This is a genomic window from Streptomyces sp. NPDC043685, from assembly GCF_056436585.1.
Genome location: NZ_JBWKCH010000016.1, coordinates 1 through 55,245, shown reverse-complemented (window position 1 = coordinate 55,245; position 55,245 = coordinate 1). Strand labels below are relative to the sequence as shown.

Genomic DNA, 55,245 nt, shown 5'->3' with positions numbered 1-55,245 from the left:
TCCGGCCTGTCCGGTGCGAACCGGTGCGACTCGACGACGATCTTCTTCAGCCACTCGGCGGGGGTGGACCCGACGGTTGCCGGATGGGCGCCCGCAAGCCCGGATTCCAGGCTGGAGGCATGACAGACCGTGCGCGACACCAAGGAGCCCGACGCCCTTGTCGCGTCATGAGCCGATGTGCCGGGCCGTGACGCCGTCCACACGGGCGGGTTTGCGGAGTTCCTCGGCCTGATGCCGGCGGCGGGCGAACCTCGTCCTGCCCGTCGTGCGACCTGACGTCCCCGAAGTGCTGCTGAGCGCCTTCGCCGCGAGCGCAGCCGGACTCGTCCGCTGAGCCGGCACACGATCACGCCCGGTCCGCCCGGCGCCGCCGACGCGGTGCCGGGCGGACCGCAGAAGAAAGGAATTTCGTGAACACCGCATCCGCCCCGACGACGGATGAGCCCCATGAGACCTCCCTGTCCGCCCGGGAGACGGCCAGGGCGCTGTACGCGTATGTGCGGCCGCACCGGTGGGCCGTCGTCCTCGGTCTGCTGTGTGCCCTGGTCGGTGCCGCCGGGGGGCTGCTGCAGCCGCTGGCCACGAAGGTGCTGGTCGACCGGCTCGCCTCCGGTGAGACCATCGCCGGGATCCTGATCGCGCTCACCGTGCTGGTGGTGGCGGGCACGGCGGTCGAGGCGCTCGGCGCGTATGTGCTGGAGCGGACGGCGGAGTCGGTGGTCCTGGCCGCGCGGCGCACCCTGGTGGGGCGGTTGCTGCGGCTGCGGATCGCGGAGTTCGAGCGGATCCCGCCGGGCGATCTGATGTCCCGGGTCACTTCCGACACCACGCTGCTGCGGGCGGTCAGTACCCAGGCGGTCGTCTCCGCGGCCTCTGGCGCGGTGGCCTTCGTGGCGGCGATCGTGATGATGGCGGTCCTGGACGTCGTGCTGCTGGGTGTGACGCTCGGGGTCATCGTGCTGGTCGGCGGGGGCGTCACGCTGGTGATGCCGAAGATCGCGCGGGCGACGGAGCGGGCGCAGAAGGCGGTCGGGGAGGTCTCCGTCGCACTGGAGCGGGCTCTGGGGGCGTTTCGCACCGTGAAGGCGTCCGGCGCCGAGGCGCGGGAGAGCGCCCGGGTGGAGGCGGCGGCGCGGCGGGCGTGGCGGCACGGCGTGAAGAGCGCGAAGTGGGAGGCCGTGGCGGGCTCGGCCGACGAACTCGCCGTCCAGCTGGCCTTCCTCGCGGTGCTCGCGGTCGGCGGGGCGCGGGTGGCGTCCGGGGAGATCCCCGTGTCCACCCTCATCGCCTTCCTGCTGTACCTCTTCTACCTGATCGAGCCGGTGTCCACGCTGATCGAAGCCGGGTCCTCCTATCAGGAGGGGGCGGCCGCGCTGTCGAGGATCGCTCAGGTGGAACGCCTGGCGACGGAGTCGGCAGACCGGCCGGCGGGCGCCCTGCCCAGGCAGGGGGCAGCGGTTCCGGGTCCGGCGTCGGTCGGGCAGGGGGCAGCGGTCCCGGCTCCGGCGTCGGTCCGCTTCGAGGACGTGTCCTTCCGCTACCGCCCGGGCCAACCGTACGTCCATCAGCGAGTGAGCTTCGAGGTACCGGGCACCGGGATGACGGCCTTCGTGGGCCCCTCCGGTGCGGGCAAGTCGACCGTGTTCACACTCATCGAGCGGTTCCACGAGACCACCGGCGGCCGGGTCCTGGTCGACGGCAAGGACGTACGGGACTGGTCCCTGTCCGAACTGCGGTCCACCATCGGGTACGTGGAGCAGGACGCCCCGGTGCTGGCCGGCACGTTGCGGGAGAACCTCGTCTTCGCCGCGCCCGGCGCCACGGACGACGACATCCGCGACGTCCTGGCCCGCACGAGGCTCGACACCCTCGTCGAGCGCCTGCCTCACGGCCTGGACACCCCGGTCGGACACCGCGGCTCGAAGCTGTCGGGCGGTGAGCGGCAGCGCGTCGCCATCGCCCGCGCCCTGTTGCGCAGGCCACGCCTGCTGTTGCTGGACGAGGCGACCTCGCAGCTCGACGCCGTCAACGAGCTGGCGCTGCGGGACGTCGTCGCGCAGGTGGCCCGCGAGACCACCGTGCTGGTGGTGGCCCACCGTCTGTCGACGGTGACCGGTGCCGACCGGATCGTCGTCATGGACGGCGGACAGGTCCGGGCCGTGGGCACCCACGAGGAACTGGTGGCCCAGGACCGGCTGTACGCGCAACTGGCGGCCACCCAGTTCCTGGCCCCCGCGCGATGACGCACCACACGCAGGGTTGTCCGGTCGTCCACTGCATTGGTCCCGGCCGGACAACCCCAAGCACCGGCGCCCACGCACACCAAGACCGTGAAAGGCCCCGTATGCGCACCGAGTCCGCCATCCGTCGCAGAGGTGCGGTGTGGGACTGGCCGGCCCAGCCGGCCACGCTGTTCGGCGGCGTGTACGGGCTCCTGGTGTCGAGTTCGGTCGTCGCCGCGCTCACGCAGTTCGGCGAGACGACTCGAGCGGCACGCATGGACGACGCCCTATGGGTCCTGTTCACCGCCCTCGCCTCGTCCCGGGCCCATGGCTACGCCCATCAGCACCCTGCTGAAATGACGCGGCGATGTCGCGGATGCCGCTGAGGGGGGCGGGGCCGATATCGTCGGCCGCGTATCGGTCCCTGCCCCCTGCCCGGCCTCCGTCAGGCGCTGATGCCGGCCGGAGCGTCGGCCCGGGCGTCGGCGAGCGTACGAGATCCACGCGGATCAGCCGACGGACCGAGGACTCGACACCGGTCTGAAGGGTCCCGCGACAGGGAGACATCCCGCCGCTGGCGGCGAACGAGCGGAACCGCGATTCGCGGCATGCGGTCTGGACGTGACCGATGGGCTCATCCAGTCACCACCACGGCACAGCATGAGTCGGCGTGCCGTGGCAGGCGGCCGGGCGGCGGCTGTGCCCCCCCTCCCCGGGCCGCCTGGTCGGTCAGTCCGCGCTGAGGGGAATGCGCAGCCGCACCCGGTAGCCGCCCTCTGCGGTCGGGCCCGCCTCCAGGGTGCCGTGCAGAATGTCGGCCCGTTCCCGCAGACCGACCAAGCCCTGCTGCGAACCGGGCAGGGACAGCGAAGGCCGGGTGGGCGGGGTGTTGGTGACGGTCACTCCGATGCCGTCGCCGGCCTGCCACAGCTCGACACGCGCTCTGGCGCCGGGGGCGTGCTTGCGGACGTTGGTCAGCGCTTCCTGGACCGTGCGGTAGAGGGCCCGTTGGGCGGGTGTGCTCACGGTGGGCGGCAGTTCGCCCGTCAGCTGTGCGTGCGTTCCGCTTGATTCCACGAGTTTGCGCAGGTCGGCCAGGGTCGGCTGCGGGGTGAGCTCGGTGGCGTCGCCGCCGGAGGCGCGCAGCAGCGTGACCATGGTGCGCAGTTCGTCGAGCGTGGTGACGCTCAGCGAACGGATCGTGCGGGCGGCCTCCTTGGCGTCCGCGTCCTTGGCGGCGACCTGAAGCGCCCCGGCCCGTACGGCGATCAGGCTGACCTGGTGGGAGACGACGTCGTGCATCTCGCGGGCCAGCTGGGCGCGTTCGCGGGCGAGCACTGCCTGGGCATGCAGGGCCCGCTCGTGCTCCCTGGCCTCCTCGATCTCGGCCAGCCGCCGCGCCAGGTCCCGTTGCGCCTGGAGAAGCTGGCCGAAGAGGACCGGGGCCGCGGCGGTCGCCAGGCCGTACACGAAGAAGACCAGTGTCATGGTCCGGTCGACCTCGGCCATGGGCCACGGAGTACTGCTCGCGACGGCGGCCAAGGCGACGCACACGCCGAGGAGACGGCGGTTGCGGGAGCGTTCGGCCAGGGTGAACAGCGCCGCGAGCACAGCGACGGCGACATCCTGCATCAGCGCGACGGGCAGGGTCAGCAGGAACACGCCGAGCGGGAAGCGGCGCCTGAAGGCCAGCGCGGTGCAGCCGACAGCGGCCAGCGCGAGCTCGAGGGGCGTGGGCTCCTCCATGTTGAGCCATACATCCACGGCCGCCACCGCCACCAGGACGAGGTCGGTGACCGGCGTGGGAATCCGCTGCCACATGGCGCGTGCGCGGCTCATCGGCCTACCTCCCGCGCATGCTCCTCGAGCAGTCCGGCCCGCTGTGCCAGCAGCGCGGCCTGCACCCGGCTCGACACCCGCAGCTTGGAGAGGATGGCGCTGACATGGTCCTTGACCGTGCCGGCACCCAGGTGGATGCGCGCGCCGATGTCGGCGTTCGACAGGCCCTCCGCCACCAGGACGAGGACGTCGCGTTCCCGTGGGGTGAGCAGCCGGACCCGTGCCGCGTCCTCGTCGACGGCCGCCTCGGCGCGGGGGTGGCTGTGCAGCAGTGTCCGCGACGCCTTGGGAGAGAGCACCACACCGCCCGCGGCCAGGGTGCGCACCAGATGGGCGAGCTGCTCCGGCTCGGTGTCCTTGAGCAGGAAACCGGCCGCGCCGCAGTGCAGCGCGGTCAGGATGTACTCGTCGGCGTCGAAGGTGGTCAGCATCGCCACGACCGGGGCGTCCGGCGCCTTCCGCAGTTCACGCAGCACGGTGAGCCCGTCGACGTCCGGCATCCGGATGTCCAGCAGCACCACGTCGGGCCGCTCCCGGCGGACCGTCTCGACGGCTTCGCCGCCGCTCGCGGTCGCGACGACCTCGATGTCCTCGGACGCGTTCAGAATGAGTTCGAAGCCCGAGCGGACCAGTGCCTCGTCGTCGACCACCACTACCCGGATCACGTGCTCCGCCTCACCTTCATTCATGCCGTCCGGCCGATGCCGACTCGACCCTAAAGCCCCGATCGGTCCCGGTGGCCCGTCGAGCGGCAGCTCCAGCCACACGGCGGGGTAGCACTCACCAGTCGGCAGGGGCACGGCAGCCTTCTGCCGGATACTCCATGATCGGCCCGGTCTCCAGCCTGAGGGTCATGACCCATCACCCAGACTCCACACTGCTCACGGCCGACGCCGCATCCCCTGACCATGGGCGTGGTGAGACCTCGACCAGTGCGCGCGGGATGGGCCGGCTGATCGGTCTGGACCTGGCCCGCGGCCTGGCCGTCTTCGGCATGTACGCGGTCCACGTAGGTCCCGCCCCGGATCAGGGCGGTGTCATCGGCTTCCTGATGGAGTTGGCGCAAGGCCGCTCCTCCGCCCTGTTCGCCGTCCTGGCCGGCTTCGCGGTCGCCCTCATCACCGGGCGCCGCACGCCGGAGACCGGTACGGCCGGCCGCCAGGCCGGCGCCAAGGTCGTCATCCGAGCCGTGATCCTGCTGGTCCTGGGCACCGCCCTGACCATGACCGGCACCCCGGTCGTGCCGATCCTCGCCTTCTACGGACTGTTCTTCCTGCTCGTGCTGCCGCTGCACCGGCTGGGCGCCAAGCCGCTGGCGTTGATCGCCGCGGCATGGGCTCTGGTGGGCCCGCAGTTGCTGTACCTGCTGAAGCCGGTGGTCGGAGGCCGCGTATTTCCCACCGCCGGCCAGGCCGACGGCGTCGTCTCGCTGCTCTTCACCGGCGGCTATCCGGCCCTGACCTGGGTCCCGTTCGTCATCGCCGGTATGGCTGTCGCCCGCCTCGACCTGGCCGCCACGGCTGTCCGTGTACGTCTCGCCCTCGCCGGCGTCGCCCTCGCCGTCGCCGGCTATGGCGGCTCCTGGCTGGCGCTGCGTCTCGTGCCCGGTGCGGCCGCAGCCGTCCGGGAAACCGCAGGGGGACCTGGCATGTCGTCCATGTCGTCGGCGCCGCCCGGCAGCGAGGGCATCTTCGGCGACACCCCCGCCGGGATGCTGGTCGCCTCCCCGCACAGCGAGGCGACCCTGTCCATCGTCGGCAACACCGGCGTGGCGATCCTGGTCATCATCGCGTGCCTGGCCGCCACGGACGCTCTCCCCCGGCTGCGGCGCCTGGCCACGCCCGTCATCGCGGTCGGCTCGATGTCACTGACCGCGTACGTCTACCACATCGTCGCCATCTGGCTCCTGGACACCGAAGCACTGCCCGTCGCGCCGCTGTACATCCTGCTCGGCTTCATCGCGTCCATCACCCTCCTTGCCACCCTCTGGTCCCGCTTCTTCCAACGCGGGCCGCTGGAATGGCTGATGGGCAGGGCGACCGGACTGGCCCGACACATCCCGTAAATCATGTTCTTCTGGTCGTGGTTGGTCATGGTGAGCCTGCTGACCCGCGGCATCCGGCGACCACAGTCGTCCGGGTAGGGCAGGATCGACCCCCGCCAACCGGAGAAGGTCGGCCGACGACCCGGCAGGAATCCCCTGACATAGGCGGATGGTCAAGCCGTTGGTGCCGGACGAGTGCGGAATCGAGTCCAGCGAATGCCTTGGCCGCCGCAGGTGGGTGATCGAGCGGACGATGCCGTGGCTGTCCGGCTACCTCAGAATCACCCACCACTACCAGCGTGATTCCCGCAACTACCTCGCCTTTCTCGGGCTGACCGCCGCGCTCTGTTACTACAAGCGCCTCGTCCGCCTCACCGGTTAGGACACGGTTTCAGGCGTCAGGGACGCTGGAGGCCGAAGAGGACCGGGAGGTCGGCAATGTCGGTGATCCGCTCGTAGCCCAGCCAGTGCTCGTCGTGCTCCCAGCCGCGGTCGACGTACACCTTGTTCTTGATGCCCATGATCGCCGCGGAGCGATGGTCGTACATCGGGCTCGCGGAGACGTGCACGAGCTCGTCGGGTGTGACGCCGAGCTTGTCGAACATGTACTCGAAGGCGCGGAGGCGGGGCTTGTAGACGCCCATCTCCTCGGCGCTGATGACGACCTCGAACGGAGCCTTGAGGTTCTCCGCGAGGCGCACGGCGTGTGGGGTGTCGCTGTTGGTGATGATGACCAGCGGGACCGCCTCGGCCAGGCGGTTCAGCGCCTCGGTGACACCGGGGTACGGGCCCCAGGTGGGGATGCGCTCGTACACCGCGCGCGCCTCGTCCTCGCGGAACTCGAGACCGACCTTGCGCAGGGCCCGCTCCATGGAGCGGGCGAAGACCTGGTGGAACGGCTGGTACGCGCCCGTGCACTCGTCGATCCGGTACGCCTTGCAGATCCGCAGGAACTCATCGGCGCTCTCGGCCGGCAGCCGGTCGCCCAGGACCTCCCGCATCGCGTCGTTGATGCTGAACTTGATCAGCGTTCCGTTCATGTCGAACGTCACGAACTTGGGCTTGACATCGAATCCCACTGGTCCTCCTAGTGCCTCAACCGAGCAGCTCCGGCGGCTTGGTCGATTGTCGACCATGTGTGGCGAGTCTCGATCAGATGGAATCGATTGTCAATATCCTCAGCTCGGCGCTCCCTCGTACCCAGCGCGTCGGCGGCCGCGGATCCCTCCGCATCCGGGAAGGACCGCAGCCCCACGCTGGGGCTCGGTCAGCGGTGGCAGAGTTCCTCGGCCCAGGTCCACAGCTGGTCTTCGAGGACCAGGTTGTCGCCGCCGGCGGCCGTCTGGAGCAGCTGGGCGCACACGGTCGCTTCGGCGGCGAGGCCGGCCGCGCTGCCCAGGACGGGGGCGGCGTCGCGGCCGCGGGCGGCGGTGTCCGGCTGGAACAGCGAGTAGGCATAGAGCGTGACGGCGTCGAACCCCGCCGGGGCCTGCCCCCAGCCTTCCCGGCCCAAAAGTCTCAGGGGCTCGGTGAGGTTCGTGCCTATCAAGGTCGCCGAAGGCGTGCTGGGCATCGAGGGCGCCGTCCCACAGCTTTCCCGACGCCTTCCAGCCGCTCACACCCGAGCTGCTCGCGGTTGCGGCCAATCTGCCAGCGCACGTAGACCGGAGCGAGGCTGTCTTCGTCTGTGCCATCGGCCCTCCCATTCGGTCTGCGTTCCGGCACCTCACACCCGGAACACTGTGACGACGCAGCGCAGTTGGCAAATCATCACGTTTGTCGGCAACCGCCGCTGATGTTCCTCCGCGGTTACTCTGCGGAGCGATCAGTGACGGCTGCGGGCCGTCGTCCGGATCGGCGGCGTACGGCGCCGGTCGCCGTCCACGGTGCGGTGAGCGCGGCGCCTAGGGAGACGGCGGCCAGGAGGAAGAAGAGGGGCCGGTAGCCGCCGAGGGGCACGGCCAGGGCGGCGCCGGCGAACGGCGCGAGTGCTGCCGCTGTGTGGGCGGGTGCGGCGAGGAGTCCGGAGAGGTGCCCGTAGTGGGTGGTGCCCCAGCGGTCGGTGATGGCGGTGGCCTGGAGGAGGGTGAGGTTGCCACGGACCATGCCGGCTACGACCGACACGGCGATGATCAGGGCGTACGGGCCGGGGGCGGCTGCGAAGGCGGCGGTGGTCAGGGCGCCGAGTGCGATCAGGATCGTTGTGCGGGCGGTGGCGGTGGTGCGGCGGGCGAGTGTGGCGTACAGGGTGCGGCCGAGGGTCTGTCCGGCGCCGCCGATGCCGAGGGCCCAGGCGGCCTGGCTGGTGGTGTACCCGCGTTCCAGGAGGAGGGGAACGAGGGCGACGACGACGGCGTACATCGCGAAGCCGGACAGGGTGAAGGCAGTGGCGAGCAGGAGGAACGGTCGGCTGCGTCGGACGCCGGCAGCGTCTGTGGCCGGGTGGGCGGGGCTGGCTGGGGCGTCGGGCCAGGGTGCGCGCAGAGCCAGGCAGTGGGTGGGGATGGTGACGGCGGCGAGGATGCCGGCGAGCACGAGGTAGGTGTGGCGCCAGGACAGGTGGTCGGCGAGGGTCGCGGTCAGGGGTGCGAAGACGGTGGAGGCGAGGCCGCCGGCAAGGGTGACGATCGTCAGGGCGCGCACGTGGTCGGGGGCCCACCAGCGGGTGAGCGCGGCGAACGCGGGCTGGTAGAAGGTGGCCGCCATCGCGAGCCCGGCCAGCGCCCAACCGGCGATGAAGACCGGCAGATCAGGGGCCGCGGCCACGATCAGCAGGCTGAGCACGCCGAGCACGGAGCCGACGGTCATGACGGCGCGCGGGCCGCGCCGGTCGAGGATGCGGCCGACGCGGATCCCGGCGAGGGCGGAGACGACGAGGCCGAGGGAGAACGCCGCGGTGGTGGCCCCGGCCGGCCAGCCGGTCGCGGCGGTGATCTGCGGATTGAGGACGGGGAAGGCGTAGTAGACGATGCCCCAGCTCACGATCTGCGTGGCGCAGAGGGCGGGCAGTGCGGCGCGGGGCCGCGACCGGTCCCCTGTTCCGGTCGCGGCTCCGCGGGTGGGGGTGTTCAGGTCGGTCACGAGCCGCAGCAGCCGCCCGCCGGGGCCTGCTCGTCGGCCGCCCCGACCGGGGCGGGGGCGCCGATCTGGACGAGCTGCGGTGCGGGGGCGCAGCAGCCGCCGGCGGCGCCCTGGGCGTCGGGGGTGTCGAAGAGGCCGGCTCCGCCGCAGACTCCGGTCTCGGGGAGGGTGAGTTCGACGCGGTCGGCGGCCTCGATGTCGCCGGCGATCGCGGCGGCGACGGAGCGGACCTGCTCGTAGCCGGTCATCGCCAGGAACGTGGGGGCGCGGCCGTAGGACTTCATGCCGACCAGGTACACGCCCTGCTCCGGGTGGGAGAGCTCGCGGTGGCCGTGCGGGTAGACGGTGCCGCAGGAGTGCTGGTTGGGGTCGATCAGCGGAGCCAGCTCGACGGGTGCCTGGAGGCGCTCGTCGAGGCCCAGGCGCAGCTCGTTGAGGAAGGACAGGTCGGGGCGGAAGCCGGTCAGGACGATCACCTCGTCGACCGCGTCGAGGCGGCGGCCGTCCTCGGCGACCAGGACCAGGCGTCCGTCGGTGTCGCGCTCGATCGCCTCGGTGCGGAAGCCGGTGACCGCGTCCACGTGGCCCTCGTCGACGGCGGCCTTCGCCGCCAGGCCCAGCGCGCCGCGCGCCGGGAGCTGGTCGGCTTCACCGCCGCCGAAGGTGGAGCCGGAGATGCCCCGGCGCAGGATCCACACCCCCTTCGTTCCCGCGCCGTCGTCGGACTTGGCGAGGTCGGCGAGGCAGGCGAGGGCGGTGAAGGCGGAGGCGCCGGAACCGATGACGGCGGTGCGCTTGCCGGCGTAGCGGGCGCGGACGGCGGGGTCCTTCGAGTCCGGGACGCGGTAGGTGATCCGGTCCGCGGCGGCGCGCTCGCCAAGAGCCGGGAGTCCGCTGCCGCCGGCCGGGCTGGGCGTGGCCCAGGTGCCGGAGGCGTCGATGACGGCGCGGGCGAAGACACGCTCCTCGCGGCCGTCGGCGTGGGCGACGTGCACGACGAAGGGCTGCTGCTCGCGGTCGGCGTCCACAATGCGGTCCCGGCCCGCCCGAGACACGCCGGTGACGGTGGCGCCGAGGCGGACGCGGTCGCCGAGGATGTCGGCGAGCGGCTGCAGGTAGAGGTCGGCCCAGTCGCCGCCGGAGGGGTAGGTGACCGGGTCGGGGCGTGTCCAGCCGGTGGGAGCCAGGAGCTTCTCGGCGGCCGGGTCGACGACCTCCCCCCAGGTGGAGAACAGGCGCACGTGCGCCCACTCGCGCACCGCCGCGCCGGCAGCAGGCCCGGCCTCCAGGAGCAGGGGCTCAAGGCCCTGGTCGATCAGGTGGGCGGCGGCGGCCAGACCCGCGGGTCCGGCCCCGATGACGACGACGGGCAGCTCGGTGGTGGCGGGCGCGTTCACGGCGACTCCTTGCGTGTTTCGACGTCTGTCGATGGCTTGCGCTGCCCAGCATGGCACCTGTATTGATGGGCGTCAACATAGACATTCATCGAATCCAGGAGGGATTGTTCGTGGAGCACATCGACGTGGTTGTCATCGGCGGCGGTCAGTCCGGGCTCGCCACCGCGCATGCGCTGCTGCGACGCGGGCTGCGGCCGGTGGTGCTGGAGGCGTCCGGTCAGACGGCCGGGTCGTGGCCGCGCTACTACGACAGCCTCAGGCTGTTCTCGCCCGCCCGGCACAGCTCACTGCCCGGCATGCCGTTCCCCGGCGCCGACCGTGACCGCTACCCGCACCGCGACGAGGTGGTCACCTACCTCACCGCCTACGCCGGCCGCCTGGACGCCGAGATCCGCACCGGGTGCCGCGTCACCGCGGTCCGCCGCACCGGCGACGGCTTCGAGGTTGACCTCAAGGACGGCGGCCGGCTGTCCGCGCGGGCCGTTGTGGCGGCCTCCGGGACGTTCGGGCGCCCGCACCGGCCGGCGCTGCCGGGTCTGGAGGAGTTTGCCGGTCAGGTGCTTCACGCCGCCGACTACCGCAGCCCGGCCCCGTTCGCCGGCCGCCGGGTGGTCGTCGTCGGGGCGGGGAACTCCGCGGCGCAGATCGCGGCCGAGCTCGCAAAGTCCGCCCGCGTCACGCTCGCCACCCGGGCGCCGGTGAGGTTCGCCGCCCAGCGTGTCCTCGGTCGTGACCTGCACTGGTGGCTGACACGTACCGGTCTGGACACCGCTGCACTCGGGCGGCTGCTGTCCCGTCCGCCGGCGCAGCCGGTGCTCGATGACGGCCGCTACCGGGCCGCCCTGGCCGCCGGGCTGCCGGAGCGGCGGCCGCTGTTCGCCGGAGCCGACGGGGCCGAGCTCACCTGGCCGGACGGGAAGCAGGAGGAGGTCGAAGCGATCGTGCTCGCCACCGGCTACTGCCCTGATCTGCCCTGTCTCGCCGGCCTCGACGCCGCCGGAAACCCCCGACACCGCGAGGGTCTCGCTGCCGGGGTGCCGGGGTTGTCGTTCGTCGGGCTGGAGTGGCAGCGCAGTCTGTCGTCGAACTCGCTGCGCGGTGTGGGCCGGGACGCGGAGCGGATCGCCCGGCGCCTGACCGCCGCTCTCGCGCGCCGGTGACACCCTCGACCCACTGGTTCGACGTGTGTCAACATAGACGTATGTCGAATGCGAAGGTGCTGCCGCTGCTCGAGCCCGCCGATGGTCAGGGTGTGGCGCCCTGCTGCCCGCCGCTGACCGAGCGCCCGATGACCGCCGAGGAGGCCGAGACGGCCGCGCGGATGTTCAAGGCGCTCGGCGACCCGGTCCGCCTGCGGCTGTTTTCAGCGGTGGCCTCGCACGAGGGCGGGGAGGCGTGCGTGTGCGACATCTCCGACGTCGGCGTCTCCCAGCCCACGGTGTCCCACCACCTGAAGAAGCTGAAGGAGGCCGGTCTGCTGACCTCCGAGCGGCGCGGCACCTGGGTGTATTACCGGGTCGAGCCGTCGGTGGTGGCTGCGATGGGCAAGCTGCTGACGCTGCCCGCGGCGGCATGACGGTCGAACGCTAAAGGGGGCAGGGGTGAGCGGGGCGTCGAGCGCGGTGGTCGTGCCGCTGACGGCCGAGCACGCCGAGCAGGTGCTGGCGATCTACCAGGCGGGCATCGACGAGGGCAACGCCACCTTCGAGACCAGCCCACCGTCCTGGGAGACGTTCGACGCCGCGAAGTTGCCCGAGCACCGCTTCGCCGCTCTCGACGCGGACGGGGCGGTGCTGGGCTGGGTCGCCGCCAGCCGCGTCTCGGACCGGTGTGCGTACGCGGGTGTGGTCGAGCACTCCGTCTACGTCCACCCTGCCGCCCGCGGCCGCGGCGTCGCCTCAGCCCTGCTCAAGGCATTGATCGACTCCACCGAGCAGGCCGGGATCTGGACCATTCAGTCGGGGGTCTTCCCCGAGAACGCCGCCAGCCTCGCCGTCCACCAGCGTGCCGGCTTCCGCGTCATCGGGACCCGGGAGCGGATCGGACGCCACCACGGCATCTGGCGCGACGTCGTCCTCGTCGAGCGCCGCAGCCCAGCGATCGACTGACCGCAGTTCGACCGGCACGCGCGCGACGGCGGCAGGCGCGGATGCCGACGCTCGGAGGTCCGGATGAATTCTGAGCGGATCCGCCGTGCCTTCGCCCGAAGGAAAGGCCACACCGTGGCGGGCGGGGACGGTTGATAGCGAAGATGCCCGGCATGACCACTGACCAGAGCCATGTTCCGCTGCGCGCGACGCATTCGGCACCCGTGGTGTTCGCTGCGGGAGGGGCCATCGGGCTGCTGGGCGGGATGATCGGGCTGGGCGGGGCGGAGTTCCGCCTGCCACTGCTGATCAGCCTGTTCGGGTTCGCGGCACTGTCGGCCGTCATCCTGAACAAGGCGATGAGCCTGGTCGTGGTCCTCGTCGCGCTGCCCGCCCGCCTGGCCGCTGTCCCGGCCGCCGATGTCGCCGCACGCTGGCCGGTCGCGGTCAACCTGCTGGCCGGCAGCCTGTTCGGTGCGTGGGCCGGAGCGAGCTGGGCGGTACGCATGCGCAGCTCCACCCTGTGCAAAGTGCTGGCGGCGCTGATGGTGCTCATGGCAGCGGCCCTGGTGGTCACACACACCACCCCTTTGAACGCGTTCGCGCTGCCGCTGTGGGCACAGGTTCCGAGCGGTATCGCAGCCGGCTTCGGCATCGGAGCCGTCGCCGCGATCATGGGCGTGGCCGGGGGCGAGCTGCTGATTCCGACGATCGTGCTGCTGTTCGGGCAGGACATCAAGACCGCCGGAAGTCTCTCCCTGCTGGTCTCCCTGCCGACCATGCTGGTCGCGTTCGCCCGCTACAGCCGCGACGGCAGCTTCGCCGTCCTCGGCGCCAACCTCCGTTTCACCCTGGTCATGGCCGCAGGCTCCACCGTCGGCGCGGTGCTGGGCGGACTGCTCCTGGGGGTGTTTCCGGACCTGGTGCTCGTCCCTGTGCTGGCCGTGATCCTGCTCGTCTCCGCCGTCAAGCTGGCCCGCCACCCTTGACGTTGCCAAGACCGGTACGGGCAGCGATCTGCGGCGGCCGGCTGGTAGCGCGGGCCAGAACCCCTTCGGAGCGCGGGCTCAGCTGCTCAGCAACTCCGCAATGTGCGCCGCGGCGTCGCGAGCGGGGCGGCCGACGCCGATGAGGGTGGCTGACGCCGGGCCGGTCCAGTCGCCGTAGCCGAGCAGGTGCAGCTGCGGCTCGCCGAGGGCGCGCGTGCCGTCGGTCGGGATGTGGCCGCGGGGGCCCCGCAGGTTCAGCGGGGCGAGATGTGCCAGCGCCGGGCGGAAGCCGGTGCACCAGATCACCGCATCCGCGCCGGTCTCGCTGCCGTCGGCCCACCGGACACCATCGGCAGTGAGCTGGACGAACATCGGCTTGGTGCGCAGGAGTCCTGCGTCGCGGGCGGTCCGCACGGGCGGCACGACGACGATATCGCCGAGCGAGGCCACCCCGCCGGTGTCGCGGCGGCCGGCGTCGAGCGCCCGACGGCGGGCGGTGGCGACGTCGAACAAGGCCCGGCCGTCGATGTCGTCCGGCAGGAAACGCGGCGGGCGCCGGGTCACCCACGTCACCTCGACGTGACCGTCCAGGGCGAGGTCGGCGGCGACCTGGGCGCCGGAGTTCCCGCCACCGACCACGAGGACGCGCTGCCCGGCGAAGTCGGCCGGTGAGCGGTGGTTCACCGTGTGCAGCTGCCGTCCGGTGAAGACGCTCCGGCCGGGGACGGCAGGGAGGAAAGGCCGTGACCACGTGCCGGTCGCGCTGATGACCGTGCGGGTCCGCCAAGTGCCGCAGTCCGCTTGGACCAGGAGGTGGCCTCCGTCGCGGCGTACCGCCTCCACGCGGGTGCCGTGCTGGACGGGCAGGTCGTAGCGCTTCTCGTAGTCGGTGAGGTAGTCCACCACGTGCCCGGCGTCCGGATAGGTCTCGCCTGCCTGGGCCGGCATGAGCCGACCGGGCAGTGAGGAGTGCTCCGCCGGGGAGAACAGGTGCAGGGAGTCCCACATGTGCTGCCAGGACCCGCCCGGTGCCGCCTCGGCGTCCAGGATCACGAAGTCCAGGCCCTGGCGGCGCAGATGGTAGCCGGCGGCAAGGCCCGCCTGGCCGCCGCCGATCACCACCACATCCGTGCGCTGCGTCACCGGGCCGTCGTCGCCCCGTCGGCAGTGAAGCGCCTTCGCCAGGCCAGGGCGACGTAGACCAGCCCGATCAGCACCGGGACCTCGACGAGCGGGCCGACGACCCCGGACAGGGCCTGGCCGGAGGTGACGCCGAACGTGGCGATGGCGACCGCGATGGCCAGCTCGAAGTTGTTGCCCGCGGCGGTGAAGGCGAGGGTCGCGGTGCGGTCGTAGGCAAGGCCCAGGCCCTTGCCGAGGAAGAAGGTGCCGAAGAACATGACCGCGAAGTACACCAGCAGCGGCAGGGCGATCCGGGCGACATCCAGGGACTGGGAGGTGATGGTCTTTCCCTGCAGGGCGAACAGGATGACGATCGTGAACAACAGCCCGTACAGCGCCCACGGCCCGATCTTCGGCAGGAACTTCGCCTCGTAGTCGGCGCGGCCCAGCCTCTGCTCGCCGACGCGGCGCGTCAGGAAGCCGGCCAGCAGCGGGATGCCGAGGAAGATGACGACGTTCAGGGCAATGTGCCAGACCGACACGTCCAGGCCCTGGCCGTCGCCGAGGTTCATCCAGCGCGGCAGCAGGTCGAGGTAGAACCAGCCCAGCAGCCCGAACGCCAGGACCTGGAACACCGAGTTCAGCGCGACCAGGACGGCGGCCGCCTCGCGGTCGCCGCAGGCGAGGTCGTTCCAGATGATGACCATGGCGATGCAGCGGGCGAGGCCGACGATGATCAGGCCGGTGCGGTACTCGGGCAGGTCCGGCAGGAAGATCCACGCCAGCGCGAACATCACCGCCGGTCCGACGATCCAGTTGATGACCAGCGAGGAGACCATCAGCTTCTTGTCCCCGGTGACGCGGTCGAGCCTGTCGTAGCGGACCTTGGCCAGCACCGGATACATCATGATCAGCAGACCGAGCGCGATCGGCAGGGAGATCCCGCCGATCTCGATCTTCGCCAGCGCGTCGTTCATCCCCGGGATGATTCGGCCCAGGCCCAGGCCGACGGCCATGGCGAGCAGGATCCACACCGCGAGATACCGGTCGAGGGTGGAGAGCTTCTTGACGATCGAGTCGTCCCCGGCCGGGCCGGCGCCCCGGGCGGGGGCGGTGGCGGGCTCGGTGGAGGTCACGGGCAGGCCCTCTTGTTCTCGGCGGCGGTGCGGGCGGAGGCGGCCAGCGCGGCGAACTGCTCCGAGAGCCCGGCCAGGACCTCGGGCTTGAGCTTGTAGTAGGTGAAGCGGCCACAGGGCTCGGTCTCCACGACCCCGGCCTCGCGCAGCACCTTCATGTGATTGGACAGGTTGGTCTGCTTGGCTCCGGTCTCCTCGACCAGGTGCGTCGTGCAGAGCGTCTCGCGCGCCAGCAGGGTCACGATCTTCCAGCGGAGCGGATCGCCCAGCACCCGGATCACATCAGGGTCGACTGAAGTCAGCATGCCCTGATACTGTCACATCACCACACGCTGATACCAGCGCGGGCTGACTTACTGGACGCGTCGAAGGAGTTCCCGTGTCCGCCTCTCCCCCATCACTCCTGCCCGACCAGCGCCTGGCCGCCGGAGTCGCCCGCCTCGCCACCCGGCACGCCGGCCGCTTCCGTGCCGAGACCGACCAGGCACTGCTCACCGACTCCTACAGCCTCCTGGCCTCCACCGCGCAGGTGCGCACGCACCTGGTCGTGCTGGCCGAACGCTCCACCACCCAGCGTCTTGACGCTCTCGCTCACGTCCAGGGCAGCCCCGGCAGCGGGCTGCCGGGGCCGCTGTTCGTCTGCAGCCACAACGCGGGCCGCTTTCAGCTCGCCGCCGCCTCCCTAGCACACCGCGCCGCCGGCCGGGTCACCGTGTCCTCCGCCGGGGCGTTCCCAAAGCGGCTGACCGACGAGGTGGTGAGGGCCGCCGACATCGTCATCTCCATGGGCTGCGGCGACGCCTGCCCCGTCGTGCCCGGCCACCGCTACCTGGACTGGCCCGCCACCGACCCCGACGGCGCCCCGCTCGCCGCCGTCCACGACATCGCGGCATCCGCGACGCGATCGACGCCCACATCACCGGACTGCTGACCTCCCTGCCCGCCTGAACCACCCGCTGAGCCTGAAGGAAGAACCCATGTCCACCGCCCCGCTCGCTTCCGTGCTCTTCGTCTGCGTCCACAACGCCGGCCGCTCCCAGATGGCAGCCGGATTCCTCCACCACCTGGCGGGCGACCGGATCGAGGTCCGCTCCGCCGGCTCCGTCCCCGGCGACCAGGTCAACCCGGCCGCCGTCGAGGCCATGAAGGAAGTCGGCGTGGACATCGCCGACGCCAAGCCGAAGATCCTCACCACCGAGGCCGTCCAGGCATCCGACTACGTCATCACCATGGGCTGTGGCGACGCCTGCCCGATCTTCCCCGGCAAGAAGTACCTCGATTGGGCCCTCGAGGACCCGGCCGGCAAGGGCGTCGAGTCGGTGCGCCCCATCCGCGACGAGATCAAGACCCGCATCGAGGCCCTGATCGCAGATATCGACGCCAAACAGGAAGCGTGAGCAGCCTGACCGGCAGAGACGACGTACGCGAGGTCATCGTCATCGGCTCCCCCGCCGGATACACCCCGCCCTCCACACCGCCCGCGCTTCACTGAAGCCGCTGGTCTGCGAGGGCGCGGTCACCGCCGGCGGCGCGCTGGTGCAGACAACCGAGGTGGAGAACTTCCCCGGCTTCCCGGGCGGCGTCATCGGCCGGGACCTGACGAACACCACGCCTCGCGGCACTCAACGACGAACACGCCCTTCGCCGCAATCGACGGAAAAGCATCGGTTGCCCATCTGTAGCCGCAGGACGCCTCCTGCACAGGACGAACTTCTCGTCGCCATGCGACCGAAAGCTCAGCCACCCTCACGAGGGAACGGCAGGTGTGGTGTTGACGAGGCGGGGGCTTCCTTCCCGCATCGTCCTGACCGAGCGCGCCGGCGACGGCGAGCGCGTGAGCGCGAGCTGGCCGCAGGAGCCGTAGATCACCCGCCGGATACGTCGTCCGGGTGGCCCGAACCCGGGGCCGCGGTGCCTGTAGCGGTGGCGCAGTTCGGCTGCCCAGGTACGGAGCTGTTCTGCGAGGGCAAGGTTGTCGCCGCGGGCCACGGTCTGGAGCAGTTGGGCGCACACGGTCGCTTCGACGGCCAGGGCGAGCAGCTCCCCCACCGTGAACGCCTCTTCCTCCAGGCCCCCCCCAGGTGGCGACCCCGTACCCAGCCACATGCCCGGCTGCCGCCTCCCCTTCTAGGACCTCAACGCGTCCCGGATGGTGCGGTGGAGGGCCGGGCGGTCGCCGGGGTGGGCCCACTCGAGGTCGTGCAGCAGGACCAGGTCCAGCTGCTCACACCCGAGCTGCTGGCGGTTGTGGCCAATCTGCCAGCGCACGTAGACCGGGGCGAGGCTGTGCCCGGCCACCGCCTGGTCCTCGGCGAGGACCCCCGCGGTTACCGCGTCGGTGCCGGTGGCCGCAGCGAAATAGCCGGCCCTGGTGGAGATGCGCAGGACCGGGTGGGCGGCCAGGGCCGGCGCGAGGAGCCACGCGTGCCCAGCTCTCATCGTGCTCGAGGCCAGAGGCGCCCGGGGCGGGGAAGCTAGTCGGTCAGAGGTTGGCTTACGAGGCGCCGTCAAGAACCTGGCGCAGCCGATGCGCGAAATCGTCCGGCTTCCCCGCATACCCGAACTCCCCGTCCATGAACCCGCCGTGATGGCTCGGGAACACGGTCACCTGCTGTCCGAGCAGTTCAGCGGTCGCGACGGCGGTGCGTCCGGTCAGCACGTCCTCGGACTCCTCGCCCACAGCGATCACAACGCGGGTCGGCGCAGCCGCGATCGCATCGGCGTCCGGCCGATAGTTGCTGACCGCCCATGATCGGTCGGACAGCAGCGGATCGTCACGTGAGCCGTCATCCTCCGTGGGCATCCCGAACGCGGCTGGATCGGCCTCTGGCTGTGCGAAGTACGCATCGGTGAACTCTCCCCTCCACGAGGTCATGGCCACGAACGCAGCCATCCCGGCGCCCCCTCCCCGCTTCTCGTAGGCCTCCCGGACTCCTGCCCGCGCCCGCACGGCCGCTGGGCCGTCCAGCAGGAGGGTGATGAGCGGCGGTTCGTGCGCGACCAGAGTCGTCACGTCTGCCGGATACTTCGCCACGACCGCGAGCGCGGTGACCGCTCCCCCACTGCTGGCGAACATCTCAACCGGCCCGGCCCCGAGCGCCTCGATGACAGCGTGCACGTCGTCGGCCTGAGTCTGCGGCGTGTGGTCGACCCGCCCGTCCTTACGAGTACTGCGACCGAGGCCGCGCGGGTCATAGGTGACCACGGTCCGCTCAGGAAAGCACGCGGCGAGCCCGACGAAGCCACTGGCATCCATGGGCTGCCCGATCATGAACAACGGCGCGCGTCCATCTGCGGCCGGCAGCGGCCCTCGAACGTCATAGACCAGGTCCGCGCCGGCTGTCTTGAGCGTATGAGTCTCCATACCTGTGCAGACCGCCCCCGTCCCCAAAACTCATCGGCGCGGCAGGCATCGCTCCGCGATAGGACCACGCTCCCACCTCGAAGCGCGCCTCCGCCTGATGATGAGGGGCTACCGGGAGCTCCTGTGGCGCGGCGGCCGACGAACTGGGCACGTTCATCCATACCCGGCTGGGTACTCTCGCGCGTTCGCCGACAGTGTGCCCCCAACGCCTGGTCGCGCCCAGGGTCAGGGCGACCAGCCGAGGATCAGGGCGCTCACGGGTGTCCGTGTGGGCCCGGCCGACGCGCTGCATCGCCACCGCGACAGCGGCCCCCTACGCGCGAACAGATGCGCCAACTCATCGCCGAAGGACTCAAAGACATCTACTTCCAAGATAGCGGCAACCACGCCATGAGAGTCACCGACGTCACCCTCAACAACATCGACTACCTCAACCATAACTACTGAATTCGGCTCCTTTTGAGGAAGCAGCAATCCCCATTGCAGGAACGGAAGAAGGCGGCCGAACCAGCCGGCCGCCGATGCATCACCGACGGCGAAGTCTTCGACGAGCAGACCGGCGGAGCGGTCGGCGTTCCCAAGGTGCTGCCAGCTCATCAGCGGTCACGCCACCACCGCAGCCGCCCATACCGACGCCACGCTTGGTCCGCCATCACCTCGCAGTTTGGTGGCCCATCTCCGCCCGCAGCTCCGCCATGCGGTCCATCAGAACGCCGAGAACTTGGCTTCGCGCCTGTTCCGCCCGGCCGAACGTAGCGTCGATCGACTGCAGCAGATCCTGGTCCCGAGGACCGCCAGACTGCGCGACCATCTCGACCATCTCTCGTACTGCTTCGGCGCACCCCAGGTAAGTGTGCAGGCCTCGTGTCTCCGCCGTGCCCCTGCTGTAGTCGCCTGAACTGGGGGAGTGGACGAAGCTCAGCCCGTATACCTCGCACCGGTCCGCGGCTGTCCTGACCCGCTTCACCTCATTGGGCAACTCGCCGAGGTTGACCGGCCGGCCATCACGCACCGCCTGCCGGGCGTCATCGAGATAGAGCAGGAGGTCGCGAGTAGCGACGCGCAGGTCCATCATCCGGTCGAACTCTTCGACGTTGCGGGCGTGTTGCTCTTGGCGACGGGCGTGTCGTCCGGTGATGAAAGGCCCAGCGACGGCTGCGGCGCCGGTGATGGCTGCTCCGCCGAGGCCACTGATGAGTGCGACCGTCAGTTGATCCACAGAGACCATCTTGGCGGCAATGTAGACAGTTGTCCTGTGAACTCGAAGATCCCTCGTTCACCGAGCGGCTTGAGTCTTCGCCCTCCAAACGTCGCATTCTCCGCCCCTCCCCCGGTGGCGAACCGGTATCCGGGCCGGGGTGCGCGAGCAGCGCTTGCTGGCCGGGTTGGGACGTGTCCACAGCACGGCGGTGCCGTCCTGCACCGCGGTGCTGTCGGCACTGCGGCCATTCCCGTGCGACGCCATACCGCACACCGCAACAGGTCGTCCGGCTCGTGGAAGCACTGCTAGCCATAAGAGAGTTACCGGGCGCACGTTGGTGCCACTACTTGTCGTCGCGGAAGAAGGGGATGAGCCCCCATACAGGTACAGAGCACCACTTGACTCGCAGTGCCTTGTCCTTGCGTTTTTCCCTCTTCGCCGGAACGGCGACGCCATCAGCGCCAAGGCCTCGCTCACACCTGGCTCGGGAATGACCGCGGCGATGACAGTGGTGGTTGAGGCCGCATCCGCGGGGTCCTCCGTTTCCTCCCGCGTGAAGTACGCCTTCTGCGCAAGCCGGACTCATGACGAGCCATGACATTCCCCCATTACGGTGCAACCGGCATGCCCATGGAACGAGTGCATTCATGCCAGCACGTGAAGCGGCCCCTGCGGCGTCGAGACAGAGATGCCGGCCGGGGCCGCCGGGCGCGGGAAGGCGGAGACGGCGGCGGGACCGGGGAACGGGCCTCCACGACCACCAACGGCGTCGATCGGATTCATCCGCAAACCGGCGGGTATCTGGAAGTCCATGGCGACTGAGGGGAAGTCCTCCTACTGCCTCACCGACGCCACCGGCAACGTGCCGGGCCTGGTCGACGTCGCGGGCAAGCGCACCCACACCTACGCCTACAGCCCCGCCGGCCTGCCCCGCGACACCACCACCGCAGCAACCCCGCAGCCGTCTCAGGGAGGCGAGGGGGCTGCCCTCGCCCCCGGGAAAGGAGGATCAGGTGAACGGATTCGGTCTGGTTGTACTCATCGGCGTCGTGGCAGCGGTGGCGGCACTGGGCATGTGGCTGCAGGGGACGGGATTCCGGGACTATCTGCGTCGCAGGCAAGGGAAGAAGTGAGGAGCCGACGCGCAACGCCGACGAAGCGAGCGATCGAATGATCCGGTACCTGGCAGAGGCCGGTAGGGCCGCTTGGCCGATGTGCGTCTCCGCAAGTCTTTCGGCCGCGATGCGCTGGCGCTACTGCTCGTTGGCACCGCCGTCGCGGGCCTCGAAGAGGCGGTCGGCCCGGCGCGGTGACAGGGCCTGGGTGATGTCGCGGATCCGGGCGTCGTCGGTCGTGCCAGGATGCGCCGGTTCCCGCCCGGAGCCGGCCGGGTGGTCAGTCCAGTGCGGGGCGTGTGCGGCGTGCGGTGCGTGCGGGCCGCCCGACTGCGGCGTACCAGACCAGGGCCGCACATATGAAGGCCGTCGCCGCGGAGACCAGTGACCTTGTGAGGGTGTCGTTCCGTGCGCCGGAAGCGAGGGCGATGGCCAGTGCCAGCGTCAGGGTGATGACATGCAGCGCACGGGGATTCCGCGTGGCGCCTGGCACGGCGGCCGGCGGCAGCAGCCAGGTCGCCAGGCCGTAACAGGCACAGGCCAACAGTGTGGCTCCCAGTACTTCGCTGGGCCGGTGGCCGCCCATGGTCGCGGTGGCGGCGGCGATGCAGGCGAGCCACAGCACACCGGCCGTGGCGACGTAGGGGCGGATGCGGGGGGAAACCACGAGGACGACGGCGAGGGTCAGCGCGGCGGGGATGACCGTGTGCCCGCTGGGAAAACCCTGATCAAGGAGATTTTCGGGCGCGCCCACCAGATCGGGGCGGGGCATGGTCGATTTGAACACCTCCTTGCCTCCGATCGCGAGAATGGCGGCCCCGAGCGCCGCACACCCCTGCCGCCAGCGCCGCCCCACCAGGGTGAGGACCACGATGACGGCCAGGCCGGCCATCACGGTGGGCTTGGCGGTCAATTCCATCGGCGGCAGGGGTGTCGAGCCGTAGGCCGATCCTGACAGGGGGTAGAACCATGCTTCTTCGCCGCCCGGTATACCGAGATGGAACAGGGCGTTCTCAGCTCGTTGCCCCCATGGGGTACAGACGCCGAGCAGGTAGACCGTCAAGAACCCCAGGGTGTACAGCAGAGTCGGCATCCACGGCCGTGTCGTACGCGGCAGGTTGAGGCCGTCGGGGGCCTCGGGAGCCTGCCTTGAGGTCCCCGGACGGTGCGCGGGCGGGGACGGGGAATCGTGCTGGGTCATCGCTGTGTTTCTTCCGTTGGGAGGAGTTCGGTCGCGCGCGTCTTGCGGCGCGACGTGGGCCGCGGGCTCGGTCGGCCCACCGGGGGTCCGCTCCTATTCGGCGAGTGCCTGCCCCTGCCGGCGCTGGGCGGTGAACGCCAGGGCGGGGAGGGGTGCGGTCAGCAGGATGAGGACGACCAGGTCCGGAAAGGACTGCATGAACGCGTCCGGCCGGACGACGATCGCCTGCGTGCGGACGATCGCGACCGCCGCGACGGGGATCAGCCATCGGTGGTCGCCGGTGGCGTCCGTCGCCACCCACGCGGCGAACAACGCGGCGACTTCGAGGGTGAACAGGCCGCGCTGGAAGGTCGGACTGACGGAGATGACGTGCAGGCCCCCGGCCACGAACATGGCGAGCACGAGGGGGGCCAGCCAGCGGTACGAGCGGCGTCGCAGACGGCTGGGACGGCAGAGCGCCAGCACGGCGCACGCGGCGGACAGTGTCCCCGAGAGCGCCAGGTCACGGGCCGTTATGGGGGTGCCGAGACCGTAGTAGCCCAGGCCCGCCTTGCCCTCGTCGCCGAAGAGGGTGCGGCCGTGGGACGTGGCACCGGCCCAGATCATGGCTGCCGCGGCCGGCAGCGCGATCCACGCTCTGCCCCGCAGCAGAGCGATCAGGCAGCCCAGCGGGAGCAGCCCGTAGGGCAGCAGCCGTATCCGCGTGGGACCGTCGGCCCACGGGTACCAGCCGGAGAAGTGGAAGGCGATGGCGTGCTGTCCGGGGTCGATGTGCAGTGTCCAGTGCCACACATCCTGCAAGTACGGAACCAGCGCCAGCGCGGCGAGAGCCAGGGCGGCCAGGTGGATGCCGTCCAGCCACCACGGCCGAGTGGTGTCGTCAGCGGTGGCACGGGCGCGGGCCTGCACCCCTGCGCGCAACAAGGCGGCGACTTCCCGCGGCGGGGGCCAGGAGCGGCCGGGATACGCCTCGGCCAGGCAGTCCAGCACCTCCTCTCCCTGCCGGGAACGGTAGGACTCGGGATAGGCCGCGAGCAGCAGACGGTTCATGCCGGGGCCGCTCCGGCATCCCGCGAGCGTCCGATGACGACGGCCGCCGCCTGCTGCATCCGCAGCGCCTCCCGGCCGAGCGCCTCGGTGCCCTCTTCGGTGAGCCGGTAGTAGCGCCGCGCCCGCCCGTCCACGATCTCCTCATGGCCGGCGGCCACCAGCCCGGCCCGCTCCATCCGCTCCAGCGCGCCGTAGAGGGTGCCGACAGCGATCCGCAGCCGCCCGTCGGTGGCCTGCTCGGCAGCCTTGATGATGCCGTACCCGTGCAACGGGCCATCCATGAGCGCGGCCAGGATGAAGTACTGCGGTTCCGTCAAGGGCGGATTCTGTCTGGTCATGTGCCGAGCATATATCGAGCTACGAAATATATCTGCCAGTTCTGAATGACCGGGCAGCACCTTCAGACCGGCCGGGCACGGCCTGCCGTTCTCGGCCTGGAGCCTTGCCAAGCTGGCGATCCGGGCCATCTGGCTCTGGCGGAGCGCTGGCCGACCTGGTGGGAGACGAGCAGGACCGGCGGGTGCACCCGTTCGTACGCACCGGAGGTGGGTGCGGACCAGCGGGTGCTGCCACAGCGGACGACTTCTCGATTCAGCCGCGGCGCCACCGCTCGATGCGCTTCTCCCAGGCCCGATCGTCCGTGGTCTCCAGGAAGCCGCGGTGGTTGATGAGCAGGTACACCTCGTCGGCCGATGCGTTGGTGGTGTTGAGGATGAGGGGCTGGCCCGCGTTCAGCAGGCCACCGAGGAAGCGGCCGTAGAGGTGGGTGAAGCGGGTTTCTGCCGCGGTGATGTCCGCGCGGGTGAGGGCGAGATCGCCGTTGTCGGACCAGCCGGTGAGGACGAGCAGGTCGGAGTGCAGGATGATCCGGCCGCGACGCCGGAAGAGAGTCTTTTGGCTCATGCCAGCGGCGATCTTCGCCGCTGCTCGCTTCTCGCTCAACTCGTGGGCAATGGCGCCGATGTAGTCGGCCTCGGCGAGCGGAGTGCCGATTTCGTTCATGGGGTCCTCCGGAGGGGTTCGTTCGTACGGTCCGCGGGAGATGTGCGGATGACGGGCGTCAGGAGTTGCGCGCCCAGAAGGCACATCGGTGTTCGGCCGCCGCGTCCACGCCGGAGAACGTGTGCCGAGCCAGCTGTTGGGTGTGCGGGAACGGCGGCCAGTCGTCGCCGGGCGTACCGGTTCTGGCGAACGTCGTCCACGCGGCGATCATGCGTCGGGAGAGGGCGGACTGTCCGTCGTCGAGGCGGAGGTCGCCCATGCCGAACAGGTAGGGCAGCTCCGCGCTGTGGTAGGCGCCCAGCGGGAAGTCGGGGTGGAGGTCGGGCGCGGGTGGGTGGCGGTCGGCGAACTCGTAGCTGTAGACCGGAACATGCCGGGCCAGCAGCCGGTCGGCGGCCAGCGTGGGGCACACCCAGCTGCGGTCGGTGCCGACCTTGGCCCAGGTCAGTGCGGGCGTGGCGCCGGGCGGGTACACGCGGGCGATGCGGGCCGCTTGCCGTCGGCCGTAGGTCTCGGTGAGCAGGCGGCGGTAGTCCGCTGCCGTCATCGGCCCGTCCAGGGTGAACAGGGCGGCGAACAGCCGGTGTTCGTCACGGGTGTTGCCCTGCAGGACGGGCACGCGGTGGACGTGGCCGGCCTTGAGCGCGCGGGCCGGCGACTGGGGCAGGACACTCGTCCCGTAGGCGGGCTGGTGGAAGCGCCCGTTGAGGGACAACACGTCCTTGACGGGCTTGACGCGCAGGCACTTCAGGCTGCGGCAGCCCAGAGCGCCGCAGCCCTTGGCGGCCAGCTCGTCCTGGTGGGCGAAATAGGTGGCGGCGGGGTCGCCGGGCGCGAGCGTGTTCTTGGGCCAGTTCTGCAGGCAGGAGCCGCTCTGGATGACCGCGCGGTGGAAGAGCCCGGCGGCCTTGGGCGAGGCGAGCTGAGCGCACACGCTCGCGCCTCCTGAGGACTCGCCCATGAGCGTGACATTGCCGGGATCACCGCCGAACGCGGCAGCGTTGTCCCGTACCCAGCGCAGCGCCGCCTGCTGGTCCTGCAGGCCGAAGGCACCGGAGTCGGGCAGGTCGGGATGGGCGAAGAAGCCCAGGGCGCCCAGGCGCGAGTTGACCGTCACGACCGTGACGTCGCCCTGCCGGGCCATCCGGGTGGCGTCGTACTGGTCCCCGGAGCCCGAGCTGAAGGCCCCGCCGTGCAACCAGACCACGACCGGCCGCTTGGCCGGGCGGTCCGCTCCCTCAGCGGGCGTGGTGACGTTGAGGTATAAGCAGTCCTCCGCCGAGTCCGCCACCTCGGGCTGCGCGCAGGCCGGTCCGGGCTCTGCCGCCGACCGCGTGCCGGTCCAGGTGGGTGGCGCTGTCGGGGGCTGCCAGCGCAGCGGGCCGACCGGAGGTGCCGCGTAGGGGATGCCCTGATAGGTGGTGACGCCGCCAGTGGTTACCCCCTCCAGGCGGCCCTGGCGAGTACGAGCGGTGTCCGAACGCGCCTCAGGGTGCTGACCCTGGGCACGCTGCCGGTGCGGGTGCTGCCCGGCCGTCGTCGGCGAGGTCTGCACCGCATCCGCTGTGCCCATCACCGCCACGAGGAGGGCCGCGCCCAGTACGGCGCCGGCAGTGGAGCGTCGCTCCCGCATGGTCCGGTCCTCTCCCTCTTGCCGCTGCAGTGCAGGCGGCGCCCAACTTTTTGCAATACGTTCGTATTGCAAAAACGACATTAGGCTGATTCGCCCAGGAGGGCAAGCACGAGGAAGAGAGGTGCCCGTCGACGTGCCGCGACAGGTAGACCACAAGGCCCGCCGGGACCAGATCGCCGAGGCGCTGCTGGACATCGTCGCCGACCATGGACTGGAAGCGATCTCCATGCGGGCCGTGGCGGCACAGGCGGGCGTCTCGACCGGCCGCATCCAGCACTACTTCGCCAACAAGGACGAACTGCTCGCCTATGCGATCGAGTACCAGGACTGGCTGGTCCAGCAGCGGTGGAACGAGCAGGCATGGCCCGAGGGCGAGCCCACCCCCCGGGAGGCGCTGCGCTGGGTGCTGCTGGAGACGATCCCCAGGGACGACCGGCGTCGCCGCGAGTGGCTCGTCGGCGTCGCTTACCTCATCCGCATGCTTGCCAACCCCAAACTGCGAGCCCTCTACGTCGACGGGTTGCCCCGCCTCTACCGGCTCCTCGCCGACCTCGTCCGCATGGCCCAGGAAGCCGGTGACATCGCGCCGGACCGCGACCCCGATGTGGAAGCGGAACTGCTCTTCGGCCTCGCCGACTCGCAGGGTCCACCCGTCGTCCTGGGCCTGCGTACCCCCGAACAGGCCACCGCTGCCATCGACTATTACCTTGACCATCTTTTCCAGTAACCGCCGACAGCGGGGCATCGGCTGACCAGAACTTCGCTCGATCACCGTCCCGCGACCAGTCCAGCTGGTTCTTCGAGCGCAGCTTGATCAGCAGCAGCTGGCTCACCTGGTCCCGGACGCCGGCCTCGTTCCACGCAACCAGCCCCCGGCGACGTCGCTGACGGGGCGGTTGCGGAACACTCCGGAGACCTGCCTTCTGCCAGCAGCAGAACACCGGCCCGTCCGGGCCCGGCGATCACTACAGTCCAGGCACATGGCGACAGTTACCACGCGCACGGTCGAATACGCGGCAGACGGCCTGACGATGATCGGGCACCTCGCGCTCCCGGCCGGTGTCGACCGCCGGCCCGCGGTCCTGGTCGGGCCCGAGGGGATGGGGCTCAGCGACGTCGAGCGCCGCCGGGCCGATGCGCTCGCCGAGCTGGGATACGTGGCGCTGGCCTTCGACCTCCACGGCGGGCGCTATCTGGGCGACCCTGAGGAGATGCTGGCCCGTTGCATGCCGCTGCTCGCCGACCCCGACCGGATGCGGGGCATCGGCCACGCGGCGCTCGACGTGCTCCGCGCCGAGCCGCGGACCGACCCCGGCCGGATCGCCGCCGTCGGCTACGGCACCGGGGGCGCGATCGCGCTGGAACTCGGGCGCGACGGCGTCGACCTGCGCGCGATCGGGACAGTCAACGCACTGACCACGGGCCGACCGGGCGAGGCGGCGCGCATCCGCTGCCCGGTGTGGGCCGGGGTCGGGTCGGAAGACCCGATCATGCCGCCCGCGCAACGGGACGCGTTCACCGCTGAGATGTGGGCCTCGGGCGTCGACTGGCGCCTCGTGGTCTACGGCGGCGCCTTGCACGCCTTCCACCACCCACCGGTCGACCACCCCGTGGTCCCCGGCGTGGGCTACCACCCACGGCACGCGCAGCGAGCGTGGCGTGACGTCGTCGACCTGCTCGCCGAGTGCGTGCCCATCACGGAGTGATCTGGTCGACAACCGCGATCCCGGACCGCAAGCCACGCCGCTCGAGCGTCACCACCACCAGGGCGTGCGCCGGGCCGGACGGCACGGCCACGGGCAAGCCCTCGTACTTCTGCACGTCGGCCCAAGCGACCTGACGCGAGGCAGGCGCCGGCAGATTCCGCGCCCAGACCAGGTGGTACTTCGCTGCCCGGCAGCGGTCCAGGATCGACCGGCCGCTGCTCGGCCGACGCCACGCCGCCCACTCCGCTTCCACGGGACGGAACCTGCCATGTTGCATGGCAGGTTCCTGCCCTCTGCACGGCTCTACGACATCAGGTGGGTGGCGGAGCGGGCCCGTTCCCACATGCCGGGAATCTGCTCGGTCGGGCGCTGCTGTTCGCCGTGCAGAGCGTTGAGCACGACCAGGCATCCGGTCAGGGCCGGTACCGCCCACTGGGCAGTGGCCAGCTGTCGCCGCGCCTTGTCGAGGTCGATCGGGTGCTTGTCCGCCTTCTCGGCGTCAGCGGGGTCGGTGGAGGAGGCCAGCTCGACCTTCTTGCCCAGGACGCGGGCGTAGGCCGTGGCGGCCAGAGCCGCAGCGGTGATGACGGTCTTGGCCGCTGTAGAGGCGCCCACGCCCTGCTGCGTGGCGACACGGTGCGCGTTCACGGCGAGCAGCCCGCCACCACCGAACAGGTGCGCTCCGATCGCGGCGGCGTTGACCGGCGCCCACTTCGCCCAGCCCGACGAAGAGATCCGGTCACGGTTCATCTCCGTGCCGCCTTCGCCCTGCGCCGCCCCGTTGAGGCCGACCGCCCCCATCAGCGAGCCTCCGAACCAGGCGGCCAGACCGAGATCATGAAGGCTGCGGATGGCGGTGTTGCGTTCAGACATGGCCGAGCTCCTTGAGGTTCGTTCGGTCGGAAGGGCCTGGCCGACATGGACGGCGAAGCCCACCCCACCCTTGCCGGACTGCGTTCGCCTTGCCATCACGGCAGGCCAGATGGGTGACAGCGGGGCAGAAGTTGTTTCGCGATCCGGCACGTCTCTTGGCTGGGAGCGGGGCCTCAGGTCTGCGACGGTGCGTGACGATCAAGGCGGCAGCGGCCAGCTGCCACATGGTCAATGTCGGTACGACCCTCAACCTGCGCGGCGGAGTGCGTGGCGCTGGGCGCCTGACGCCACTTGCACCAGTCGCGGTTGCGTCCTCTCGACAGCCTTCGAGCGCCCTCGGCAGTCAGACGGCGTGCCACACCAGGACGCCGAAGCAGCCGTCACGGCCGGCCGCAACGGCAAGGCCCCTACCGGCGAAGTAACCGCAGGCAAGGGCCTTGCTCTGCTCTGCATGCTTCTCCCCCTGCCCCCGCCCCTCCACTACGTCCCGTCGAACGCCGCGAACACGGCCAGGCACAGGGTGAGGCTCGCGGCGAAGGCGACGCCACCGCGGGACAGGGCCGTCGGCACCGCCGCTCCCTCCCAGCGGGCGAGGGCGAAGGCGATCGCGGCGGCGACGACGGAGAAGAGGACGGCCACCGCCAGCGCGAGGAGCAGGAACGCCGGAAAGGTGTTGTTCATGAAGGCACCGCCTGGGTCGTGTGGTGTGGATGACGGATGGCGTGTCGTGTCGTGTCGTGTCGTGTCAATGACGGATTACGACGATCCCCGGGCAGAACCGCAGGTGGGACGGTTGGATGTTTCTCCGGTGACAACAGGGGGTTGTCCGGCGAACAAACCATGGGGAGAAAAGGTGGCCGGCGAGAGGAAACGGGCGGGGCGGCCGTGGGGACCGGCCCGGGGCTCGTGCGTCGAGATCAACCGGCTGGTCGCGATGGTGCGGTCCTGGCTCGACGAAACGGGCGTCTCCGTCAAGGAATTGCACGTACGGCTCACTCCCGAGCACTTCGTCGCCGGGGCCGTGCCCGAGTTACGCCGGCTGCGGGACCGGCTGGCCGGCGAATCGCTGGAGTGGGACCTCGTCGAGGCTGTGGCCGACGTGTGTTTTCCCCACGAACAGGCCGACCTCACCCGGCGGCGGCTCGGGGAGGCGAGGACGTTGTGGGACCGGGCGCGCACGAACCCTACGGCGGTCACGGAGTCGCAGGAGCTGGTGCCCGCCCGGGTGTTGCTGGAGGCCAAGGACCGCACCATCGAGGTCCTCCAGGAGATGCAGCGCGCCCGCCAGGCCTACGAGGCCGGCGAGCACGGCCGCCAACAGGCCCTCTCCATCGCCACGTTGCTGTTCGTCATGCTCGGACAGGCCCAGGCGAAGGTCGCCGAACTGCGACGTCGGCTCGACGCGCTGGAGTCGCTGCGGGTCGAACTCCCCGAGGGTCAGGGGGTGCTGGAGCTCCTTTCACGGGCGCAGCGGCAGGAGACGGACCTGCGTGAACAGTTGGTCCGCGCCGAGCGGGAGCGGGGCATCGCCCAGCAGGTCGCCGATCACGCGGCCCGCCGCATCCAGGAACTGGAGGCCGAACTGGCCGAGTTGCGGCTGCGCATGGGAGAGGACGAACCCTCCCGTACGGAGCAGCCTGCGCCGCTGCCGTCCCGGCCCGATCTGGACGCGCTCGGCCCCGACGCCGCTGCACTGAACGACGTGGACCGTGCCCTGGAGAAGGCGCGCGCCGTCCTCGACGAGGAGCACGAGGCCGTCCAGCAGGCCGCCGACGAGGTGGGCTACTGGTCGTCCTCGATTCCCTCGGCTGCTCCGGCGGGAGCCGGCCCCTCCGTGCCCGGGCAGGCTCGGCACACCCCGGAAGGACAACCCGCCGGGTTGTCCGGAACAACCCCGGACAACCCGCCGACCAGCCAGGAGACGCCCGTCCCCGCGCTCGAATCCCCACGGTCCCCGGCCGTCGACCCCGAAGGCGAGATCTCCGAGGCGGCCCGCCGGATCACCCGGGGAAGGGACCCGGAGGACATCGTGACGCGGTTGTGCCGGGCCGTCGTACCCGCCGTCGCCGACGCCGTCATGGTCTATCTGCGGGACCCGATCCCGGTGGGCGACGAGGAGCACGCGGGCCCGCTGGTGCTGCGGCTGCAACAGGTACACCCGCTCCACGCCGCAGGGGGTGCCACGCGGTGCGAGGTACGACCCGGCAGTGCGCTCTTCGACGTACTCAACGGGGCGACGCCGGTCGGTGGCGACTCGCCGGTCGGGGCGGCCGCGCTGCCCGAACTGCTCGGCGAGGGGCATCAGGCACCCGGCGGAGGCCACACCGTCCTCGTGCCCCTGCAGGGTCGCAGGCGGATCATCGGCACGGCCGTCCTCCTGCGGCACCCCGCCGAGCAGCCCTTCCAGGAAGCCGATCTGTCGGTCGCCGCCGAGCTCGCCACGCACAGCGCGCTCGCCATCGACAGGAGTCACAATCTGCAGGCCGTGGTCCAGGACCTCCATCTCGCCCGCAGCCTCGCGGACACCGTGCAGATCGTCGCCGACCGAGTCGTGACCGGACTCGGGTACGAGCTGGCGTGCGTGAACCTCGTCCGGCCGGACGGCGACCTCGTCGTCGCCGCCTTCGCCGGGAACCCCGCCGCCGACGCCCTCATCACCGGCCGCTCCGGCTCCCGCGAGTCCTGGGAGCGCCGCCTCGGCATGGGCGAGCACTGGGGCGACCTGGTGTTCATACCGCACACCGAGGGCTGGATCCTGGACAACGACGACGTCCCGCAGTGGTACACCGACGGCCCAGCCCCCCGCTTCGAGGACGACTGGCACCCCGCCGACCGCCTCTTCGCCCCCATGTACGCCCGGAGCGCTTCGGGAGCCTCCCACGGTGAGCTGATCGGCGTGATCTCCGTGGACCGGCCTCTCACCCGCCGCCGCCCCAGGCCGGACGAGCGCCGGGACCTGGAGGAGTACGCCTTCCAGGCCGCCATCGCGATCAGCAACGCGCGGTTGCGCACGAACATGCAACGCGCCCTGGTCAGACTGGAGCGCGAGCAGCAGACGCTGCGGGCGAGCGAGGAGTCCTTCCGACACGCCTTCGAGTACGCGCCCAGCGGTATGGCCATCTCCGAGATGGGTGGAGGCAACCACGGCCGCATCCTCCGGGCGAACGACGCGCTGTGCCGCTTGCTGGGCCGCCCGGCCACCGCCCTGCGCCGCTACTCGCTCTCGGACCTCGTCCATCCCGAGGACATAGGCACCCTGCTCCGCACCAGCGCGGACGGCGGGCGTGCGGAACTGCGCCTCGGGCGCCGCGACGGCACGTACCTGTGGGTCTCACTGCGCAACAGTGTTTTCGCCGACGCCGCCGACGGCCCGCGCTTCCTGCTCACCCATGTCGAGGACATCGAGGAGCGCAAACGACGCGAGTTCGATCTCGCCCACCGCGCCTCGCACGACGACCTCACGGGCCTGCCGAACTCCGCCGAGCTGCACGCCCGAATCGCCGCCCGGCTCTGCCCACTCCCGGAGCAGGGGCCCGACGCCGCGAAGGAGGGCGACGACCTCTACGACGACGCCCACCCCGGCCGCGCCGCTCAGGTCGCGATCCCCCACACCCATGTCCGGGCCCCCGTGGGCGACGGCATCACGCACGGCCTGGCCGTGTTGTTCTTCGCCCTCCGCGACTTCAAGGCGATCAACACCCGTTTCGGGTACGACGCGGGGGACGGCGTCCTCGTCAAGGTCGCCCAGCGGCTCGGTCAGGCTGTGCGCGACGGCGACACGGTCGCCCGCTACGGCGGTGACGAGTTCGTCGTCCTCGCCGACGGCTTCGACCCCGCCGACGCGCACGCCGCCGCGGTGTGGATGCAGTCCCGGATCCACCTGCCGATCCCCCTGGGCGACGAGATCGTGCGCATGCACGCGGGTGTCGGTATCGCGTGGGCCCAGTGCGGAACGGCTCCCGCCGACATCCTCCGAGCGGCCCGCGGATTCGCGTCCTGAGAGGCATGGCATCCGGATGCTCCCGTGCCCGGCCTGGGAGACAATCGAAAGAGATACACAGCTTCTCTACTGTGAAAGGAGGGAAGACGGTGGGTCTCAATACGCAGGTGAACGACGCGCAGGAGCAAGCGTTCGAAGAGAACGCGGCCGATTTCGCGCAGCTGGAGCCTCAACTGGAAGAGGTGCGCAGGAGGGCCCTGTCCCGCCTCGAGAACGTGGGGCTGACAGGGGGAACGGACATCCTGAACTGCCTGCTCTGCACGGTGTGCCAGGGGTGGACCCTGGGCGACGACCACAAATGCGGCAGCTGTTCCCACCGCTGGTTCGCGCACAACGTGAAGTAGCGGTTGGTCATCCGCGGAAGGCGAGTGCGTTGTCGCGTGCCCAGTCGGCGAAGGTGAGTGCGGGCCTGCCCAGCAGCTCGTGGACCGTGCTGGTGGTGGGGCCCGGCCGGACGGCGTAGTCGGCGAGCGAGCCCAGCAGCCGGTCGGGCACTTCTTCGGGCAGCCCCTGGGCGAGCATGCCCTGCCGTACCTGCTCGGGCGGCAGTTCCTGGAAGGACAGAGTCCGGCCGATGGCGGCGCCGATGAGCCGTACCTTCTCGCTCTGGTCGAGTGACTGAGGGCCTGTCAGTGTGTGGATCGACTTGCCCTGAAGGGTCCCCCGCAGGGCGAGTTGGGCGACCGCTGCGATGTCGGTTTCGTGGAGGGGGGAGGTGGCGGCCCGGCCGTACGCGCCGCGCACCACGTCACCGGCCTTGATCTGGGGTGCCCAGGCGAGTGCGTTGGCGGCGAAGTCGGCCAGGCGGAGGATCGTCCAGTCCAGGCCCGAGTTCATGACGGCCTTCTCGGCGTGTTCGAACTGGGCGGCGAAGCGGGCCTCTCCGGCCGGGTATTCCACGGTGGTCGCCGACAGCAGCACCGCACGTCGTACGCCTTGCTCGGCGGCGAGCCTCAGCAGTTGACCGAGGCCGGGCCCGACGGCGCGCGGGCTGATCTGCAGCGCTTCCACTCCGTGCAGCGCCGCCTCGATCCACTCGGGATGGAACAGGTCTCCGCGGACGGCCCTCACGCCGTCGGGGAACCGGGTCTCGCCGCTCCCGCGCGTGACCGCGGTGACGGCCGTGCCCTCCCCCAGCAGTTGGTCGATCACCTGACGTCCTACGACGCCGTTGGCTCCCGTGATGAGGATCATGACAGTTGCTCCTTCGCTCGATGCGTCGATGTGAAGAGGTGACCGGCCGACACCGCTCGCGCGGTGGGAGACGTCGAAGGGGTGTCCCGAGCTTGGGGTGGCGGTGAGCCCGCGAGCGGCGACAAGTCCACGTACCTGACCTCGTAGACGCGTTCGCTGAACTTCCAGCCGTCGGGCGTGCACTGGTAACGGTCGTGGTACAGCGCGTGGTTCAGGTGCGAACTGCCGTCACGCATCCGCCCGAACTCCTGGATGTACGCCCGGCCGGTCGCGGTGTCGCCGTCGTCGTCCAGCCGGATGACGCCCGGATGGACGTGCTGCACGAAGAACTCCCAGAGTCCTTGCCCCCATGCGACCCCCGCGCGGATCTCCTCCCGGCCGGCGAACTCCTTGCCGATGTGCGGCCATCGCATGATGCCCTCATCGGTGAACAAGGAGGCGACACGGTCGTAGTCACGCATCATCACCGCGTCGGTGCACTCGGCGCGCAGCGCCTCGATCTCGAAGCGGTCGACGATGGCCTGCACATCACTCATCGATGCCCTCCCTTTTCGATCGGTGGGTCAGGGGTGCTCCGCCTGTCCGGTGGGGTTGTGTTACGAGCATCGACGCAGGTCAGTGACCGAACAAGATAAGATCCGCGGGGCTATCCATAACTCGGGGGTTATGTATGGAGCTGCGCGACATAGAGATCTTCCTGACGTTGGCCGAGGAACTGCACTTCGGCCGTACCGCCGAGCGGCTTCGGGTGTCCCAGGCCCGCGTCAGTCAGGTGATCCGCAGGGAGGAACGCCGCCTCGGTGTCGCCCTGTTCGACCGCACCAGCCGGCGGGTGGCCCTGACGCCCGTCGGCCGGCGCCTGCGCGAGGACCTCCAGCAGGCCGTCGACCTCCTCCAGGCAGGTCTCGCGCGGGCCCGGGCGGCCGGCACGGGCCAGACGTTACGGCTGGGTGTGTTCGGCCACGCCGGACACGAACTGCGCCCTCTCGTCGACGCGTTCCGCACCCGCTGTCCCGGCAGCGACATCCAGTTCGGCGAGATCAACGGCAGCGATCCGTTCACCGGCCTGCGCACCGGCGAGCATGACGTGCATGTGGTGTGGCTGCCCGTCGCCGAACCGGATCTCACGGTGGGGCCGACGGTACTGACCGGGGCCCGTGTCCTGGCCGTGGCGGAGGACCATCCGCTGGTCGCACGCGGCACCGCGTCCTTGGAGGACCTCGCCGACAACCGCGTGGTCGACCTGGGCCCCGACGCCCCCGACTACTGGGTGGCGTCCATGATCCCCATGCGCACCCCGCTCGGCCGGCGCGTCCCGCGGGGGCCGGTCGCGCGGACCTTCCACGAAGTGCTCTCGCTGGTCGCCTCGGGGGAATGCGTGCAGCCACTGGGCGAGGTCGCCGCCCGCTACAACAACCCCCCAGGCATCGTCTTCCTGCCCCTCCCCGACGCCCCTGCCCTCCCATGGGCCCTGACCTGGCGCTCCACGTCCGACAACCCGGCGATCCGCGCCCTGGCCGAAACAGCGGCGGAACTCGGGCCGATCGTGTTGTGATACCGCCGGATCGGGACCTTGGTGTCCGACTCCGTAAGACGACGTCGGGACCCGGCGCCCGACTCCATGACGGCGCGGCCGGCTCGGATGGCGTGGCGACGGCACACCCCCGCATCTGCAAGCACGCCGACGACCATGTACCGAAGGCCCGCCGGGCGAGCTCCTGGTCAGTACGACTTGGACGTCGAGACCGGAGCCCGTTCCCTGCCGCTCGGACGGAGCGTTGAAGCAGGTCGTACCGATCGTTGTCGACTCCGGAGTCATCCATCCGCTGATGTGCCGGCCTGCCGACGCGTCCGCGGTTTCCGGAGAGGGTTTGCATGACTGGAAAGGCGGCATGGTGGAGGACATGGGAGATGAGTGGCGGTGCCGGTCGGCGGCCGAGCCGGATTTCTGGCAGCAGGTCGTCCGACGGATGGGCACGGCTCTCATCGTGGTGGACTCCACCGGACGGATTCTCGCGGCCAACCCGGCCGCCGAGCGCCTGCTGGGCCGCGCCGCCGCCGCCATGCGGGGCGAAGACGCACACGATCTGCTGCACCGGGATGCGGCCGGCGGTCCGGTTCCCCGGGGGCAGTGTCCGCTGCTGCGGGCCCTGGCCGAGAGAGCCGAGGCACGGGGGGAGGGTGAGATCTGTCTGCGCGGTGACGGCCGTCTGACCGCGATCTCCTGGTCCGCTTCTCCTCTGAGAGACGACAGCGCCTTCCAAGGCATGGCCGTGCTGTTGACCGACGCCGCCGGTGACCGCAGCACGCGTCGGCAGCGGGCGGCCTACACGCGTGCTCTCGAGGACCGCACCGAGCGGCTGACGCTGGTGGCGGAGATCACCGACGTGCTGGGTCAGACACTGGAGATCGACGAGGCCCTCGCCCGTCTGGGCCGTCTGCTGGTTCCCCGCCTGGCCGACTGGGCGGCGGTGGACCTGCGGATCAGTACCGGACAGGTCCACCGTGTGGCGGTGACGGGCCCGGGGGGCCGCCACGCCGCGCACGAGGACTGGCGCGAGCGCCTGCCGCAGACGGAGGTGGGAGCCCGCTCTCCGCTGGTCCAAGTGCTGAACGGCGGTGATCCCGTCCTGCAGCGCGAAGCTGACGTCGCCGCACCGGCCGGCTCTGCGCTGGCCGCCGTCCACAGCGGCTTCCTGCGGACGGTGGGCGCGACATCCGCCATCACGGTGCCGCTGGGCTCCCCTCGTCAGGTCACCGGCGCCCTGACGCTGGTGCGCACCGACCCAGCGTCCCCCTTCGACACCGACGACCTGAAAGTGGTGAGCGACATCGGCCGCCGGGTCGGGCTGGTCATCGACAACGCCCGCCGGTTCGGCCGACAGCGTGCCGTCGCCGAGGCGATGCAGCGCAACCTGCTCGCACCGCTGCCCCGGCTCGGCCGCCTGCAACTGGCCGCCCGCTACCAGCCAGCCCCGGCCGGCTCCCAGGTCGGTGGCGACTGGTACGACGCCTTCGAGCTGAAGGACGGCACGCTCGCTCTGGTCATCGGCGACGTCGTGGGTCACGATCTCACCGCCGCGGCCGGCATGGCACAACTGCACGGCATCCTGCGGTCACTGGCCTGGGACCGCACCGGACCGCCCGGTGCCGTCGTCGACCGCCTCGACGACGCTCTGCCCGCCATCACCACCGTCCCGATGGCCACCCTCGTCCTCGCCCTGCTCGAAGGCGACCCGCACACCGGCCCATGGACCCTGCGGTGGACCAGCGCCGGGCATCCGCCTCCGCTCCTGCTGGCCCAGGACGGGCAGGCTCAGTACCTCGAAGCCGGGCAGGGGCTCCTCCTCGGCGCCGGTTCGGGCACCGTCGGCAGCCGGCCGAACGCCGCGCAGTCTCTGCCGCCGGGTTCCACCCTGCTGCTCTACACCGACGGCCTGATCGAAATCCCCGGCAGCGACCTCGACACCGGCCTCACCCGTCTGCGCCACCACGCCCTCGCTCTCGCCCACGAACCGCTCGACACCCTGTGCGATCAGCTACTCGACCGCATGCCGCCCGGCAGCACCGACGACGTGGCCCTGCTCGCCCTGCGACTGCCGTCCTGAAAGGCACTGACGTGCTCAATTGCTCAGTGTTGGACTGCCAGGGGCGTTGTCCGTCGAGACTGGCGCCGTGATGCTGCGCTCTGCCCGAGATCGTGGCAGCAGCCGGGCGGCTGCCGGACGCGACCGCGATCGACCGCGTTCTGTGACCTGTGGGGGTGTCTCAGCCCCAAGGTGTCTCAGGAGGCCCAGCTCCTGTCGATCAGACGTGACGGGCGTAGCGGCCACGTGCCGCGGCGGCCGCTCAGACGTGGCCGTCGAGGACCTTCCGTACCTCGGTGATGGTCATGGGCCCCGTGCCGTGCGCCACCGCCTCTCCCTGCTTCAGCAGGACGTAGGACGGAGCCCCGGTGATCCCGTATCGCTCGGTCGCGGCCGGACAACGCGTGATGTCGACGCGGACGGCGGTCAGACGGCCCGCGTAGTCGTCGGCGATGCCACCCACGACGAGGTCCATCACCCGGCAGGGCTCGATTGCCTTGGGCCATGTCCCGGTGAAGTACGCGAGGACCGGAACTCCGCTCATCCCGAGGATGAAGTCGAACTCCGCGTCCTCACGGGGTCGGTGCACCCGCTTCGCCATGGAAGCTCCTGACCTTACGTTCCGTCATTCCATCCCCATCATCCCTCGCGCGGTGGGGCCAGGCCGACCCGGTCGGTCGTCCGGTTGGCCTGTCGGGAGGGAGGCACTGGGCCGACGCAGAACCACGGGTAGTCCACGGCGTAAGCGACCCGGCCCCCGGCCCCTGATACCCAGGCCTGGCCCCCCGGCCGGTCACCCAGCCGCAGCCGCACGAGGCACGGTTCCTGGGCCGCTCGCGGGCGCGGCGGTGGACGGCCGACGTACGCGTCAGCCGGCCCGAAGACCGACCGCCAACGTCAGTTCAAGGACCCGGTCCGGCGAGGCGAGATCCGGAAACAGCTCCCGCAGCTGCGACATCCGGTACCGGACGGTCTGGGGGTGGACGAACAACGCCGCCGCCACCTCCTCCCGCCTGCCCTGGTGCAGCAGCCACGCCCGCAACGTCTCCTCCAGGCGCCGCGCGGTCGCGACAGGCAAGGTCCGCAACGGTGCGAGGGCTCGGGCACGCAGGTCTGCGAACGCGTCCGCATCGGCGCTCAGCACCAGCTCGGGCAGGTGGTCCTCGGTGTCGCGAATATCGGAGGACAGGGAGCGCGCGCGAACGGCTCGTGCGTACGAGGCGGACACACGCGTCCATGGCCGGGCCGGGCCGACCACGGCGGTGCGGTCCGTCAGTTGCCGCAAGAGATGTGATCGGTCCGCATCGGGAACGAGCAGCACACCGGTGGCATCCGGCAGATCGTCGAGGACGAGGGTGCTCGGGTCGAGCACGCGGTAGGCAGGCCGGGCCTGGGCGGCGGGCAGCAGCACCGCGGTCAGCGCAACCGGGGGCTGCCACCCGGCCCGTTGAGCGGAGACAAGCAGTACGTCCGGGCTCGCGCCGGCGAGGAGGTCGCGGGCAAGCTGTTCCAGGTGGCGCTCGTGCGCCCTGCCCTGGGCGGCCAGTTCGTCGGCGTGGCCCGCGGCGCTCGCGGCGGAGAGCTCGTCGATGTAGGCGAAGGTCAGCTCGGCGAACTTGGCGACCTCTGCGGCGGGCAGACCTGTGGATACGGCGCCGGCGGCCAGGCAGCGCCAGGCTACGCGGGCGCCGACGCGGTAGGCGCTGAGCAGGGCGTCCATCGAACGGCCGTCGCGTACCTCGCCGCGGCCAAGCTCGTAGGCCGCGTCACCGCCGTCGCCGCCCGTGGCACTGCCGCTCGCGAGGTCCAGGTAGTGTCCCAGGGCGGTGCGGACGGCACGGCGGATGGTGCCGCCCATGCTGCCCGAAAGGGCGTTGGCGTAGGAGGGGACCTCGTCGATGATCGCCTGGACGACCTCGTCGGCGGTGGTTTTCAGCGCGGCCCGCAGTGCGGTGACCGTCCTCTCATCCAGGGCCAGCTCGCTGGCCCTCTGGATTGCATGACTCATGTTTTGTTCCCTGCGAACAATTCAGGCGACCTGATTCACATCCTGCGGTCAGGACTTTACGCCCTGAGGCACAGCAAGCTGGAGTCATGACGAGTACAGCCCTCCGTAGCAGGGCGTGGAAACTGCTGGAGATGGTCACGACGCCGCTCCTGCCGTCGGACTACCTCGACCTGGTCAGCCCGCTGCGTGCGGGTGCTGACCTGCGTGGGCGCATCGAGGCCGTGCACCCCGAGACGGGTGACGCCGCGACCCTCGTGATCAGGCCGGGACGGGGCTGGCGCGGCCACACGGCCGGTCAGTACGTGCGGATCGGCGTCGATGTCGACGGGGTGCGCCTGTGGCGTGCCTACTCCATCACCTCGCCGACAAACCGCCGGGACGGCCGCGTCACGATCACCGTGAAGGCGATCCCGGGCGGCAAGGTCAGCAACCACCTGGTCCGCAGAGCGAAGCCGGGCACGCTGATCCAGCTCGACCAGGCGACCGGTGACTTCGTGCTGCCGCAGGCCAAGCCCGCCAAGGTGCTCTACCTGACGGCCGGCAGCGGCATCACGCCCGTGATGGGCATGCTCCGGGACACCGAGTTCGACGACGTCGTCATGGTCCACTGCGCGCCGCAGCCGCAGGACGTGATCTTCCGTAACGAACTGCACGATCTGGTCGCGGACAAGAAGCTGCGCCTCACCGAGGTGCACACCGACATCGACGGCATGCTCGACATCGCCCGTCTCGACGAACTCGTGCCCGACTGGGCCGAGCGCGAGACCTGGGCCTGCGGACCCGCGGGCCTGCTCGACGCCGCCGAGAAGCACTGGAGCGATCACGGCGTACCGGAGCGCCTGCACACCGAACGCTTCCGTCCCAGCGTGGTCGTCACCGGCGACGGCGGCGAGGTCACCTTCAGCACCACCGGCAAAACCGTCGACGCGGACGGCGCCACGCCGTTGCTGGACGTCGGCGAGGAGGCCGGTGTGCTCATGCCGTCCGGGTGCCGCATGGGCATCTGCTTCGGCTGCGTCACCCCGCTCAAGGCGGGCGCCGTCCGCGACCTGCGCACCGGAGAGCTCACCGAGGCCGAGCCGGGCGTCCTGATCCAGACCTGTGTGTCCGCCGCGGCGGGCCCCTGCGACATCGAACGGTAGGAGCACTTTGACCGCCATTGACCCCACCGCCCACCTGACCGCGGAGCAGATCGAGGAGCTCGGTCGCGAGCTGGACGCGATCCGCGACGAGGTGATCGCCGGCCGCGGAGAGAAAGACGCTGCCTACATCCGCAAGGTGATCTCGGCGCAGCGCAAGCTCGAGCTGGTCAGCAGGGGCGTGCTGCTGTTCTCGATCTTCCCGCCCGCGTGGTTGATCGGCACCGCCGGTCTGTCCGTGGCGAAGATCATGGACAACATGGAGATCGGCCACAACATCCTGCACGGCCAGTGGGACTGGATGCGGGACCCGAAGATCCACTCCACGACCTGGGAGTGGGACCACGTCTCGCCGGCCGACCAGTGGAAGCACTCGCACAACGAGCTGCACCACACGTACACCAACGTGATCGGCAAGGACAACGACCTCGGCTACGGCATCATGCGCGTCGACGAGGACCAGAAGTGGCACCCCTTCCACCTCGGTCAGCCGCTGTGGAACTTCATCAACGCCTGCTTCTTCGAGTACGGCATCGCGGCGTACGACCTGGAGCTCGGCAAGAACCTGCACAAGCGCCGCCGCAAGAACCCGGAGTTCCGCGCGCGGGCCAAGGCCGTGGGCCGCAAGATCCGCAAGCAGGTGCTCAAGGACTACGTGATCCACCCGCTGCTGTCGGGGCCGTCGTTCCTCCCCACGCTCGCCGCCACGTTCACCGCGAACCTGGTCCGCAACATCTGGTCCCACTCGGTGATCATGTGCGGGCACTTCCCCGAGGGCGTCCAGGTCTTCGAGCGCCGGTCGATCAAGGGCGAGACGCGCGGCCAGTGGTACCTGCGCCAGATGATGGGCTCGGCGAACATCAGCGGCAGCAAGGCCATGCACTTCATGACCGGCAACCTGTCGCACCAGATCGAGCACCACCTGTTCCCGGACCTGCCGAGCAACCGGTACGCCGAGGTCGCGGTGAAGGTGCGCGCGCTGTTCGAAAAGTACGAGCTGGAGTACGTCACCGGGCCGTTGCCCAAGCAGGTGTTCTCCGCGTGGCGCAAGGTCTTCCGGCTCTCGCTGCCGAACAAGAAGAAGCCCCAGCTCAAGACGCCGGACCGCGAGCAGGAGCTTGTCGCGGCCTGATTGCCGGGTTGGGTTCAGATACTCCGGCCCCACCGGCGGCCGGACCCGGGCTCACCGCCGGCTTGCCGCTGTTCGGCGAGGACGGCGCCCGGTCTGAGTCAGGGCCGGGCCGTGGTCGGCTCCATGGTCGGGCCGACCACGCCGACCGCGGTGAGCTACTGGCGCAGGTCCAGTTAGCAGTACGCGTTCCGTGGGAGGGGCCGCGGCGCCTCTCCACACACTTTGGGTCGTCCAGGATGACCTCCGGGTCGGCGATATCCGCGCCTTCGAGGAACACGGCCAGGTCGCGGTCGCTGTAGGCAGCGCCACGGATTTCGTTCCGGCCGCAGCTGTTTCCCTTCGGCCAGCGTCACGACAATGTCGCGCCGTCGCCACCGGAGCTGAACAAGCCTTGCCAACCCGCGTGATGACAGTCGGGTCCGGCAGACGGCCATCCCGAGGGGGCAGTCGACGGGAGTGGATACTGGCCTCGAATTCAGGAACGACACGAGGAGCACGACCGGTGACCGGCGACAATCGCACAGGACCGCCTAGTTCTGGCAGCGAACGCGACATGCTGCGGGCTTTCCTCGACTATCACCGTGCGACCCTTGCCATGAAGTGCGAAGGGCTTACTGACGAGGAGCTTCGGCAGCAGTCGATGCCGCCGTCGACGCTTTCGCTGCTCGGTCTGGTGCGGCACATGGCAGAGGTGGAGCGCGCCTGGTTCCGTCGAGTGTTCGAGGACAATGACGCGCCCATGGTCTGGTCCGACAAGATCGACTTCCAGGCGGCGTACGACGCGAGCGCCTCGACCAGGGACGAGGCGTTCGGAGCCTGGGAGGCCGAGGTGGAGAACTCGCGTCGCATCGAGCGGGAGGCCCATTCCCTGGACCTGGCCGGGTACCAGCCAAGATGGGGCGAAGAGGTATCACTGCGGATGGTGATGATGCACGTGCTCCTGGAGTACGGCCGCCACAACGGGCACGCGGACTTTCTGCGTGAGGGCGTCGACGGGACGGTGGGCGCCTGAGTCCGCACGAACCCCGAGCTTCACATGCTGATCTGTTCAAGGCCGGGTGCGCGATGTCACCCGCGAGCATGTGTGCCGACGGACCAGGCGCCGCCGAGTTGGCGGGAGCTGTTCATGAGGCCGGAGGCAATGCCGGCCTCATGCCGGTATCTGGCGGTGGCCGCGCCGCACTCAGACTCGAAGCTCCCACTCAAGGTAGCCACGGCCCGACTCGTCCTTGGAGTTCGCGGGCCAGTACTGCAGGAAGGGAGTGCCTGTCTCCAAGGCGTTGCTCAGAGCTCGGAAGAGCTCAGTCAAACCTGTCGCCCAGAAGGTTCCGTCCAGGTCTCCGGATCCGATGCCCATCTCATACACATGCCCGTACGAAGGTCCGGGGCGGTGATCGATAAGGGCGACACCGCCGTCTTCGGGAAGAGCGAACGGCACACATCGATGCAGATTTGCGGCCAGTTCCTCTTCGTCCGCCGATCCCGCTTCGACGAAGTCTTCGCTGACCTCGACGAGCACGTCGTGCATCATCGCCATGTCGTCCACACTGCACAGCCGATGGTGCAAAGGGAGAAACGACCCAGCGGGCCGAACCGTGCGGGGGACTGTGCGCGGGCTCAGGTCGGCTACAGGCTCAGCGGCTCCATCGTGCAGGTCCAAGAGCGCCTTCAGCTCCGGGTGCAGGGCGAAGCCCAGCCGTGATTCCAGCTCGGCCTGCCGCTCGCGTCCCGCCGGCCTCCGCAAGGCTGCCTGGTCGGAGGGCGAGTGCGTCATAAGCCACGACTCGAAGCGAGTCCATTCACGATGGAACGCACCAAGATCTATCTGTGTCATGAGGGCGACGATAGACGGCTGCACCGACAACGAGACCTCACACGCTGCTTTCAGTCCCGACACGCTTACGGACGATCTACTCCCCAGTGTGCGGTGGGCCGAGGCCCGTCTGTACGAGTTCGGCGTCCGTAGGAACGGACGGCCCTTTGGGGAGGGGTGCTGGACTCTTGCGCGCGCCAGCCTGCAGGGGGGTTCCTCCTGAACAGGGGGCTGAGCACGGACATCCGGCTCCGGCGTCACCTGCTGGAGACACCTCTCCCATGAGATCGAGTGTTGGTGGCGCCTCGCCCAGCATCCCCCACTTACGTCTTGAGCCAAGTGGCCCAGGTCGGCATGGCCTTGAGCATCACGGCCATCGCCTTCACCGACTCCCTGAGTGCCTGAGCGAAGCCGGCCTGGTATTCCGGACTCCCGCCCCGGTGACCGCATGCCATCCACAGCTGCCAAGCCGAAGCTCCCACGCGTCCGGTGAACATTCCGGTGAACGCCGACTCATCGACCGCCCCAACTGCCCCTCCCCCAGCGACGTACCCGGAGAGGCAGGCTTCGACGATACGGCGCTCCGGCACTTCAAACCGGCGACCGAAGCCGGCGAGATGGAAAGCGGTGAAGACCAACTCCCACCACGGGTCCTGCGCTCCAGCGGCATCGAAGTCCAACACCACCGGCCCTTCGGAGCCGGTCAGAATGTTCTGGTGCCGGATGTCGCGATGCATGACCAACTTGCGTCGCCACAACTCCTGCTGATCTTCGACCATGGCATCGGCTTGCTCCACCGACAGCTTGAGGATGCGGACATCCGCCGCGCTGAGGACTTCGAGGCGTTCGGCCTGAGCAAACCACTCCTCCCACTCCCCCTGGGAGTACGACCGGTAGTCGCCATCGACGGTCGGATCGGCTGGAATCGCGCACCGCGCAAGGTCAGCGACGAGCCCGCCAGCCCATGCCGCCAACGGTTCGGACGTCGGCGCGGTCGGATGCGCGCCCTCGACGAAGCGCACCGCACGGGCGTAACAACCGTCCCCGACCGGTCGCCACAGCCCCGCTTTTCCCAGAGTCGTCGATTGCGGCTCGGGCATCGCGACACCGATCTCCCACGCGGCGGCTTCAAGCGCCCCTGCCTGGGCAGCCATGGGCAGCCAGAAGTCACCCCAGGGCTGGGCGATCTTCACCACCCATGAGCCGGAGTCAGTAACGGCCTTCCACACCGGGCTCTGCTCGTCATCCTTGAGCAGCAACGGGGCATCCAGCAACTGCCCCAAATCGAGCCGATTGGCCGCCTGTGCCAGGTTCATAGCCGGTCAGTCAACCCGCCAACCACCCCCAGCGGCAACCGGATTAGCCGCCGAGCGGAATTCACAGCGGAGCCGCGCGATCCCGATAGACGTGCTTGCACGTTCGGCCTTGTCGCGGGCCTGCTCGCCAGTGCAGTGACGTCGGCCCCTCTGCCAGGGAACAGAAGGGGCGCAGCGTCGGCCGGCTTCGCACGCCGCACCCTGACATCTGTCAGTGTCGCGCGGTTCCTTGCGGGATCTACGGTTCGAGGCGCTGACGCGGGAGAGCTCTTGGCCGCTACGGCACCTGGTGGAGCAGAAGATGTGAGCGCTCCGGTCGGGTCACAGCAGCAGCCGTGGTGACGACATCGCGCCACCGGATTGGCTGCATCGATTGCGACTACAAAGGGGATCAAATGAGCTTGAGAAGAATCAGAACACGGGCGGCTGCAATGGTCGTGACGATGATCGCCGCAGTCCTTGTTCCGCTGACGGTGCAGGCACCAGCACAGGCAGCACAGAACGGTGCGACGGGAACGACCGCATGGACACCGCAGATCTACCCATTGTTCTCTGGCGAATGGGTGAAGCGGGATGTGTCGGGTGACAAGCGGAGGGATGAGCTGATCGACTGCTCCCGGGCATCCGGGATCGCCTGCGTGGCGATTGGTCAGGGCGACGGCAAGCACAGCATTTTCCACCTGTTCAAGTGCGATACGCGGTCGCTCTCGAACTTCATCGACGCGCTCTCTGTGCGCAACAACCAGACTGGCGGGGCCCAGGTCCGTTTCTGGGGTCCCACGTACTCGTACTACGCCCTCGCGGACGGCAACATCTACAACTTCCCGGACTACGCGACGTACGACTTCACCAACCTCGATATCTGCTGAGGGGCACATCGACCCGGGCACGCTGATCATGGTGTCCGGGTCGGAAGCCTTTGCAGTGACGGCTGTGATGGTGCCGGCCCTCGCCCCGTTGCTGCTCGGCGACGCCGCCCTCGCCAGCGCCTACAACTGGGCATCCGCCCTCGGTCCACTCCCTAACAGTGATCGGCTAATCCACAACAAGGGACGCCATCTCACCGACTCCTTTCGCGTTGGCGCTCGACTGCTACGGGCTCGGTATCCGGCCAGAGGGTGGAGTGTGCACCCATGAAGTGGTCGTACGCCACCTGTGCCGCGGCGAGGACCTCGTCGTAGATCTGGTCCATGTACGGGCCGGCGCACACGGTCGAGGACCAGTGGTGGTGGTAGAAGAGGTTGCTCCTGCTCGGGCGTTCGCCGATCACCTCGGCGAAGTGCCAGCCGGCGAGACGAGCGGCGTTCTTCCAAGTCGCCTCGCCCACCGTCCAGTCGGGCGCGAGTGTCGCATTCGCCATTTCGATGCTGATCGAGCTCTGGTTACCGGCCGTGTTGCCGACGGCCCAGGCGTACTCGTTCACCTTGACGTACTGAGCGATGGCTCCCGCGGCGTCCACGTCGAAGTGGGCCGAAGCCGGACGTACCTTCCAGACGTCGAGTACACCCTGATGTGAAAGGCGGCCGGCGTTGTGGTGCAGCGTGACCGACGTCTTCTTGTACGAGATGTGGGTGACGTGGCCGGTTGCGCTGAGCTCGTCGATGAAGATCGCGACGGGACAGTCATAAGGGATGGTGGCGGTCGCTTGAGGGCCGGCCTCCGCGTCGTCCTCGGCGCTACCGACGAAGTCGCTCTCCGGAAGGTCGTCAAGGTTGTCGGTGCCGGGTCCATCGCCGGTATCGAGCCTTTCGATGACCGCCTGCACGTCCTCGCCATCGACATTCGTCTCGGACATGAAACCGTCCTTTCACCTGCGTCAGGCACGGCCCCTCAGACGTCGGCCTGCTTCGTGAAGTGCTCCATGAGGGCTGCCTGGATGTGCTGGAGGTACAGCGTGTGCTGTTTGATCTGGGACAGCCGGGTCGTGGCGTGGGCGGCGTACTCCGGCCCTTCCACGGCCGAGGCCAGAAGGTTGGCGGCGAGGACGTCGATGCCACGCGCCGTGTCCGCGAACTGACCCACGGGGATCAGACGGCGGTCGAGCGGAACGGCGTCGTCGGCGACCACATCGGTGACCAACGACGGCTGCCAGCTGTCCGCGTTGTTGAGCGAGTAGTGGGTGTCGAACCGGACGGTGACCGTCTCACCGGCCGGTACCTCGACGCTGTACGAACCGTCGTCGTTGGTGTAGGCGTGGTCGATCAGCGTGAGGTCGGGGCGGTAGACGCTGACCTTGATCATGGGGATCGGCTTGTCCCCGGTGATGGTGCGCACATGCCCGTACATGCGAGTCTCCTCTCGGGCGCGGCCGGAGTCGACGAACGCAAGTCTGGCTGCAATACAGACTTATGAGGCCGTTCAGGGCGTCTGATTCCAGGTTCGCCCCGTGCGCAAACCCTGTCAATTTCGCTCGGGCGTGCGTCCGCGCCGCGCAGTGCCTCCGACCGCAGATCACCCACTTCAGCGGGTCCGATGGCGGCCACCCTGGCCATCTTGGCTATGTGTGGACCCCGCTTTGGCTTGCGCCCTGCCCCCATGGCACGCCGCTGCGTAGGGGCACCATAAGACGGCGCAGTACCTCGCGGCCTGCGAGGCCACCGAGTAGCACAAAGGCTCGACACCATCTCCTCCGAGCCCAACGACGATGCTTGCCACCCGTGCTCAGCCGGCTGGGTCGGTCTTCTCTGCACGGGTGTGCGGCCCGGTGGCCGGAGCACCGGTCCAGCTGGCGAGGAGGCCGAGGGCTTCGGCGGAAAGCGCGGCGGGTTCGGGGTGTAGAGGGTGAGGGTCTGTTCGGGGTCGCCTTCCACGGCCAGGACCAGGTAGTCGAGGGTGAGGTCGCCGACGAACGGGTGGCAGAGGCGTTTGGTGCCGGTGGTGTGGGCGACGACGTCGTGGTCGGCCCACATGGGGCGGAAGGTGTCGCTGTGCAGGGACAGTTCGCCGATCAGCTCGGTGAGCTGTGGGTCGTCAGGGTGGCGTCCGGCGTACAGGCGCAGCATGGCCAGGCAGTCGCCGGCGACCTGCTCCCAGTCGGCGTACAGGGTGCGGGTGGCTTCGTCGAGGAAGACGTAGCGGGCGACGTTGCGTTCGCGGCGTAGCCTGGCTTCGAAGTCGGTGTACCCGGTCCCGAAACACGGCAGTCAGGGCGAGATGCGCGACACCGCCCATTGGACCGGGCGAGCGCCCTGCTGGCCCTCGCCGGCCAGAACCAGCCGCCGCTGCGTTTCGTCGTCGGCGCCGACGCCATCAAGGGCGTCACGGCCAAGGCGCAGGAGCTTCTCGCACAGGTCAAGGCCTCTCGTGGGCTGGGCAGCAGCCTCGGCCACGACGACGCTGCCTGACGCTGATCAGGGTGCTGTGGCCAGCCCCGTACATGGACCATGGACAGATCGTGGCCGGTCTGGCTGCCGCACACTGGGCCGGGCCCTGCCGGCGACAACGTGGTTGCTCCGGAGGACCGCCGGCTCACCGAGGCGCACGGTGAGTCGGCGGCCGGCCCGGCCCCGCTTGAAGTCCCGTCAGCTCGGACGCCACACCTGCTTGCACAGCTCTGACAAGACGCCATCGGCAGTGATCGCGTCGGCTACCTGCTCGACGGTACGTCCGTCGGTGTCGATGCGCAGATCACCGATCCCAGCATCCTCCAGGCTGGCCGCGGATGCCACCGCCTGGTCGGCGAAGTGGAGCAGGCGTGTGACGGACTGCCCCCGCAATGGGTCACCCGGTTGGACCCAACTGCCGCCGTGTCCACGGGACATGATGCGTTCCGTCAGGTGCTGCCGTCCGGCGTGCAGTCGGCACAGCGTGAGCTCGGCCGCAGGCAGCGCCTCGGCGTACGCCTTGACCGTGGCCTCGTCCTCGACCGGGCCGGACATGATCAAGCACTGGGCCCCAGCCGCACGGTAAGTCCGCCACACGGCAGCCAGGTTGCGGGCCTTGACCCGGTGGTTGGCGGGATCATCCGGAACCGGGCGACAGAAGCCGAGCTGGTCGAGATCGAGATACGCGGCGGTGGCACCAGCGCCCAGGGCTCTTTGGTAGACCTCGAAGCCGACCGTCGACTTCCCGACGCCGGTCGCGCCGCACAGCCACAGAACCGGGAGATCAGCGGAAGGTCCCACCTGCGCCAAGGTTGGGCTGCTGCCCGCAGCGGTGACCGCCGACGGCTCGGACGCGTCAGCTGACCGGCCAAGCACCGAGGCCGGCCATCCGCCGGTTCGCTCCCCGATACGCCGCGCCACCTCGTCCACCGGCAATCCGCTGGTGTCGACGCAGGCATCCGCGAAGGTGCTCAACTCCAGGGCATCGGCTTCCCGCAGCACCTCGTCGACCAACTCGGCAGGACCTCCGCGGCCGGTGAACCGCTGCCGAAGCACCTCCCGGCCGGCACGCAGGCGGCAGACCGTCACCGCGGCCTGCGGAATCTGGTCGACGTGCACTCCACAAGCGGGATCGACGACACCCGAGACGATGAGACACCGGGCGCCGGCCGCCTTGAAGCCGGCCACCACCGCATCAACGTTGCGTGCCTTCAGACGGTGCCGCCCCGGATCCCCCACAGGCTCGGGGTAGCAGATCCCCAACTGGTCAGTGTCTACGAAACCGCTCTCGATACCGGCCCGTATGAGGTGGGAGTGCATCTTCCAGGCAACTGTGGTCTTACCGACTCCTGGCGGACCACAGAGCCACAGCACGGGGAGCACAGCGACGCTCACCGACTTGCCGCCAGATCGGGGCCACGCGTCGTCAGCTCCTCATGCGCGTGTTCGATGACATAGACCATGGCCCCGGATTCTTTCCATCGCGCACGTGCTTGTCGACAGATTTGAGTACGCTCGCGGCACCTTCCCACGAGGATCAGAAAAGGACGGTCTTGCATGCGGCGGGGGCTGGCCAGCAGCCAGGGGTGCGGGTCGCTGTCACGTCATTGCGGGTCACTGCTCTCAGTAGGGAACGCCGCGTACAGAGCTTCGGCATGCACCGCGTCCCATTGACTGATGCGCAGGCGCTCCACCCCACCGTCGTGTCTGCGCAGTTCGATCTCCTGCCCTTTATCGAACTCCACCCGCACGTGCGGGTCTCTGCAGACCGCCTCGGCCTCACCCCGCATCACCTCGAACCAGATCCCGCGTATGGCATACCGGAGGTCATTGCCTCGGTGACGCAGTACTCGCACCCGACGGTCGGTCAACAGGAGTGAAGCGCGTCGCGGGATCAGGCCCCACAGTGTGCGTCCGTACGTCACCGCACAGCCGGCTGTCATCCGCTCGCCCTCAGGAACCCACTGGGTCAGACGTTCTCTATCCACCGACCACTTGGCCGCTTCCATCGCCATCCCCCTCGTCTTCCGCACGGCAGCGTCACTGTTCGGTGCTCATCTACCGAAGCCGGCACGAGAACCGGCCTTCGGTCGACCTCACGCGCTCGCGGACCGAGCGGAAGTCGGGAGGCGTTGTGCTCTTGTCGCCCAAGGGCATTCCCCGACAGGGAGGTGCGCCCGTGCATTCAGCCTTCTCACTGACCGGTGCGCCCCTCGAAGTCCCGCCGCACCGCCGCGCCCTCGTCCACGATCAGCCCACCGTCATCAGGGAAGTCCAAAACCGTGCCGCAGTGGCTGCACAACTTCCCGTCCTCCGCAGGCGTACCACATGCCTTACAGAACCGGTTTCCGTTCTTGATCTCGCTTGTCATGACTCTCCAAAGCAGCTCAAAGGGTTGGAGTTTGATGTGGAGTACCCATGGTGCCGACGTTGATTCACGAGATGCTGTGCATCAGTTGGTCGGGGGAGCATGTGGGAAGGGTCGTCTGCTCCTCTGGAAAGGGCGAGGGAACGGACTGGAAGGCAGGGGCTGCTTGCAGGTCCGGTAGGCGCATGCCAGGGCATCGCTGGCCCTCTCGTCGCCGTCCTTGGTGATCTGGCGGAGCTGAGCGAGGCGGCCACCTGGGCGTCGTGCCGTCTGCGGTACCCGGCCGCCACCTCGACGGCGCGGACCAGCCCCAGACGGCGCCCACACCTGGTCTGGCCCACCTGGAGTGAACGACCACGACAAGATGGTCGACAAACGACCACCCGAGGGCTATCTTGAGCCACCATGCGGCAACGAGCGATGGTGTCAGATGGTCGACAAACGACAATCGTGCGGTTAATTTGACCCCTATGCGGCATTCCTTCCACCCCTTCCTCAGAAGGAGAACAAGGCACAGATGATCGAGATACGTGCGAAGTGGGTTCTCGGGACCAGCTGCGGTGACCCCCGTCCTGCCCCGGCTACGGCGGTGGCGCAGTGAGCCGGCCTGCGACATCGGCCGCTGCGACCGGCTCGGCTGCGGGGCGGCTCCACGCCCTCGGCCTGGAGCTTCCAAGCCTCGGCAACAACCCTTACTACGTGGACCAGCGGGCGGTGGGGTCCAGCATCCACATCTCGGGCCAACTGCCCTACAGAGATGGTGAACTGCTGGGTCAGGGCATTGTCGGCCGGGACGTCGAGCTGGAGACGGCCCGGGAGCTCGCGCGCCACGCCGCACTCAATGCGCTCGCCGCCGCCGTGCAGGCGGTGGGAGATCTGGACCGGGTCCGCATAGTGCAAATGTTGGTTTTCGTGGCCAGTACGCCGGACTTCGGTCTGCAGTCGCGAGTCGCCAACGCGGCCAGCGAACTGCTCATCGAGGTGTTGGGCGAGAACGGACGGCACGCTCGCACCGCGATCGGTGTCGCCGGGTTGCCGCTCAACAGTCCGGTCGAGATCCAGATGGTCTGCACTGCGGTGTAGGGCCGGGCACGACAGTGGTGCAGCGTGGGCGCGCGTGATGTGGCGGACCACGCACGTGCGACATTCGAGGGAGTCGGTATCCGCGCCCCTCGCTCAATTCCCAGACACAAGCAAGAGGAGTGCAGCGTGAACCGGCTCCAGCGAGCACTCGACGCTCTGGTCGAGCGGGTCGACACCCCCGCGCCGATCGTGCTGGTCGACGTCGTACAGGACAACATCGACCGCATGCAGAGCTTCGCCGCTCAGCACGACCTCGATGTCAGGCCGCACGTTAAGACGCACAAGTGTGTGGAGATCGGCCGGCGGCAGATCGAGGCCGGGGCGGTCGGCATCACCGCGGGCAATGTCGGTGAGGCCGAGGTCTTCGCCGCGGCCGGATTCGACGACATCTTCCTCGCCTACCCGGTCTGGCCCGCGGGAACGAAGGGGACACGGATCCGCCGGCTCGCCGAGTCCGTCCGGCTGCGGGTCGGCGTCGACAACGCCGCGGCGATCGAGGCCCTCGCCGACGCGATGGGAGACGAACCGGACCGGCTGCAGGTCGTGGTCGAGGTCGACTGCGGCGCCCGTCGTTCCGGGGCGCCGCCCGAGGCCGCGGGCGACCTCGCACTCGCCGCCCGCAAGCGCGGCCTGGTGCCGGTGGGCGTCTTCACCTATCCAGGTCACGGCAGCTCCGGCCCGGACGCTCGCGAACGCGCCGCGCAGGACCAGGACGCCGCGCTGACCACCGCGGTACGCAGCCTCGGCGGCGTCGGGATCACCGCACAGGTGGTCAGCGCCGGCTCCACCCCCACCGTCGCGTTCTCCACCAGCAGCGTGATCACCGAGATCCGTCCCGGCGAGTACGTCTTCGGCGACCTGAACAACGCCCGGCTCGGCGCCTGCACGGACGACCAGATCGCGCTGTTCGTCGCTGCCACCGTGGTCAGCGACTGGGTCCCCGGCCAGGTCATCATCGATGCGGGCACCAAGGCCCTCAGCCGTGAAGGCAGCCTCGAGCGCGGCTACGGCCGGGTCGCCGGCAGGAAGGCCTTCCTGTCCAAGCTCAACGAGTACCACGGATTCCTCGCGCTGCCCGCGGGCGAGTTCCGCCCCAGGGTCGGCACCGTGGTGCCGGTGGTGCCGAACCATGTCTGCCCGGTCGTCGTCAATTTCGAGGAGTTCTTCGTCACCGACAGCACGGGCACGTCGCTGGAGCGGTGGCCGGTCGACGCCCGCGGATTCCTCAGCTGACCGGACTCGGCACGAGAGCCTCGTACCCGAGCCCCCGGCCTGACCGCCCATTTATGTGAAGGAGTGCCTGACATGAGACTCGAGAACGTCGCGGCCCTGGTGACCGGTGCCAGCAGTGGCATAGGGCAGGCGGTGAGTTCCCACTTCCGCCGCGAGGGAGCGCGACTGCTGCTCACCGGCCGCAGGGAGCAACTCGACACCGCCCAGCCCGACGACCTGTACGTCCCTGGAGACCTCAACGACGAGGCGTTCGTCGAGGCCCTGGCCAGCCAGGCCGCCGAGTCCCTCGGCACTGTCGACGTCGTCGTCATCAACCACGGCCTACAGGCCAGCAGCCCCCTCACCGAGATGCCCTACGAGGACGCGAAGAACGTACTCGACAGCAACCTGCTCAGCGCGTTCCTTGTGATGAAGCACTTCGCGCCGCTGATGCCACCCGAAGGAGGCTCCTTCGTCTGCATCAGTTCCCGACTCGGCATGGTCGGCAAGCCCGGGGAAGTCCTCTACTCCGCCGCCAAGGGAGGTCTCATCATGCTCGCCAAGGGCGCGGCGATCGAATGGGCCCCGCGCAACATCCGCGTCAACGTCGTCGCCCCAGGTCTGACCGTCACCCCGGTCATCGAGGCAGCGTTCCAGCGCAGCTCCGACCCGGAGGCCTACCGCCGCGAACGCGAGATGCAAATTCCGCTCCAACGCCTCGCCACCCCCGAAGAGGTGGCCGACGCGGCCCTCTTCTTCGCGTCATCGGAGTCGACGTACATCACCGGAGCGGTTCTCCCCGTCGACGGCGGGTACACCGCCTTCTGAGCACCTTCGCTCCGCATCCCCACCCTCGCTCTACATCCCTGACGAACATCACGAACAGCATCGGGCTGAACGGCCTGTCCTGCGTCTCACCTTCCTACGCGGACGACCGCCGACGGCAACATGACCGATCGACCACATGATCGAGCGCGTGCTGCAGCGAAGACGACATCCTCGTCCCCGGCCCTGATGGCAGCGAGCTCGTCGACGTACCGGCGGGCCCCAGCTGCCGCTCGGGGGGCGAGCCACCGATTGCGGCAACCGGCTGCGACGTTCCGTCCGTTCGTTCGCCGCCCTGGGCCATCCCGCTTCCCGCGCTCACTACTGCCCATGCCGGGCCCCGCGCAAGAACCGCACTCAGGCTCTCCCCTGCCTGGCCCACCCCCATACTCAGCGTGCGGCACCCGAGATCGATGAGCCTCCTGGACGGGGCTGTCCGGCTGTGGGGCCGGACAGCCCCTCTGGGCATGCACCGGCTGGGGCGAGGTGCCAGGTTTTCGGTCGCCGTAGTGGACGAGCCGGGCGACGCCGCATTCGCCCCAGGGCCGCAGACAGCGGTAGTCACCTGCCCGTCTGAGCCGATGCACTGCTCACGCATGGGGACATCCCATGCGTAAGTCGACTGAGGATGCCTCGCGTTGGTGGTGCTGCCTGGCTCGGGGCGGACAAGGTCAGTTGCTGATCGGGCAGGTGGCCCAGCAGTCGCGGCGCATCGGTGAGGCCCGCGTCGACAAGGTCGGCGCGGGCCTGGGGGACGATACGACCAGCCGAAGCATCCGATGCCATCGCCCAACGAGCCCATAGTCTGGCCGTCAACGCTGACCAGGCAGGTACGGCCTCCCGACCACGAGGTCCGAGCAGGCCAGGCCGATCTCATCCAACCCGTGGATCATCTCCCGGCCAAGCTGGCGGCGGCGGACGGTAGGTGGAGGGGTCGCAGGCCTCAGAGTGCCGTCAAAGGTACCGTCCGTCCGCTCAACCTCTTGGTCCTACCTACTTGATGATGTCCAGGAACTTGTAGAAGCCGCCGGCGAAGGGCAGGAACCAGGGCGGGCCGAAGTGGCCGGGGATCCGCTTGAAGGGCAGGGCGCTCCATGGGTTGGCGTCCGGGGTGCCGTTCATGTACGCGGCCATCTGCTTGCCCATGTGCGTGGCCATCTGGACGCCGTGGCCGGAGTAGCCC

Annotated in this window: 57 protein-coding genes and 3 pseudogenes; 25 read left to right on the top strand and 35 right to left on the bottom strand. The window is 69.6% G+C overall.

Annotation, left to right across the window (positions count from 1 at the left end; translation table 11 throughout):
* Positions 1-410: 410 nt before the first annotated feature.
* Entirely contained in the window at positions 411-2,243 is a 1,833-nt protein-coding gene (locus tag AC0665_RS36710; RefSeq protein ID WP_478706718.1) for an ABC transporter ATP-binding protein, read from the top strand.
* A 101-nt stretch (positions 2,244-2,344) separates the two neighbouring features.
* Positions 2,345-2,608 (top strand): hypothetical protein, encoded by a 264-nt coding sequence (locus AC0665_RS36705; protein ID WP_478610804.1) that lies wholly within the window; start codon positions 2,345-2,347, stop codon positions 2,606-2,608.
* Between the two features lie 343 nt (positions 2,609-2,951).
* On the opposite strand, the gene AC0665_RS36700 is transcribed toward AC0665_RS36705, so the two are convergent.
* Together AC0665_RS36700 and AC0665_RS36695 are read right to left on the bottom strand one after the other, a co-directional pair.
* Complete coding sequence (locus AC0665_RS36700) at positions 2,952-4,061, bottom strand: sensor histidine kinase (RefSeq protein WP_478610801.1); 1,110 nt, start codon at positions 4,059-4,061, stop codon at positions 2,952-2,954.
* On the bottom strand, positions 4,058-4,750 hold the full coding sequence (locus AC0665_RS36695) for a response regulator (RefSeq protein ID WP_478706717.1): 693 nt from the start codon (positions 4,748-4,750) through the stop codon (positions 4,058-4,060). The genes AC0665_RS36700 and AC0665_RS36695 overlap by 4 nt, the downstream gene beginning before the upstream one ends.
* 164 nt (positions 4,751-4,914) lie before the next feature.
* Between AC0665_RS36695 and AC0665_RS36690 the strand changes: the two genes are divergently transcribed.
* Together AC0665_RS36690 and AC0665_RS36685 are read left to right on the top strand one after the other, a co-directional pair.
* On the top strand, positions 4,915-6,126 hold the full coding sequence (locus tag AC0665_RS36690) for a DUF418 domain-containing protein (protein WP_478706716.1): 1,212 nt from the start codon (positions 4,915-4,917) through the stop codon (positions 6,124-6,126).
* A gap of 178 nt (positions 6,127-6,304) precedes the next feature.
* Positions 6,305-6,487, top strand: a pseudogene (locus AC0665_RS36685) (IS5/IS1182 family transposase); the annotation flags it as partial.
* A gap of 16 nt (positions 6,488-6,503) precedes the next feature.
* Here AC0665_RS36685 and AC0665_RS36680 read toward each other — a convergent pair.
* The 4 genes from AC0665_RS36680 to AC0665_RS36665 all read right to left on the bottom strand — a co-directional run bounded on the left by AC0665_RS36680 (position 6,504) and on the right by AC0665_RS36665 (position 10,583).
* The gene (locus tag AC0665_RS36680; RefSeq protein WP_478706715.1) at positions 6,504-7,184 is read right to left on the bottom strand and encodes a haloacid dehalogenase type II; all 681 of its coding nucleotides are present in this window, start codon (positions 7,182-7,184) and stop codon (positions 6,504-6,506) included.
* A gap of 188 nt (positions 7,185-7,372) precedes the next feature.
* A complete protein-coding gene (locus tag AC0665_RS36675) occupies positions 7,373-7,678 on the bottom strand; it encodes a hypothetical protein (RefSeq protein WP_478706714.1) in 306 nt (101 codons plus the stop codon).
* A 236-nt stretch (positions 7,679-7,914) separates the two neighbouring features.
* Entirely contained in the window at positions 7,915-9,186 is a 1,272-nt protein-coding gene (locus AC0665_RS36670; RefSeq protein ID WP_478610786.1) for an MFS transporter, read from the bottom strand.
* Positions 9,183-10,583, bottom strand: a complete 1,401-nt coding sequence (locus AC0665_RS36665) for an NAD(P)-binding domain-containing protein (protein ID WP_478706713.1) — start codon at positions 10,581-10,583, stop codon at positions 9,183-9,185. The genes AC0665_RS36670 and AC0665_RS36665 overlap by 4 nt, the downstream gene beginning before the upstream one ends.
* Before the next feature lie 110 nt (positions 10,584-10,693).
* On the opposite strand from AC0665_RS36665, the gene AC0665_RS36660 reads away from it, so the two are divergent.
* The 4 genes from AC0665_RS36660 to AC0665_RS36645 all read left to right on the top strand — a co-directional run bounded on the left by AC0665_RS36660 (position 10,694) and on the right by AC0665_RS36645 (position 13,659).
* The gene (locus AC0665_RS36660; RefSeq protein ID WP_478706712.1) at positions 10,694-11,743 is read left to right on the top strand and encodes a flavin-containing monooxygenase; all 1,050 of its coding nucleotides are present in this window, start codon (positions 10,694-10,696) and stop codon (positions 11,741-11,743) included.
* Positions 11,744-11,784: 41 nt separating this feature from the next.
* The gene (locus tag AC0665_RS36655) at positions 11,785-12,159 is read left to right on the top strand and encodes an ArsR/SmtB family transcription factor (protein ID WP_360656822.1); all 375 of its coding nucleotides are present in this window, start codon (positions 11,785-11,787) and stop codon (positions 12,157-12,159) included.
* Positions 12,160-12,184: 25 nt separating this feature from the next.
* Entirely contained in the window at positions 12,185-12,691 is a 507-nt protein-coding gene (locus tag AC0665_RS36650) for an N-acetyltransferase family protein (protein ID WP_478706711.1), read from the top strand.
* Positions 12,692-12,843: 152 nt separating this feature from the next.
* Positions 12,844-13,659 carry a TSUP family transporter gene (locus AC0665_RS36645; protein WP_478706710.1) on the top strand — a complete coding sequence of 272 codons (816 nt, stop codon included), beginning with the start codon at positions 12,844-12,846 and terminating at the stop codon, positions 13,657-13,659.
* Between the two features lie 78 nt (positions 13,660-13,737).
* Here the strand turns inward: AC0665_RS36645 and AC0665_RS36640 are convergent, their stop codons facing one another.
* The 3 genes from AC0665_RS36640 to AC0665_RS36630 are packed head-to-tail and all read right to left on the bottom strand — an operon-like array spanning position 13,738 to position 16,222.
* Positions 13,738-14,802 (bottom strand): ArsO family NAD(P)H-dependent flavin-containing monooxygenase, encoded by a 1,065-nt coding sequence (locus AC0665_RS36640; protein WP_478706709.1) that lies wholly within the window; start codon positions 14,800-14,802, stop codon positions 13,738-13,740.
* Positions 14,799-15,917 (bottom strand): ACR3 family arsenite efflux transporter, encoded by a 1,119-nt coding sequence (gene arsB, locus AC0665_RS36635; RefSeq protein ID WP_478706708.1) that lies wholly within the window; start codon positions 15,915-15,917, stop codon positions 14,799-14,801. The genes AC0665_RS36640 and arsB overlap by 4 nt, the downstream gene beginning before the upstream one ends.
* On the bottom strand, positions 15,914-16,222 hold the full coding sequence (locus AC0665_RS36630; RefSeq protein WP_478706707.1) for an ArsR/SmtB family transcription factor: 309 nt from the start codon (positions 16,220-16,222) through the stop codon (positions 15,914-15,916). Before AC0665_RS36630 ends, arsB begins: the two co-directional genes overlap by 4 nt.
* A 74-nt stretch (positions 16,223-16,296) precedes the next feature.
* Here AC0665_RS36630 and AC0665_RS36625 point away from each other — a divergent pair, with 74 nt between their 5' ends.
* From AC0665_RS36625 to AC0665_RS36615, 3 genes and pseudogenes are all read left to right on the top strand, one after another.
* The gene (locus AC0665_RS36625; RefSeq protein ID WP_478706706.1) at positions 16,297-16,848 is read left to right on the top strand and encodes a three-helix bundle dimerization domain-containing protein; all 552 of its coding nucleotides are present in this window, start codon (positions 16,297-16,299) and stop codon (positions 16,846-16,848) included.
* A gap of 46 nt (positions 16,849-16,894) precedes the next feature.
* A complete protein-coding gene (locus tag AC0665_RS36620; protein WP_478706705.1) occupies positions 16,895-17,314 on the top strand; it encodes an arsenate reductase ArsC in 420 nt (139 codons plus the stop codon).
* Positions 17,315-17,319: 5 nt separating this feature from the next.
* Positions 17,320-17,546: pseudogene (locus tag AC0665_RS36615) on the top strand (thioredoxin-disulfide reductase); the annotation flags it as partial.
* A 117-nt stretch (positions 17,547-17,663) separates the two neighbouring features.
* On the opposite strand, the gene AC0665_RS36610 reads toward AC0665_RS36615, so the two are convergent.
* The 10 genes from AC0665_RS36610 to AC0665_RS36565 form a co-directional block, all read right to left on the bottom strand.
* Complete coding sequence (locus AC0665_RS36610; protein WP_478706735.1) at positions 17,664-17,966, bottom strand: hypothetical protein; 303 nt, start codon at positions 17,964-17,966, stop codon at positions 17,664-17,666.
* A gap of 78 nt (positions 17,967-18,044) precedes the next feature.
* Positions 18,045-18,356, bottom strand: coding sequence for a hypothetical protein (locus AC0665_RS36605; protein WP_478706734.1), 312 nt, complete (start codon positions 18,354-18,356; stop codon positions 18,045-18,047).
* A 55-nt stretch (positions 18,357-18,411) separates the two neighbouring features.
* On the bottom strand, positions 18,412-19,281 hold the full coding sequence (locus tag AC0665_RS36600; RefSeq protein ID WP_478706704.1) for an alpha/beta fold hydrolase: 870 nt from the start codon (positions 19,279-19,281) through the stop codon (positions 18,412-18,414).
* Positions 19,282-19,506: 225 nt separating this feature from the next.
* The gene (locus tag AC0665_RS36595) at positions 19,507-19,878 is read right to left on the bottom strand and encodes a hypothetical protein (protein ID WP_478706703.1); all 372 of its coding nucleotides are present in this window, start codon (positions 19,876-19,878) and stop codon (positions 19,507-19,509) included.
* A 55-nt stretch (positions 19,879-19,933) separates the two neighbouring features.
* Entirely contained in the window at positions 19,934-20,500 is a 567-nt protein-coding gene (locus tag AC0665_RS36590; protein WP_478706702.1) for a hypothetical protein, read from the bottom strand.
* 1,377 nt (positions 20,501-21,877) lie between these two features.
* Complete coding sequence (locus AC0665_RS36585) at positions 21,878-22,798, bottom strand: phosphatase PAP2 family protein (RefSeq protein WP_478706701.1); 921 nt, start codon at positions 22,796-22,798, stop codon at positions 21,878-21,880.
* Between the two features lie 93 nt (positions 22,799-22,891).
* Positions 22,892-23,848 carry a hypothetical protein gene (locus tag AC0665_RS36580; protein WP_478706700.1) on the bottom strand — a complete coding sequence of 319 codons (957 nt, stop codon included), beginning with the start codon at positions 23,846-23,848 and terminating at the stop codon, positions 22,892-22,894.
* A complete protein-coding gene (locus AC0665_RS36575) occupies positions 23,845-24,186 on the bottom strand; it encodes a PadR family transcriptional regulator (RefSeq protein WP_478706699.1) in 342 nt (113 codons plus the stop codon). The genes AC0665_RS36580 and AC0665_RS36575 overlap by 4 nt, the downstream gene beginning before the upstream one ends.
* A 253-nt stretch (positions 24,187-24,439) precedes the next feature.
* The gene (locus AC0665_RS36570; RefSeq protein WP_478706698.1) at positions 24,440-24,850 is read right to left on the bottom strand and encodes a hypothetical protein; all 411 of its coding nucleotides are present in this window, start codon (positions 24,848-24,850) and stop codon (positions 24,440-24,442) included.
* Between the two features lie 58 nt (positions 24,851-24,908).
* Positions 24,909-26,483 carry a carboxylesterase/lipase family protein gene (locus tag AC0665_RS36565; RefSeq protein ID WP_478706697.1) on the bottom strand — a complete coding sequence of 525 codons (1,575 nt, stop codon included), beginning with the start codon at positions 26,481-26,483 and terminating at the stop codon, positions 24,909-24,911.
* Between the two features lie 133 nt (positions 26,484-26,616).
* Here AC0665_RS36565 and AC0665_RS36560 point away from each other — a divergent pair, with 133 nt between their 5' ends.
* Positions 26,617-27,210, top strand: coding sequence for a TetR/AcrR family transcriptional regulator (locus AC0665_RS36560; RefSeq protein WP_468414547.1), 594 nt, complete (start codon positions 26,617-26,619; stop codon positions 27,208-27,210).
* Positions 27,211-27,463: 253 nt separating this feature from the next.
* On the top strand, positions 27,464-28,189 hold the full coding sequence (locus AC0665_RS36555) for a dienelactone hydrolase family protein (RefSeq protein ID WP_478706696.1): 726 nt from the start codon (positions 27,464-27,466) through the stop codon (positions 28,187-28,189).
* On the opposite strand, the gene AC0665_RS36550 is transcribed toward AC0665_RS36555, so the two are convergent.
* The 3 genes from AC0665_RS36550 to AC0665_RS36540 form a co-directional block, all read right to left on the bottom strand.
* Positions 28,179-28,466 (bottom strand): hypothetical protein, encoded by a 288-nt coding sequence (locus AC0665_RS36550; RefSeq protein ID WP_478706695.1) that lies wholly within the window; start codon positions 28,464-28,466, stop codon positions 28,179-28,181. The genes AC0665_RS36555 and AC0665_RS36550 overlap by 11 nt on opposite strands.
* A gap of 26 nt (positions 28,467-28,492) precedes the next feature.
* The gene (locus AC0665_RS36545) at positions 28,493-29,062 is read right to left on the bottom strand and encodes a hypothetical protein (protein WP_468414551.1); all 570 of its coding nucleotides are present in this window, start codon (positions 29,060-29,062) and stop codon (positions 28,493-28,495) included.
* Between the two features lie 480 nt (positions 29,063-29,542).
* Positions 29,543-29,743: a hypothetical protein gene (locus tag AC0665_RS36540; protein WP_478706694.1), complete on the bottom strand. Its 201-nt coding sequence runs from the start codon at positions 29,741-29,743 to the stop codon at positions 29,543-29,545.
* Positions 29,744-31,520: 1,777 nt separating this feature from the next.
* Between AC0665_RS36540 and cdgB the strand changes: the two genes are divergently transcribed.
* Both cdgB and AC0665_RS36530 read left to right on the top strand, forming a co-directional pair.
* Positions 31,521-33,062 carry a diguanylate cyclase CdgB gene (cdgB, locus tag AC0665_RS36535; RefSeq protein WP_478706732.1) on the top strand — a complete coding sequence of 514 codons (1,542 nt, stop codon included), beginning with the start codon at positions 31,521-31,523 and terminating at the stop codon, positions 33,060-33,062.
* A gap of 89 nt (positions 33,063-33,151) precedes the next feature.
* On the top strand, positions 33,152-33,406 hold the full coding sequence (locus tag AC0665_RS36530) for a hypothetical protein (RefSeq protein WP_478610757.1): 255 nt from the start codon (positions 33,152-33,154) through the stop codon (positions 33,404-33,406).
* Between the two features lie 7 nt (positions 33,407-33,413).
* Here the strand turns inward: AC0665_RS36530 and AC0665_RS36525 are convergent, their stop codons facing one another.
* Both AC0665_RS36525 and AC0665_RS36520 read right to left on the bottom strand, forming a co-directional pair.
* Positions 33,414-34,256: an NAD(P)H-binding protein gene (locus AC0665_RS36525; protein ID WP_478610755.1), complete on the bottom strand. Its 843-nt coding sequence runs from the start codon at positions 34,254-34,256 to the stop codon at positions 33,414-33,416.
* Complete coding sequence (locus tag AC0665_RS36520) at positions 34,253-34,792, bottom strand: nuclear transport factor 2 family protein (RefSeq protein ID WP_478610753.1); 540 nt, start codon at positions 34,790-34,792, stop codon at positions 34,253-34,255. The genes AC0665_RS36525 and AC0665_RS36520 overlap by 4 nt, the downstream gene beginning before the upstream one ends.
* A gap of 134 nt (positions 34,793-34,926) precedes the next feature.
* Between AC0665_RS36520 and AC0665_RS36515 the strand changes: the two genes are divergently transcribed.
* A complete protein-coding gene (locus AC0665_RS36515) occupies positions 34,927-35,811 on the top strand; it encodes a LysR family transcriptional regulator (RefSeq protein ID WP_478610751.1) in 885 nt (294 codons plus the stop codon).
* 349 nt (positions 35,812-36,160) lie between these two features.
* Positions 36,161-37,864 carry a SpoIIE family protein phosphatase gene (locus tag AC0665_RS36510; protein WP_478610749.1) on the top strand — a complete coding sequence of 568 codons (1,704 nt, stop codon included), beginning with the start codon at positions 36,161-36,163 and terminating at the stop codon, positions 37,862-37,864.
* A gap of 241 nt (positions 37,865-38,105) precedes the next feature.
* On the opposite strand, the gene AC0665_RS36505 is transcribed toward AC0665_RS36510, so the two are convergent.
* Complete coding sequence (locus tag AC0665_RS36505) at positions 38,106-38,444, bottom strand: thioredoxin family protein (RefSeq protein WP_468639902.1); 339 nt, start codon at positions 38,442-38,444, stop codon at positions 38,106-38,108.
* A gap of 267 nt (positions 38,445-38,711) precedes the next feature.
* A complete protein-coding gene (locus tag AC0665_RS36500) occupies positions 38,712-39,851 on the bottom strand; it encodes a PucR family transcriptional regulator (RefSeq protein WP_468414565.1) in 1,140 nt (379 codons plus the stop codon).
* Between the two features lie 86 nt (positions 39,852-39,937).
* Between AC0665_RS36500 and AC0665_RS36495 the strand changes: the two genes are divergently transcribed.
* From AC0665_RS36495 to AC0665_RS36485, 3 genes are all read left to right on the top strand, one after another.
* Complete coding sequence (locus AC0665_RS36495) at positions 39,938-40,993, top strand: ferredoxin reductase (RefSeq protein ID WP_478610747.1); 1,056 nt, start codon at positions 39,938-39,940, stop codon at positions 40,991-40,993.
* Between the two features lie 7 nt (positions 40,994-41,000).
* The gene (locus AC0665_RS36490) at positions 41,001-42,122 is read left to right on the top strand and encodes a fatty acid desaturase family protein (protein ID WP_478610745.1); all 1,122 of its coding nucleotides are present in this window, start codon (positions 41,001-41,003) and stop codon (positions 42,120-42,122) included.
* A gap of 502 nt (positions 42,123-42,624) precedes the next feature.
* Positions 42,625-43,134 (top strand): DinB family protein, encoded by a 510-nt coding sequence (locus AC0665_RS36485; protein ID WP_478511554.1) that lies wholly within the window; start codon positions 42,625-42,627, stop codon positions 43,132-43,134.
* Positions 43,135-43,305: 171 nt separating this feature from the next.
* Here AC0665_RS36485 and AC0665_RS36480 read toward each other — a convergent pair whose 3' ends face one another.
* On the bottom strand, positions 43,306-43,956 hold the full coding sequence (locus tag AC0665_RS36480) for an SMI1/KNR4 family protein (protein ID WP_478706693.1): 651 nt from the start codon (positions 43,954-43,956) through the stop codon (positions 43,306-43,308).
* Between the two features lie 302 nt (positions 43,957-44,258).
* Positions 44,259-45,251, bottom strand: a complete 993-nt coding sequence (locus tag AC0665_RS36475; protein ID WP_478610742.1) for a phosphotransferase — start codon at positions 45,249-45,251, stop codon at positions 44,259-44,261.
* Positions 45,252-45,586: 335 nt separating this feature from the next.
* Between AC0665_RS36475 and AC0665_RS36470 the strand changes: the two genes are divergently transcribed.
* Positions 45,587-46,120: a hypothetical protein gene (locus AC0665_RS36470; protein ID WP_478610740.1), complete on the top strand. Its 534-nt coding sequence runs from the start codon at positions 45,587-45,589 to the stop codon at positions 46,118-46,120.
* 191 nt (positions 46,121-46,311) lie between these two features.
* On the opposite strand, the gene AC0665_RS36465 is transcribed toward AC0665_RS36470, so the two are convergent.
* Genes AC0665_RS36465 through AC0665_RS36455 form a run of 3 tightly spaced genes read right to left on the bottom strand, consistent with a single transcriptional unit; the run spans position 46,312 to position 48,394 of the window.
* The gene (locus tag AC0665_RS36465) at positions 46,312-47,046 is read right to left on the bottom strand and encodes a peptidoglycan recognition protein family protein (RefSeq protein WP_478706692.1); all 735 of its coding nucleotides are present in this window, start codon (positions 47,044-47,046) and stop codon (positions 46,312-46,314) included.
* Between the two features lie 35 nt (positions 47,047-47,081).
* Entirely contained in the window at positions 47,082-47,537 is a 456-nt protein-coding gene (locus AC0665_RS36460; RefSeq protein WP_478610737.1) for a peptidase associated/transthyretin-like domain-containing protein, read from the bottom strand.
* The gene (locus AC0665_RS36455) at positions 47,489-48,394 is read right to left on the bottom strand and encodes an MmyB family transcriptional regulator (RefSeq protein WP_478610990.1); all 906 of its coding nucleotides are present in this window, start codon (positions 48,392-48,394) and stop codon (positions 47,489-47,491) included. The genes AC0665_RS36460 and AC0665_RS36455 overlap by 49 nt, the downstream gene beginning before the upstream one ends.
* A gap of 27 nt (positions 48,395-48,421) precedes the next feature.
* Here AC0665_RS36455 and AC0665_RS36450 point away from each other — a divergent pair, with 27 nt between their 5' ends.
* Positions 48,422-48,595 (top strand): hypothetical protein, encoded by a 174-nt coding sequence (locus AC0665_RS36450; RefSeq protein WP_478706691.1) that lies wholly within the window; start codon positions 48,422-48,424, stop codon positions 48,593-48,595.
* Positions 48,596-48,772: 177 nt separating this feature from the next.
* Here the strand turns inward: AC0665_RS36450 and AC0665_RS36445 are convergent, their stop codons facing one another.
* The 3 genes from AC0665_RS36445 to AC0665_RS36435 all read right to left on the bottom strand — a co-directional run bounded on the left by AC0665_RS36445 (position 48,773) and on the right by AC0665_RS36435 (position 50,945).
* On the bottom strand, positions 48,773-49,894 hold the full coding sequence (locus AC0665_RS36445) for a nucleoside/nucleotide kinase family protein (protein WP_478706690.1): 1,122 nt from the start codon (positions 49,892-49,894) through the stop codon (positions 48,773-48,775).
* A 284-nt stretch (positions 49,895-50,178) separates the two neighbouring features.
* A complete protein-coding gene (locus AC0665_RS36440) occupies positions 50,179-50,583 on the bottom strand; it encodes a hypothetical protein (protein ID WP_478706689.1) in 405 nt (134 codons plus the stop codon).
* A 185-nt stretch (positions 50,584-50,768) separates the two neighbouring features.
* Entirely contained in the window at positions 50,769-50,945 is a 177-nt protein-coding gene (locus tag AC0665_RS36435; protein ID WP_478706688.1) for a double zinc ribbon domain-containing protein, read from the bottom strand.
* 594 nt (positions 50,946-51,539) lie between these two features.
* Between AC0665_RS36435 and AC0665_RS36430 the strand changes: the two genes are divergently transcribed.
* The 3 genes from AC0665_RS36430 to AC0665_RS36420 all read left to right on the top strand — a co-directional run bounded on the left by AC0665_RS36430 (position 51,540) and on the right by AC0665_RS36420 (position 54,065).
* Positions 51,540-52,025 carry a RidA family protein gene (locus AC0665_RS36430; RefSeq protein WP_478511565.1) on the top strand — a complete coding sequence of 162 codons (486 nt, stop codon included), beginning with the start codon at positions 51,540-51,542 and terminating at the stop codon, positions 52,023-52,025.
* A 126-nt stretch (positions 52,026-52,151) separates the two neighbouring features.
* Entirely contained in the window at positions 52,152-53,258 is a 1,107-nt protein-coding gene (locus tag AC0665_RS36425; protein ID WP_478706687.1) for an alanine racemase, read from the top strand.
* Positions 53,259-53,330: 72 nt separating this feature from the next.
* On the top strand, positions 53,331-54,065 hold the full coding sequence (locus AC0665_RS36420; RefSeq protein ID WP_478706686.1) for an SDR family NAD(P)-dependent oxidoreductase: 735 nt from the start codon (positions 53,331-53,333) through the stop codon (positions 54,063-54,065).
* A gap of 990 nt (positions 54,066-55,055) precedes the next feature.
* Here AC0665_RS36420 and AC0665_RS36415 read toward each other — a convergent pair.
* Positions 55,056-55,245, bottom strand: a pseudogene (locus AC0665_RS36415) (FAD-dependent oxidoreductase); the annotation flags it as partial.

What these genes read in the sequence shown, in the direction of transcription:
- AC0665_RS36705 (WP_478610804.1), top strand. Translation starts at nt 2,345, where the DNA reads ATGCGCACCGAGTCCGCCATCCGTCGCAGAGGTGCGGTGTGGGACTGG.
- AC0665_RS36700 (WP_478610801.1), bottom strand. Translation starts at nt 4,061, where the DNA reads ATGAGCCGCGCACGCGCCATGTGGCAGCGGATTCCCACGCCGGTCACC.
- AC0665_RS36695 (WP_478706717.1), bottom strand. Translation starts at nt 4,750, where the DNA reads ATGAATGAAGGTGAGGCGGAGCACGTGATCCGGGTAGTGGTGGTCGAC.
- AC0665_RS36690 (WP_478706716.1), top strand. Translation starts at nt 4,915, where the DNA reads ATGACCCATCACCCAGACTCCACACTGCTCACGGCCGACGCCGCATCC.
- AC0665_RS36675 (WP_478706714.1), bottom strand. Translation starts at nt 7,678, where the DNA reads ATGCCCAGCACGCCTTCGGCGACCTTGATAGGCACGAACCTCACCGAG.
- AC0665_RS36655 (WP_360656822.1), top strand. Translation starts at nt 11,785, where the DNA reads ATGTCGAATGCGAAGGTGCTGCCGCTGCTCGAGCCCGCCGATGGTCAG.
- AC0665_RS36645 (WP_478706710.1), top strand. Translation starts at nt 12,844, where the DNA reads ATGACCACTGACCAGAGCCATGTTCCGCTGCGCGCGACGCATTCGGCA.
- AC0665_RS36630 (WP_478706707.1), bottom strand. Translation starts at nt 16,222, where the DNA reads ATGCTGACTTCAGTCGACCCTGATGTGATCCGGGTGCTGGGCGATCCG.
- AC0665_RS36620 (WP_478706705.1), top strand. Translation starts at nt 16,895, where the DNA reads ATGTCCACCGCCCCGCTCGCTTCCGTGCTCTTCGTCTGCGTCCACAAC.
- AC0665_RS36605 (WP_478706734.1), bottom strand. Translation starts at nt 18,356, where the DNA reads ATGAGAGCTGGGCACGCGTGGCTCCTCGCGCCGGCCCTGGCCGCCCAC.
- AC0665_RS36600 (WP_478706704.1), bottom strand. Translation starts at nt 19,281, where the DNA reads ATGGAGACTCATACGCTCAAGACAGCCGGCGCGGACCTGGTCTATGAC.
- AC0665_RS36595 (WP_478706703.1), bottom strand. Translation starts at nt 19,878, where the DNA reads ATGAGCTGGCAGCACCTTGGGAACGCCGACCGCTCCGCCGGTCTGCTC.
- AC0665_RS36585 (WP_478706701.1), bottom strand. Translation starts at nt 22,798, where the DNA reads ATGACCCAGCACGATTCCCCGTCCCCGCCCGCGCACCGTCCGGGGACC.
- AC0665_RS36580 (WP_478706700.1), bottom strand. Translation starts at nt 23,848, where the DNA reads ATGAACCGTCTGCTGCTCGCGGCCTATCCCGAGTCCTACCGTTCCCGG.
- AC0665_RS36575 (WP_478706699.1), bottom strand. Translation starts at nt 24,186, where the DNA reads ATGACCAGACAGAATCCGCCCTTGACGGAACCGCAGTACTTCATCCTG.
- AC0665_RS36570 (WP_478706698.1), bottom strand. Translation starts at nt 24,850, where the DNA reads ATGAACGAAATCGGCACTCCGCTCGCCGAGGCCGACTACATCGGCGCC.
- AC0665_RS36565 (WP_478706697.1), bottom strand. Translation starts at nt 26,483, where the DNA reads ATGCGGGAGCGACGCTCCACTGCCGGCGCCGTACTGGGCGCGGCCCTC.
- AC0665_RS36555 (WP_478706696.1), top strand. Translation starts at nt 27,464, where the DNA reads ATGGCGACAGTTACCACGCGCACGGTCGAATACGCGGCAGACGGCCTG.
- AC0665_RS36550 (WP_478706695.1), bottom strand. Translation starts at nt 28,466, where the DNA reads ATGCAACATGGCAGGTTCCGTCCCGTGGAAGCGGAGTGGGCGGCGTGG.
- AC0665_RS36545 (WP_468414551.1), bottom strand. Translation starts at nt 29,062, where the DNA reads ATGTCTGAACGCAACACCGCCATCCGCAGCCTTCATGATCTCGGTCTG.
- AC0665_RS36540 (WP_478706694.1), bottom strand. Translation starts at nt 29,743, where the DNA reads ATGAACAACACCTTTCCGGCGTTCCTGCTCCTCGCGCTGGCGGTGGCC.
- AC0665_RS36525 (WP_478610755.1), bottom strand. Translation starts at nt 34,256, where the DNA reads ATGATCCTCATCACGGGAGCCAACGGCGTCGTAGGACGTCAGGTGATC.
- AC0665_RS36520 (WP_478610753.1), bottom strand. Translation starts at nt 34,792, where the DNA reads ATGAGTGATGTGCAGGCCATCGTCGACCGCTTCGAGATCGAGGCGCTG.
- AC0665_RS36515 (WP_478610751.1), top strand. Translation starts at nt 34,927, where the DNA reads ATGGAGCTGCGCGACATAGAGATCTTCCTGACGTTGGCCGAGGAACTG.
- AC0665_RS36510 (WP_478610749.1), top strand. Translation starts at nt 36,161, where the DNA reads ATGGGAGATGAGTGGCGGTGCCGGTCGGCGGCCGAGCCGGATTTCTGG.
- AC0665_RS36505 (WP_468639902.1), bottom strand. Translation starts at nt 38,444, where the DNA reads ATGGCGAAGCGGGTGCACCGACCCCGTGAGGACGCGGAGTTCGACTTC.
- AC0665_RS36500 (WP_468414565.1), bottom strand. Translation starts at nt 39,851, where the DNA reads ATGAGTCATGCAATCCAGAGGGCCAGCGAGCTGGCCCTGGATGAGAGG.
- AC0665_RS36495 (WP_478610747.1), top strand. Translation starts at nt 39,938, where the DNA reads ATGACGAGTACAGCCCTCCGTAGCAGGGCGTGGAAACTGCTGGAGATG.
- AC0665_RS36480 (WP_478706693.1), bottom strand. Translation starts at nt 43,956, where the DNA reads ATGACACAGATAGATCTTGGTGCGTTCCATCGTGAATGGACTCGCTTC.
- AC0665_RS36475 (WP_478610742.1), bottom strand. Translation starts at nt 45,251, where the DNA reads ATGAACCTGGCACAGGCGGCCAATCGGCTCGATTTGGGGCAGTTGCTG.
- AC0665_RS36465 (WP_478706692.1), bottom strand. Translation starts at nt 47,046, where the DNA reads ATGTCCGAGACGAATGTCGATGGCGAGGACGTGCAGGCGGTCATCGAA.
- AC0665_RS36460 (WP_478610737.1), bottom strand. Translation starts at nt 47,537, where the DNA reads ATGTACGGGCATGTGCGCACCATCACCGGGGACAAGCCGATCCCCATG.
- AC0665_RS36445 (WP_478706690.1), bottom strand. Translation starts at nt 49,894, where the DNA reads ATGCACTCCCACCTCATACGGGCCGGTATCGAGAGCGGTTTCGTAGAC.
- AC0665_RS36440 (WP_478706689.1), bottom strand. Translation starts at nt 50,583, where the DNA reads ATGGAAGCGGCCAAGTGGTCGGTGGATAGAGAACGTCTGACCCAGTGG.
- AC0665_RS36435 (WP_478706688.1), bottom strand. Translation starts at nt 50,945, where the DNA reads ATGACAAGCGAGATCAAGAACGGAAACCGGTTCTGTAAGGCATGTGGT.
- AC0665_RS36420 (WP_478706686.1), top strand. Translation starts at nt 53,331, where the DNA reads ATGAGACTCGAGAACGTCGCGGCCCTGGTGACCGGTGCCAGCAGTGGC.